Source organism: Saccharothrix sp. CB00851, assembly GCF_001905065.1.
GTDB lineage: Bacteria > Actinomycetota > Actinomycetes > Mycobacteriales > Pseudonocardiaceae > Actinosynnema.
Genome location: NZ_LWLC01000065.1, coordinates 121118 through 178788, shown reverse-complemented (window position 1 = coordinate 178788; position 57671 = coordinate 121118). Strand labels below are relative to the sequence as shown.

General features: G+C 70.8%; 54 protein-coding genes, 1 pseudogene and 1 riboswitch (1 of these 56 cut by a window edge). Of the genes and pseudogenes, 15 read left to right on the top strand and 40 right to left on the bottom strand.

Annotation, left to right across the window (positions count from 1 at the left end):
- Positions 1 to 127 carry the 5' end (the start) of an L-aspartate oxidase gene (locus tag A6A25_RS40575; RefSeq protein ID WP_073899714.1) on the bottom strand. It extends 1496 nt beyond the left edge of the window, so only the first 127 of its 1623 coding nucleotides appear in the window; the start codon lies at positions 125 to 127; its stop codon lies off the left edge, out of view.
- Entirely contained in the window at positions 124 to 1143 is a 1020-nt protein-coding gene (gene nadA, locus A6A25_RS40570; RefSeq protein WP_073899712.1) for a quinolinate synthase NadA, read from the bottom strand. Before nadA ends, A6A25_RS40575 begins: the two co-directional genes overlap by 4 nt.
- Before the next feature lie 64 nt (positions 1144 to 1207).
- Between nadA and A6A25_RS40565 the strand changes: the two genes are divergently transcribed.
- The 5 genes and pseudogenes from A6A25_RS40565 to A6A25_RS40545 form a co-directional block, all read left to right on the top strand.
- Positions 1208 to 1897 (top strand): NUDIX hydrolase, encoded by a 690-nt coding sequence (locus A6A25_RS40565; protein WP_274534392.1) that lies wholly within the window; start codon positions 1208 to 1210, stop codon positions 1895 to 1897.
- Positions 1894 to 2571, top strand: a complete 678-nt coding sequence (locus A6A25_RS40560; protein WP_073899708.1) for an LON peptidase substrate-binding domain-containing protein — start codon at positions 1894 to 1896, stop codon at positions 2569 to 2571. The genes A6A25_RS40565 and A6A25_RS40560 overlap by 4 nt, the downstream gene beginning before the upstream one ends.
- A gap of 31 nt (positions 2572 to 2602) precedes the next feature.
- A complete protein-coding gene (aroD, locus tag A6A25_RS40555) occupies positions 2603 to 3337 on the top strand; it encodes a type I 3-dehydroquinate dehydratase (protein WP_083669066.1) in 735 nt (244 codons plus the stop codon).
- A 247-nt stretch (positions 3338 to 3584) separates the two neighbouring features.
- Positions 3585 to 4847, top strand: coding sequence for an MFS transporter (locus A6A25_RS40550; RefSeq protein WP_073899704.1), 1263 nt, complete (start codon positions 3585 to 3587; stop codon positions 4845 to 4847).
- A gap of 61 nt (positions 4848 to 4908) precedes the next feature.
- A pseudogene (locus A6A25_RS40545) lies at positions 4909 to 5052 on the top strand (D-glutamate cyclase family protein); the annotation flags it as partial.
- 6 nt (positions 5053 to 5058) lie between these two features.
- On the opposite strand, the gene A6A25_RS40540 reads toward A6A25_RS40545, so the two are convergent.
- From A6A25_RS40540 to bioD, 4 genes are all read right to left on the bottom strand, one after another.
- Positions 5059 to 5655 carry a DUF2567 domain-containing protein gene (locus tag A6A25_RS40540; RefSeq protein ID WP_073899702.1) on the bottom strand — a complete coding sequence of 199 codons (597 nt, stop codon included), beginning with the start codon at positions 5653 to 5655 and terminating at the stop codon, positions 5059 to 5061.
- 39 nt (positions 5656 to 5694) lie between these two features.
- Positions 5695 to 5883 (bottom strand): biotin synthase auxiliary protein BsaP, encoded by a 189-nt coding sequence (gene bsaP / locus A6A25_RS40535; RefSeq protein ID WP_380733595.1) that lies wholly within the window; start codon positions 5881 to 5883, stop codon positions 5695 to 5697.
- Between the two features lie 17 nt (positions 5884 to 5900).
- Positions 5901 to 6917, bottom strand: coding sequence for a biotin synthase BioB (gene bioB, locus A6A25_RS40530; protein WP_073899698.1), 1017 nt, complete (start codon positions 6915 to 6917; stop codon positions 5901 to 5903).
- A 100-nt stretch (positions 6918 to 7017) separates the two neighbouring features.
- Entirely contained in the window at positions 7018 to 7734 is a 717-nt protein-coding gene (bioD, locus tag A6A25_RS40525; protein ID WP_073899851.1) for a dethiobiotin synthase, read from the bottom strand.
- 60 nt (positions 7735 to 7794) lie between these two features.
- On the opposite strand from bioD, the gene A6A25_RS40520 reads away from it, so the two are divergent.
- Complete coding sequence (locus tag A6A25_RS40520; protein WP_073899697.1) at positions 7795 to 8034, top strand: glutaredoxin family protein; 240 nt, start codon at positions 7795 to 7797, stop codon at positions 8032 to 8034.
- 1 nt (position 8035) lies between these two features.
- Positions 8036 to 8641: a hypothetical protein gene (locus A6A25_RS40515; protein ID WP_073899695.1), complete on the top strand. Its 606-nt coding sequence runs from the start codon at positions 8036 to 8038 to the stop codon at positions 8639 to 8641.
- On the opposite strand, the gene A6A25_RS40510 is transcribed toward A6A25_RS40515, so the two are convergent.
- The 3 genes from A6A25_RS40510 to dnaE form a co-directional block, all read right to left on the bottom strand.
- The gene (locus tag A6A25_RS40510) at positions 8621 to 9889 is read right to left on the bottom strand and encodes an adenosylmethionine--8-amino-7-oxononanoate transaminase (protein ID WP_073899693.1); all 1269 of its coding nucleotides are present in this window, start codon (positions 9887 to 9889) and stop codon (positions 8621 to 8623) included. The two genes, A6A25_RS40515 and A6A25_RS40510, sit on opposite strands and share 21 nt — an antisense overlap.
- The gene (locus A6A25_RS40505; protein WP_073899691.1) at positions 9876 to 11105 is read right to left on the bottom strand and encodes a cytochrome P450 family protein; all 1230 of its coding nucleotides are present in this window, start codon (positions 11103 to 11105) and stop codon (positions 9876 to 9878) included. The genes A6A25_RS40510 and A6A25_RS40505 overlap by 14 nt, the downstream gene beginning before the upstream one ends.
- A gap of 87 nt (positions 11106 to 11192) precedes the next feature.
- On the bottom strand, positions 11193 to 14723 hold the full coding sequence (gene dnaE, locus A6A25_RS40500) for a DNA polymerase III subunit alpha (protein ID WP_073899689.1): 3531 nt from the start codon (positions 14721 to 14723) through the stop codon (positions 11193 to 11195).
- Between the two features lie 166 nt (positions 14724 to 14889).
- Between dnaE and A6A25_RS40495 the strand changes: the two genes are divergently transcribed.
- Positions 14890 to 15801, top strand: coding sequence for an AsnC family protein (locus A6A25_RS40495; protein ID WP_143193727.1), 912 nt, complete (start codon positions 14890 to 14892; stop codon positions 15799 to 15801).
- Positions 15802 to 15946: 145 nt separating this feature from the next.
- Here A6A25_RS40495 and A6A25_RS40490 read toward each other — a convergent pair whose 3' ends face one another.
- From A6A25_RS40490 to A6A25_RS40460, 7 genes are all read right to left on the bottom strand, one after another.
- Positions 15947 to 17161: a multidrug effflux MFS transporter gene (locus A6A25_RS40490; RefSeq protein ID WP_073899687.1), complete on the bottom strand. Its 1215-nt coding sequence runs from the start codon at positions 17159 to 17161 to the stop codon at positions 15947 to 15949.
- Positions 17162 to 17268: 107 nt separating this feature from the next.
- The gene (locus A6A25_RS40485) at positions 17269 to 18204 is read right to left on the bottom strand and encodes an RluA family pseudouridine synthase (protein WP_073899685.1); all 936 of its coding nucleotides are present in this window, start codon (positions 18202 to 18204) and stop codon (positions 17269 to 17271) included.
- The gene (lspA, locus tag A6A25_RS40480; RefSeq protein WP_073899683.1) at positions 18201 to 18788 is read right to left on the bottom strand and encodes a signal peptidase II; all 588 of its coding nucleotides are present in this window, start codon (positions 18786 to 18788) and stop codon (positions 18201 to 18203) included. The genes A6A25_RS40485 and lspA overlap by 4 nt, the downstream gene beginning before the upstream one ends.
- A gap of 23 nt (positions 18789 to 18811) precedes the next feature.
- A complete protein-coding gene (locus A6A25_RS40475; protein WP_073899681.1) occupies positions 18812 to 20131 on the bottom strand; it encodes an aminotransferase class V-fold PLP-dependent enzyme in 1320 nt (439 codons plus the stop codon).
- 35 nt (positions 20132 to 20166) lie between these two features.
- Positions 20167 to 20280, bottom strand: a riboswitch (SAM riboswitch).
- Between the two features lie 64 nt (positions 20281 to 20344).
- Positions 20345 to 21817, bottom strand: coding sequence for a potassium/proton antiporter (locus tag A6A25_RS40470; protein ID WP_143193732.1), 1473 nt, complete (start codon positions 21815 to 21817; stop codon positions 20345 to 20347).
- Between the two features lie 178 nt (positions 21818 to 21995).
- The gene (locus tag A6A25_RS40465; protein ID WP_073899677.1) at positions 21996 to 22277 is read right to left on the bottom strand and encodes a DUF167 domain-containing protein; all 282 of its coding nucleotides are present in this window, start codon (positions 22275 to 22277) and stop codon (positions 21996 to 21998) included.
- Positions 22270 to 22818, bottom strand: coding sequence for a TetR/AcrR family transcriptional regulator (locus tag A6A25_RS40460; protein WP_073899675.1), 549 nt, complete (start codon positions 22816 to 22818; stop codon positions 22270 to 22272). Before A6A25_RS40460 ends, A6A25_RS40465 begins: the two co-directional genes overlap by 8 nt.
- A gap of 100 nt (positions 22819 to 22918) precedes the next feature.
- Between A6A25_RS40460 and A6A25_RS40455 the strand changes: the two genes are divergently transcribed.
- Both A6A25_RS40455 and A6A25_RS40450 read left to right on the top strand, forming a co-directional pair.
- Complete coding sequence (locus A6A25_RS40455) at positions 22919 to 23479, top strand: RNA polymerase sigma factor (RefSeq protein WP_073899673.1); 561 nt, start codon at positions 22919 to 22921, stop codon at positions 23477 to 23479.
- Positions 23480 to 23577: 98 nt separating this feature from the next.
- Entirely contained in the window at positions 23578 to 24144 is a 567-nt protein-coding gene (locus A6A25_RS40450) for an RNA polymerase sigma factor (protein ID WP_073899849.1), read from the top strand.
- 80 nt (positions 24145 to 24224) lie between these two features.
- On the opposite strand, the gene ileS is transcribed toward A6A25_RS40450, so the two are convergent.
- From ileS to ftsW, 13 genes are all read right to left on the bottom strand, one after another.
- Positions 24225 to 27332, bottom strand: a complete 3108-nt coding sequence (gene ileS, locus A6A25_RS40445) for an isoleucine--tRNA ligase (protein ID WP_073899671.1) — start codon at positions 27330 to 27332, stop codon at positions 24225 to 24227.
- A gap of 269 nt (positions 27333 to 27601) precedes the next feature.
- Entirely contained in the window at positions 27602 to 28132 is a 531-nt protein-coding gene (locus A6A25_RS40440) for a hypothetical protein (RefSeq protein ID WP_073899669.1), read from the bottom strand.
- A 28-nt stretch (positions 28133 to 28160) separates the two neighbouring features.
- Positions 28161 to 28976 carry a DivIVA-like cell division protein Wag31 gene (gene wag31, locus A6A25_RS40435; protein ID WP_073899667.1) on the bottom strand — a complete coding sequence of 272 codons (816 nt, stop codon included), beginning with the start codon at positions 28974 to 28976 and terminating at the stop codon, positions 28161 to 28163.
- 51 nt (positions 28977 to 29027) lie between these two features.
- On the bottom strand, positions 29028 to 29318 hold the full coding sequence (locus tag A6A25_RS40430; protein ID WP_053715531.1) for a YggT family protein: 291 nt from the start codon (positions 29316 to 29318) through the stop codon (positions 29028 to 29030).
- Between the two features lie 20 nt (positions 29319 to 29338).
- On the bottom strand, positions 29339 to 29956 hold the full coding sequence (locus A6A25_RS40425; RefSeq protein ID WP_073899665.1) for a cell division protein SepF: 618 nt from the start codon (positions 29954 to 29956) through the stop codon (positions 29339 to 29341).
- Positions 29957 to 30027: 71 nt separating this feature from the next.
- Positions 30028 to 30726, bottom strand: a complete 699-nt coding sequence (locus A6A25_RS40420) for a YggS family pyridoxal phosphate-dependent enzyme (protein WP_073899663.1) — start codon at positions 30724 to 30726, stop codon at positions 30028 to 30030.
- On the bottom strand, positions 30723 to 31427 hold the full coding sequence (pgeF, locus tag A6A25_RS40415) for a peptidoglycan editing factor PgeF (RefSeq protein WP_073899662.1): 705 nt from the start codon (positions 31425 to 31427) through the stop codon (positions 30723 to 30725). The genes A6A25_RS40420 and pgeF overlap by 4 nt, the downstream gene beginning before the upstream one ends.
- A gap of 294 nt (positions 31428 to 31721) precedes the next feature.
- Positions 31722 to 33050, bottom strand: coding sequence for a cell division protein FtsZ (gene ftsZ / locus A6A25_RS40410; protein ID WP_073899660.1), 1329 nt, complete (start codon positions 33048 to 33050; stop codon positions 31722 to 31724).
- 209 nt (positions 33051 to 33259) lie between these two features.
- The gene (locus A6A25_RS40405) at positions 33260 to 33772 is read right to left on the bottom strand and encodes a DinB family protein (protein WP_073899658.1); all 513 of its coding nucleotides are present in this window, start codon (positions 33770 to 33772) and stop codon (positions 33260 to 33262) included.
- An 84-nt stretch (positions 33773 to 33856) separates the two neighbouring features.
- On the bottom strand, positions 33857 to 34615 hold the full coding sequence (locus tag A6A25_RS40400) for a cell division protein FtsQ/DivIB (protein WP_073899656.1): 759 nt from the start codon (positions 34613 to 34615) through the stop codon (positions 33857 to 33859).
- On the bottom strand, positions 34612 to 36009 hold the full coding sequence (murC, locus tag A6A25_RS40395) for a UDP-N-acetylmuramate--L-alanine ligase (RefSeq protein ID WP_073899654.1): 1398 nt from the start codon (positions 36007 to 36009) through the stop codon (positions 34612 to 34614). Before murC ends, A6A25_RS40400 begins: the two co-directional genes overlap by 4 nt.
- Positions 36006 to 37109, bottom strand: coding sequence for an undecaprenyldiphospho-muramoylpentapeptide beta-N-acetylglucosaminyltransferase (gene murG / locus A6A25_RS40390; protein WP_241829180.1), 1104 nt, complete (start codon positions 37107 to 37109; stop codon positions 36006 to 36008). The genes murC and murG overlap by 4 nt, the downstream gene beginning before the upstream one ends.
- A gap of 44 nt (positions 37110 to 37153) precedes the next feature.
- On the bottom strand, positions 37154 to 38605 hold the full coding sequence (ftsW, locus tag A6A25_RS40385) for a putative lipid II flippase FtsW (RefSeq protein ID WP_073899650.1): 1452 nt from the start codon (positions 38603 to 38605) through the stop codon (positions 37154 to 37156).
- A gap of 48 nt (positions 38606 to 38653) precedes the next feature.
- Here ftsW and A6A25_RS40380 point away from each other — a divergent pair, with 48 nt between their 5' ends.
- Positions 38654 to 39229, top strand: coding sequence for a hypothetical protein (locus A6A25_RS40380; RefSeq protein ID WP_241829179.1), 576 nt, complete (start codon positions 38654 to 38656; stop codon positions 39227 to 39229).
- Here A6A25_RS40380 and A6A25_RS40375 read toward each other — a convergent pair.
- Complete coding sequence (locus tag A6A25_RS40375; protein ID WP_241829178.1) at positions 39220 to 39492, bottom strand: DUF397 domain-containing protein; 273 nt, start codon at positions 39490 to 39492, stop codon at positions 39220 to 39222. The genes A6A25_RS40380 and A6A25_RS40375 overlap by 10 nt on opposite strands.
- Positions 39482 to 40327, bottom strand: coding sequence for a helix-turn-helix domain-containing protein (locus A6A25_RS40370; RefSeq protein ID WP_073899646.1), 846 nt, complete (start codon positions 40325 to 40327; stop codon positions 39482 to 39484). The genes A6A25_RS40375 and A6A25_RS40370 overlap by 11 nt, the downstream gene beginning before the upstream one ends.
- A 103-nt stretch (positions 40328 to 40430) precedes the next feature.
- Between A6A25_RS40370 and A6A25_RS40365 the strand changes: the two genes are divergently transcribed.
- Positions 40431 to 40733, top strand: a complete 303-nt coding sequence (locus A6A25_RS40365) for a hypothetical protein (protein WP_073899644.1) — start codon at positions 40431 to 40433, stop codon at positions 40731 to 40733.
- Here the strand turns inward: A6A25_RS40365 and murD are convergent.
- The 8 genes from murD to mraZ all read right to left on the bottom strand — a co-directional run bounded on the left by murD (position 40718) and on the right by mraZ (position 50456).
- Positions 40718 to 42082, bottom strand: coding sequence for a UDP-N-acetylmuramoyl-L-alanine--D-glutamate ligase (murD, locus tag A6A25_RS40360; RefSeq protein ID WP_073899642.1), 1365 nt, complete (start codon positions 42080 to 42082; stop codon positions 40718 to 40720). The two genes, A6A25_RS40365 and murD, sit on opposite strands and share 16 nt — an antisense overlap.
- Positions 42083 to 42084: 2 nt before the next feature.
- A complete protein-coding gene (mraY, locus tag A6A25_RS40355) occupies positions 42085 to 43173 on the bottom strand; it encodes a phospho-N-acetylmuramoyl-pentapeptide-transferase (protein ID WP_073899640.1) in 1089 nt (362 codons plus the stop codon).
- Positions 43170 to 44630: a UDP-N-acetylmuramoyl-tripeptide--D-alanyl-D-alanine ligase gene (locus A6A25_RS40350; RefSeq protein WP_073899638.1), complete on the bottom strand. Its 1461-nt coding sequence runs from the start codon at positions 44628 to 44630 to the stop codon at positions 43170 to 43172. Before A6A25_RS40350 ends, mraY begins: the two co-directional genes overlap by 4 nt.
- Positions 44627 to 46156 (bottom strand): UDP-N-acetylmuramoyl-L-alanyl-D-glutamate--2,6-diaminopimelate ligase, encoded by a 1530-nt coding sequence (locus tag A6A25_RS40345; protein WP_073899636.1) that lies wholly within the window; start codon positions 46154 to 46156, stop codon positions 44627 to 44629. Before A6A25_RS40345 ends, A6A25_RS40350 begins: the two co-directional genes overlap by 4 nt.
- A gap of 169 nt (positions 46157 to 46325) precedes the next feature.
- On the bottom strand, positions 46326 to 48233 hold the full coding sequence (locus A6A25_RS40340; protein WP_073899635.1) for a peptidoglycan D,D-transpeptidase FtsI family protein: 1908 nt from the start codon (positions 48231 to 48233) through the stop codon (positions 46326 to 46328).
- Between the two features lie 39 nt (positions 48234 to 48272).
- Positions 48273 to 48911, bottom strand: a complete 639-nt coding sequence (locus tag A6A25_RS40335; protein WP_073899633.1) for a hypothetical protein — start codon at positions 48909 to 48911, stop codon at positions 48273 to 48275.
- Entirely contained in the window at positions 48908 to 49855 is a 948-nt protein-coding gene (gene rsmH, locus A6A25_RS40330; RefSeq protein ID WP_073899632.1) for a 16S rRNA (cytosine(1402)-N(4))-methyltransferase RsmH, read from the bottom strand. The genes A6A25_RS40335 and rsmH overlap by 4 nt, the downstream gene beginning before the upstream one ends.
- Before the next feature lie 169 nt (positions 49856 to 50024).
- On the bottom strand, positions 50025 to 50456 hold the full coding sequence (gene mraZ, locus A6A25_RS40325; RefSeq protein WP_073899631.1) for a division/cell wall cluster transcriptional repressor MraZ: 432 nt from the start codon (positions 50454 to 50456) through the stop codon (positions 50025 to 50027).
- Positions 50457 to 50916: 460 nt separating this feature from the next.
- On the opposite strand from mraZ, the gene A6A25_RS40320 reads away from it, so the two are divergent.
- From A6A25_RS40320 to A6A25_RS40310, 3 genes are read left to right on the top strand one after another with little or no spacing between them, the layout of a single operon-like run.
- Positions 50917 to 52044 carry an AAA family ATPase gene (locus tag A6A25_RS40320; protein WP_073899630.1) on the top strand — a complete coding sequence of 376 codons (1128 nt, stop codon included), beginning with the start codon at positions 50917 to 50919 and terminating at the stop codon, positions 52042 to 52044.
- Between the two features lies 1 nt (position 52045).
- Positions 52046 to 53311, top strand: coding sequence for a DUF58 domain-containing protein (locus tag A6A25_RS40315; RefSeq protein WP_073899629.1), 1266 nt, complete (start codon positions 52046 to 52048; stop codon positions 53309 to 53311).
- A complete protein-coding gene (locus tag A6A25_RS40310) occupies positions 53312 to 55750 on the top strand; it encodes a transglutaminase family protein (RefSeq protein WP_073899628.1) in 2439 nt (812 codons plus the stop codon).
- A 305-nt stretch (positions 55751 to 56055) separates the two neighbouring features.
- Here A6A25_RS40310 and A6A25_RS40305 read toward each other — a convergent pair whose 3' ends face one another.
- The gene (locus tag A6A25_RS40305) at positions 56056 to 56439 is read right to left on the bottom strand and encodes a DUF3040 domain-containing protein (protein WP_033437744.1); all 384 of its coding nucleotides are present in this window, start codon (positions 56437 to 56439) and stop codon (positions 56056 to 56058) included.
- Positions 56440 to 57671 lie beyond the last annotated feature (1232 nt).

Here is a 57671-nt window from a genome sequence, read left to right as displayed (position 1 = left end):
CGGCGGCCTTGGTCACGACCAGGACCCGCAGCCCCAGCTCACGCGCGCGCAGCGCCGCCGTCAGACCGGCCACTCCCGTGCCGACGACCAGCAGGTCGGCGCGGGCCTCCCACAGGGGGGTATTCATTCCCCGCCGCCGGGCTGCCCGATCTCGATCATGCGCTGCACCGCGCCCTGGGCGCGGCGAGCCGTCTCCAGGTCCACGTGCACCTCGTCCTTGTTCTCCCGCAGGCCCCGCAGCAGCGCGGCCGGGGTGATCATCTTCATGTACCGGCACGACGCCCGGTCGTTCACCGCGCGGAAGTCGATCTCCGGCGCGGCCCGGCGCAGCTGGTGCAGCATGCCGATCTCGGTGGCCACCAGCACCGACTTCGCGCTGGTCCGCCGGGCGGCGGTGATCATGTCGCCGGTCGAGAGGATCTTCACCTTCTCCGCCGGGACGGTGCCCTCGCCCGCGAGGTAGAGCGCCGACGTGGCGCAACCGCACTCGGGGTGGATGAACAGGTCGGCGTCCGGGTTCGCCGCCGCGCGCTCGGCCAGCTCCGGGCCGTTGATGCCCGCGTGGACGTGGCACTCGCCGGCCCAGATGTGCAGGTTCTCCCGGCCCGTCTCGCGCTTGACGTGCGCGCCGAGGAACTGGTCCGGCAGGAACAGCACCTCGCGGTCGGCCGGGATCGACTTCACCACGTCCACCGCGTTCGACGAGGTGCAGCAGATGTCGGTCTCCGCCTTCACCTCGGCCGTGGTGTTGACGTAGGACACGACGACCGCGCCGGGGTGCTCGGCCTTCCACGCGCGCAACTGCTCGCCGGTGATCGAGTCGGCCAGCGAGCAGCCCGCCCGCTCGTCCGGGATGAGCACGGTCTTGTGCGGCGCGAGGATCTTCGCGGTCTCGGCCATGAAGTGCACGCCGCAGAAGACGATGGTGGACGCGTCGCTCGCGGCCGCGATGCGGCTGAGCGCCAGCGAGTCACCGGTGTGGTGGGCGATGTCCTGGATCTCGGGCAGCTGGTAGTTGTGCGCCAGGATGACCGCGTCCCGCTGTCGCGCCAGCTCCAGCACCTCGTCGCGCCATGCGGAATCCGGCGCGATCCCGTCGTAGGCACCGTCCGAGGTTCGCTCCACGTAGGCGGTAGCGACCATGGGTTCCTCCCTTGAGCCAGGTTTTCGCCTATCGGTCGAAAACGTGGCCGATAGTATCAGCCGAGTGGGACTGGCGGGACATGAGGTGCTGGCCGCGGTGCTCCAGGTGAGAGCCGGATCACTCCAGGTCATGCTGTGGGAGCGCGCCCGGGAACCGCACGCTCACCGCTGGTCACTGCCCGGTGGCGGGCTCGGCGACGACGAGGACGTCGAGGCCTCGATCCGCCGTCAGCTGGCGGAGAAAGTCGACGTGCGACAGTTGTCACACGTCGAGCAGCTGGCCGTGTTCAGCAACCCGGCGCGGGTGCCCGGCCCGCGGGTGGTGGCGACCGCGTTCCTCGGCCTGGTGCCGTCGCACATCGACCCGGTGGTGCCGTCGGACACCGCGTGGCACCCGGTGGACGCGCTGCCCGCGACCGCGTTCGACCACGAGGCGATCTGCCGCCGTGCCCGGCACCGGCTCGCCTCGAAGCTGTCGTACACGAACCTGGGCTTCGCGCTGGCGCCGCCGGAGTTCACCATCTCCGCGTTGCGCTCGCTGTACTCCGCGGCCCTGGGCTACAAGGTGTCGGCGACCAACCTGCAACGCGTGCTGTCGCGGCGGGGGTTGTTGGAGCCGACCGGCGGGACGGTGCAGCCGGGACCGTCCGGTGGCAGGCCGGCGGCGCTGTTCCGGTTCGTGTCCGGACAGATGCGGGTCACCGACCCGTTCGCCGTGCTGCGGCCACCGTCCACCCGTAGCTTGGGTTCGTGACGACGACGCTCCCGCTGTTCCCGCTGGGCACCGTGCTGCTGCCCGGGGCGTCGCTGCCGCTGCACGTGTTCGAACCGCGGTACCGGCAACTGACCGTCGACCTGGTGACGGGGACGGTGCCGGAGCGGACTTTCGGCGTGGTGTCGATCAAGCAGGGGTGGGAGGTCGGCGCGGAGAACGTGGAGGCGCTGTCCGACGTCGGCTGCACGGCCGTGCTGCAGGAGGCGCGGCGGCTGTCCGACGGGCGGTTCGACCTGACCACGAAGGGCGGTCGGCGGTTCCGGCTGCTGGACGTGGACGAGGAGAGCGCGCCGTACCTGGTCGCGACGGTGCAGTGGCTGCCGGACACCGCCGCGCCGCCGGAGGTGGAGGCCGTGCTGCCGCTGTTGGCGGAGAGCGCGCGGGCGGCGCACGGGAGGTACCGGCAGGCGGCGTACCGGAGCGTTGGCCGGCCGCCCGGTCCGGACACGAAGTTGGCCGACCTGGCGTACGCGTTGGCCGGTGACTGCCTGCTGACGTTCGAGGACCGGCAGCGGTTGCTGGAGGAGACCTCGCCCGCGCGGCGGCTGCGGATGGTGCGAAAAGTGCTGCACCGCGAGGCGGGCATTCTGGACGCGTTGAGCGCCGTGCCCGCGCCGTTGTCGGAATTGGGCCACCTGCCTCATCGCAACTGACCGTTCACGCGGGCGGTGTAGGATACCGCGAATGAATAGCATGCGTGCGCTGCTCGACCTCGACCTGCCCGTGATCGCGGTGAGTTTCGCCGACGACGACAGCGCGCGGGCGGCGGCGGAAGCGCGTTCCGCCGGGGTGGACGTGGCCGAATTGCGCATCGACCGGTTCAGCCGGACCGACGTCGGGCACGTGCTGGCGCAGGTGCGGGCATTCGAGGGCCTGCCGGTGCTGGCGACCGTGCGCTCGGCGGCGGAGGGTGGCGGGTGGAGCGGTGCCGAGGAGGCCCGGCTGGAACTGTTCCGCGAGGTCGCGCCGCTTGTGGACGCCGTGGACGTGGAGCTGTCCTCAGACGGGATCGTGGCGGACGTGATCGCCGCCGCGCACGCGCACGACGCGTTGGCCGTCGTGTCGTACCACAATTTCGACCACACGCCCGACACCTCCGAACTGGACCGGATCGCCCGTGCGGCGAAAGAGGCCGGCGCGGATATCGTGAAGATTTCCACAATGGCCACGAAGGCCGCTGACCTGAAAGTCCTGGCGTCCTTGTTGGTGAATGCCGGTGATACCGAGATGATTGTGATCGCGATGGGTGAGATCGGTACCGCGTCGCGTATCTTCTTCCCCGCGCTCGGTTCCCGGTTGACTTACACGTTCATCGGGCACCAGCCGACGTCGGGTCAACTCGACTACGCCGAGACGTCCGCGTTGATCGGCAAGTTCTACCCCGGGTACGACCGGCGAAAGGGCGCGGTCGACGCCTGAGCGGTCGGTTCGGCGTCCTGAGCGTTCAACTCGGGGGTCGCGAACGTAGGACACGGTCGTTCCGAACGTAGGACACGCGCGACGCGAGGGGACGACTCGCGCGGGCGTGCGGGAGCGTGCGCGCGAGGCGGGTAGCCCGTTGGTGTTGAGGTGTTGGTTCGTCCTATTGCCCTCTAGTGGGATTGTTCAACAATCCTCTAGCGTGTGGTCCACGGCACAACCCACCCACGGTTGCGAGGTGACCACCATGAGCACCACGGACGTCGACACCACGGCGAGCCGGGGCCCGTTCGCCTGGTTCCACACGCTGGGGCGCAACGGCAAGCGGGCCTTCGTCGGCGCGTTCGGCGGCTTCGGCCTGGACGCCTACGACTTCCAGGTCCTGCCCCTGAGCCTGTTCGCCATCACCGCCTACTTCGGCATCACCACCGGCGAAGCGGGCCTGCTCAACACCGTCACCCTGGTCGTCTCCGCCCTCGGCGGCGCGATCGCGGGCATCCTCGCGGACCGCATCGGCCGCGTCCGCACCCTGATGATCACGGTCATCACCTACGCCGTCTTCACGGTCCTGTGCGGCTTCGCCACCAGCTACGAGACGCTGCTGGTCTTCCGCGCCCTGCAGGGCCTGGGCTTCGGCGGCGAGTGGGCGGCGGGCGCGATCCTGGTCGCCGAGTACTGCAAGCCCCAGTACCGCGGCCGCACGGTGGCGTTCATCCAGAGCTCGTGGGCGGTCGGCTGGGGCCTGAGCGTCATCGTCTACACCGCCGTGTTCAGCTTCCTGCCGCAGGACATCGCCTGGCGCGTGCTGTTCTGGACCGGCGCCATCCCGGCCGTCCTGATCTTCTACGTCCGCCGCAACGTCAAGGACGCGCCACGCGCCGAGCGGGCCCTGGTGACCAGCCCGCGCAAGGGCAGCTTCAAGGCCGTCTTCCAGGGCGGGCTCGGCCGCACCACGCTGTTCGCCGCACTGCTCGCCACCGGTGTCCAAGGCGGCTACTACACCCTGGCGAGCTGGGTGCCGACGTTCCTCAAGACCGAACGCGGGCTCAGCGTCGTCGGCACCGGTGGTTACCTGGCCTTGCTGATCAGCGGCGCGTTCGCGGGCTACGTCACCGGCGGCTACCTGACCGACCTGCTCGGCCGCAAGCGCACGTTCACCCTGTTCGCCGTGCTCAGCGCCGTCCTCATCGTGCTGTTCACCAACATCCCGCCGGGCGCGAACGGCCTGATCCTGCTGGTCACGTTCCCGCTCGGGTTCACCACGTCGGCGATCTTCAGCGGCTTCGGCTCGTTCCTCGCCGAGCTGTACCCGACGGACCTGCGCGGCACCGGCCAGGGCTTCACCTACAACTTCGGCCGCGCGGTCGGCGCGTTCTTCCCGACCCTGGTGGGGTTCCTGGCCGGGACGATGGGTGTCGGCGGTGCGATGATCTGCGGCGCGGTCGCCTACGGCATCGCCGTCGTCGCCCTGTTCGGCCTCCCCGAGACGAAAGGCGTCGAGCTGCGATGACGACGACACCGGCACAGGTGCGCCGCGACCACCAGGGGCCGACCGCCGGGCTGGCGGACGGCTACGCCCAGGCCAACCTCATCGCGGTGCCGGCGGCGTGACACCGCAGGCGGCGGTGATGGCGTCGAAACCGCCGTTCGCGATCACCCACGCGCCGGGGCACATGTTCGTCACCGACGTGCCCGACACGACCTACGTGCTCTGAACCGCGCTAACCGAGCCGTCGACCGAGGTCGTCCAGACCGTTCCACGCGGCCAGGCAGCCGTACGCCAGCGCCGTGCCCAAGGGCCACGCCAGCAAGCCCCACCACGTCTCCAGCACCGGGGCCAGCGCGATGACGTCACCCACCTCGGGCGCGGCGCTGACGGCGTACCGGCTGCCCGCCGAACCGATGCCGGTCAGCTGCGCCAGGTAGGCCGCCACGCCGGCACCGAGCGTGGCCGCGAGCATCACCACCGGGCCGCGCCGTTCCCGCAGCAACCACACCGCGATGCCGGTGATCAACCCGGCCGCCAGGCCCATCAGCACGAACAGCATCAGCCCGTCGAGCCGGTGGTAGCTCTCACCGGTGACCGGGATCAGCGACCCGTCCTGCTGCGCCACCACGTTCTGCGGCGGCGCGAGCCACGCCCACAGCCACCCCACCGGCAACCCGAACAGCGAGATCGCGGACAGCACGGAGAACGCGGGCAGCAGGTCGCGCTTCACCACGACCCGCGGCCGTTGCACCACGTAGTAGTACTCGAACGCCGGCGCGGGTGGCACCCGAACGGGAGTGGCCCGCTCGCCCACCGGTTGCTCCGCCACCCGACGACCTCCCTGCACCCGTGACTGATGCAGGGCAGGTTACCGCGCGGAGGAGATCTCGCCGTGGCGGCTGCACGCGGCCGTCCACCCGGAGGGCGTCACCTGCACCACCATCCGGCGCGCGCACTCCGCGCAGAACCGCGGCGGGTCGATCACACCCAGCCGTGACGCGCACGCCGAGTGGTCGCCCTCCGCGCGCTCCTTGCCGCAATATCCGCAGTAAGTCACCACACCCGGTCCACTGGTCACAGGGTCTTGCTCAGTTCCTTGATCGGCATGGCCAGCTCGGTCAGCATGTCCAGGTCGTCCTGCGCCGGGCGGCCGAGGTTGGTCAGGTAGTTGCCGACGATGATCGCGTTGACGCCGCCGAGCATGCCCTGCTTGGCGCCCAGGTCGCCGAAGGTCAGCTCACGGCCGCCGGCGAAGCGCAGGATCGTGCGCGGCAGGGCGAGCCGGAACGCGCCGACGGTCCGCAGCGCCTCGGGGCCCTCGACCACCGGGTAGTTCTCGTACGGCGTGCCCGGGTTGGGGATCAGGAAGTTCAGCGGCACCTCGTCGGGCTCCAGCTCCGCGAGCTGCACGGCGAACTCGGCGCGCTGCTCCAGCGTCTCGCCCATGCCGATGATGCCGCCGCAGCAGACCTCCATGCCGGCCGCGCGGATCATCTTCAGCGTGTCCCACCGCTCTTCCCACGAGTGCGTGGTGACCACGTTCGGGAAGTGCGAGCGGGCCGTCTCCAGGTTGTGGTTGTAGCGGTGGACGCCCATCTCCACCAGCTCGTCCACCTGCTCCTGGGTGAGCATGCCGAGCGAGCAGGCGATCTGGATGTCGTTGCCGTCCTCGCGGATGGCCTTGATGCCGTCGCGCACCTGCGACAGCAGCCGCTTGTCCGGCCCGCGCACGGCGGCGACGATGCAGAACTCGGTCGCGCCGGTCTCGGCCGTCTGCCGGGCCGCCTTCACCAGGCCGGGGATGTCCAGCCACGCCGAGCGCACCGGCGAGGGGAACTGGCCGGACTGCGAGCAGAAGTGGCAGTCCTCGGGGCAGCCGCCGGTCTTGAGCGACACGATGCCCTCGACCTCGACCTCCGGGCCGCACCAGCGCATCCGCACCGCGTGCGCCAGTTCCAGCAGCTCGGGGATGCGGTCGTCGGGCAGCCGGAGGACTTCGAGCACCTGCTCCTCGGACAGCCCGACGCCCTGCTCCAGCACCTGCTCGCGGGCAACAGCCAGGACATCGACCTGTTCGGGGGCTGCGGTCACGACGTCTCCTCGTCAACTCCGGCGGTGGTCCGTCGTGCAGTCTGCCGCACCGGCCCGCGAGCGACCCAGCGATGTGCGTCACTGGTTCGTTCAACCGGCCTCAGCAGGTGTGCGGCGCGGCGAACTTCTCCGGGTCGAACGTGCCGCCGAACCACGGCGAGAGGCCTTCCCTGGCCATCTCCACGAACTCGGCCCGGCCCAGTGCCGCCGAGCCGTCGGGCAGCACGCCCAGCAGCGGCGCGCCCGCGGCCTCGGGCAGGTCGACCAGGTTGGTGCGGGTGGCCAGGTCGGGTACGGCGGGCCAGCGCCCGACCACCACGCCGACGGACTCCAGGCCGCGGCGCAGCAGGGCCTCGGCGGTCAGCGCGGTCATGTTCAACGTGCCCAGGCCCGCGTGCGCGACGATGAGCACCGGCGCGTTGAGCGCCCACGCCGCGTCGGCGATGGTCGAGCCCGCGTCGTCGAACCGGACCAGCAGCCCGCCCGCGCCCTCCACCAGCACGAGGTCGTGCGTCTCGTCCAGCGCCACGGCCGCCGAGGCGACCTCGCTGGGGTGCAGCGTGGGCCGACCGGACCGGCGCGCGGCCGTGGCCGGCGCCAGCGGTTCGGGGTATCGGCGCAGCTCACGGGTGGTGACGGCGCCGGCGAGGCGGGTCACCTCGGCGAGGTCGCCCGGCTCGCCGTCGGCGATACCGGTCTGCGCGGGCTTGAGCACGGCGACCCGTCGACCGTCGGCCGCGGCCAGCGCCGCCAAGGCGGCGACGACCACGGTCTTGCCGACCTCGGTGCCCGTGCCGGTGATCACGAGGACGCTCACGGCCACTCACCCTAGGCCTATACGGAGCGTTGCGGTCCTCCGCGTTCTACAGTCACCGCTATGAGTGAGATCGTTCTCTACGGGGCGGACTGGTGCGGCGACTGCCGGCGGGCGAAGGCGTGGCTGCGGGAGCACGAAGTGCCGTTCACCGACGTCGACGTCGAACACGACGACGCGGCCCGCGACAAGGCGATCGAGATCGCCGGCGGGCGCAAGAACATCCCGGTGATCGTGCTGCCCGACGGCCGGGTCCTGGTGGAGCCGACCAACACCGAGCTCGCCGCCGCGATCGAGAGCTGACGTGGGCCGCAAGCGGGGGCGCCCGCGGAACGCCCGGCCCGGCGCCGCGTCGGTCCCCACCGCCACGCGGCCCGCGCGGAAGAACTGGTTCCTGCGGCAGTCCGGCGGCGTGCAGACGCTCATCGTCCTGGGTGTCACCGCATTGGTGATCGGCGGGCACTTCCTGCTGTGGGGTGCGATCCTCCCGGCCGTGGGCGCGGCGGTCGGACGCGTGCCGGTCGTGTCGACCGTGGCGGGCTGGCTGTTCGGCGGCGGCGCGTTCATGGCGTGGGGCGTGGCCGCCATCAACCACGACACGGCCAAGCCGGAGACCCGCAAGCGGCTCCACGTCGTGGCGTGGGTGTGGACGGCGATCGCGGTCCAGCTGTTCCCGACCGGTTACGCCGACGGCGTCAGCCTGCCGGTGGACTTCTGGGCGGGCGTGTACTCGGGCGCCTACGGCCTGATCCTCTCGCCGGTCGCGCTCTTCGCCCTGATGGGCTGCTGGGCGCTCTTCCTCAAGCTGACCAAGCGCAAGCAGGAGCTGAGCCACCAGGCCACCGGCTGGATCTGCGTCGGCTACGCGACGTTGCTGCTGGTCTGGGGCTCAACCCTGCTGCGCATGTGACGCCTCGGCCGCGGCGACGACGGCGGCGGCGATCGCGGCCACGTCGTCGTCCGTGCTGACGAACGGCGGCATGGTGTAGATCAAGTCGCGGAACGGCCGCAGCCACACGCCGTGGTCGACGGCCGCGGCGGTGGCGGCGGCCATGTCCACCGGGTGGTCCAGCTGCACCACGCCGATCGCGCCGAGCACCCGCACGTCACCGGGTGCCTGCGCGAGACCGGACCGCAGCCCGGCCTCGATCCGCCGCACCGACGCCCGCCAGTCCTGCGACAGCAGCAGGTCGGTGGACGCCAGCGCGACCGCCGAGGCCAGCGGGTTGCCCATGAACGTCGGCCCGTGCGCCAGCACCGGAACCTCGCCGCGCGAGATGCCGTCCGCCACCCGGGTCGTGCACAGGGTCGCGGCCATCGACAGGTAACCGCCGGTCAGCGCCTTGCCCAGGCACATGATGTCGGGGTTGATCCCGGCGTGGTCGGCGGCGAACAGCTCGCCGGTGCGGCCGAAGCCGGTGGCGATCTCGTCGAAGATCAGCAGCACGTCGTTGGCCAGCGTCAGCTCGCGCAGCACGTGCAGGTAGCGGGGGTCGTGGAAGCGCATCCCGCCCGCGCCCTGCACCACCGGCTCCACGATGACCGCGGCCAGCTCGCCGGCGTGCGCCTCGATCAGGTCCGCCAGCTCTTGGACGTACTCGGTCTCCAGGTCGCGCGGCGGAGCCGAGGCGAACACCTGCTCCGGCAGCACGCCCCGCCACAGCGCGTGCATGCCGCCCTCCGGGTCGCACACCGCCATCGGCTGGAACGTGTCGCCGTGGTACCCGCCGCGCCAGGTCAGCAGCCGCCGCTTCTCCGGCCGGCCCCTCGACCGCTGGTACTGCAGGGCCATCTTGACCGCGACCTCGACCGACACCGACCCCGAGTCGCACAGGAACACGTGCTGCAACGGCTCGGGCGTGATCTCCACCAACCGGGCCGACAGCGCCACCGCGGGCTCGTGGGTCAGGCCGCCGAACATGACGTGGCTCATCCGGCCGAGTTGGTCGCGCACCGCCGCGTCCAGCACGGGGTGCCGGTAGCCGTGGATCGCCGCCCACCACGACGACATGCCGTCGACCAGCTCACGCCCGTCGTCCAGCCGGAGCCGGACACCCTCGGCCGAGGAGACGACCAGCGGCTCGTGGGTGCCCGGCATCGGGCCGTACGGGTGCCAGACGTGTGCCTGGTCCAGCTTCAGCAGCTCATCGCGCTCCACGAGGGGTCAGGCTAACCGGCAGCTTCTCGAGGCCGCGGACGAGCGTGCCCTGGCGCCACGCCAGCGCGTCCGGCTCGGCGGTCAGGGCCACGTCGAATCGGTCCAGCAACGTCCCGATCGCGATCTCGCCCTCCATCCGGGCCAGCGGCGCGCCCAGGCAGTAGTGGATGCCGTGGCCGAACGCCAGGTGCCCGGCGGCCTGCCGCGTGATGTCGAGCCGGTCCGGTTCCGGGAAGCGCGCCCCGTCGCGGTTGCCGCCGCTCAGCGACACCACGACCACGCTGTCCCTGGGGATCACCACGTCGCCCAGCTCGACGTCCTCGTTCGTGTACCGGAACGTGGCCTGGTTGACCGGGCTCTCGAAGCGCAGGATCTCCTCGACCGCGCCCGGCAGCAGCGAGCGGTCGGCCCGCAGCTTCTCCAGCTGCTCCGGGTTGCGCACCAGGTGGTAGACGCCGTTGGCGATCAGGTTGACCGTCGTCTCGTGCCCGGCGACCAGGAGCAGGAACGCCATGGCGATCAGCTCCTTCTGGTCGAGCCGGTCGCCCTCCTCGTCGGCCTGCACGAGCGCCGAGAAGAAGTCGTCACCGGGCGCGTTCCGCTTGTGCTCGACCAACTTCGCCAGGTAGCCCGCCATCTGGGCACCCGCCTGCTGGAGCTGCTCCGGTTCGCCGTTGCCGGCGACCAGGGTGTTGGACCACGCGCGGAACCCGTCGCGCTCGTCCATCGGCACGTCGAGCATCTCGCAGATGACCGTGATGGGCAGCGGGAACGCCAGCGCGTCCACCAGGTCGACGTCGCCCTTCTCCGCCGCCTCGTCCAGCAGCCGGTCGGTGATCTCCTGGATGCGCGGCCGCAACTGCTCGACCCGCCGGGCGGTGAACGCCTTGGTGACGAGCTTGCGCAGCCGGGTGTGGTGCGGCGGGTCCATGTTCAGCATGTGCTGCACCAGGGACTCGTCGAACGGCGGCGCGTCGCCCCCTTCGACCCGGTTGCGCTCCATGACCTCCGGGAAGCGCTCGAAGTGCTTGCTGAACCTCGGGTCGGCCAGTGCCGACCGCGCCTCCTCGTACCGGGTGACCAGCCACGCCTTCGTGCCGCGCGGCAGCACGATCTCCGTCGCCGCCGCCTGCTCGCGCAGCCGGGCGTGGTAGGCGTGCGGATCGGCGAAGTACTCCTCGCCGAGCACGTCGAGACCGGCGATCTTCTCCCCCACAGGGACCCCTCCTCGTTTGAGTTAACCCTGTTCACTCAAACGATCCGAGGTTCCCTCTTGTCCCCGATTGCTCAGCTTGTCACCCGATCAGCCCAGGCACCCAGGGCCGAGCAGAGCCTTCAAATCACCCATGAGGGACGGTGTGGGAGTAACCCGAAGGGCGTCGTCCAGCTTCAGCAACGTGTTGCGGCTGCTGTTGATGACCAGGTTCAGGTGCACCTCGGTGGTGCCGGGGTGGGCGGAGAGGACTTCCTTCAGCGAGGTCACCAGCTTCGGGTCGCAGCGCGACGCCGCCACCTTCAGCTTCAACGCCTGCGCGCCCAGCTCCGACAGGTCCGGCACGACCAGGTCGTTGGCGATCAGCGAGATCCGGTCCTCCCGCTTGGCCACCCGCGCCTTGACCAGCACGATCGCGTCCTCGGCCACCGACATGCCGTGCACCATGTAGCTCTTGGGGAAGAACAGCACCTCGATGCCACCGGCCAGGTCCTCCAGCTGCGCGGACGCCCACGGCTCGCCGTTCTTGTTCACCCGGCGGGTGACCGAGGCCAGGATGCCACCCAGCGTCACCTGCGTGCCGTCGGGCACGTCGCCTTCCAGGATGCGCGGGATCGTGGTGTCCGAGTAGGAGCTGAGCACCTGCTCCACGCCGTTGAGCGGGTGGCCGGACACGTACAGGCCCAGCATCTCCCGCTCCAGCGTGAGCTGGTGCTTGGACTCCCAGTGCTCGTCGGGGATCTTGACGTCGAACACGCTCGCGCCGTCGTCACCGCCGCCGTCGCCGAACAGGTCGAACTGGCCGCGTGCCTCTTCCTTCTTGGTCAGCATGATCGCGTCGACCGCCTCGACGTGGATCATGTGCAGGCCCTTGCGCGGGTGGCCGAGCGAGTCGAACGCACCCGCCTTGATCAGCGATTCGACGACCTTCTTGTTGCACGCCTGCACGTCGACCTTGCGCAGGAAGTCGGAGAAGTCGGCGAACTTCCCCTTCTCCTTGCGGGTCTTGATGATCGCGTCGACCACGTTCGCGCCGACGTTGCGGATCGCGCCGAGGCCGAACCGGATGTCGTCGCCGACCGCGACGAACTCGCGCTCGGACTCGTTGACGTCCGGCGGGAGCACCGTGATGCCCATCCGGCGGCACTCGGCCAGGTAGACGGCCGACTTGTCCTTGTTGTCCGAGTTCGTGGTCAGCAGGGCGGCCATGTACTCGCCGGGGTAGTTGGCCTTGAGGTACGCCGTCCAGTACGCGATCAGGCCGTACGCGGCGGAGTGCGCCTTGTTGAACGCGTAGTCCGCGAACGGGACCAGGATGTCCCACAGCGTCTTGATCGCCTCGGGCGAGTAGCCGTTGGCGATCATGCCCGCTTCGAAGCCCTCGTACTCCTTGTCGAGGATCTCCTTCTTCTTCTTGCCCATCGCGCGGCGGAGCAGGTCCGCTTGGGCCAGCGAGTAGCCCGCCACCTTCCGCGCGATCGCCATGACCTGCTCCTGGTACACGATCAGGCCGTACGTCGTGTCCAGGATCTCGGCCAGCGGCTCGCGCAGCTCCTCGTGGATCGGCACGATCTCCTGCTGCTTGTTCTTGCGCAGCGCGTAGTTCGTGTGCGAGTTCGCGCCCATCGGACCCGGCCGGTAGAGCGCGATGACGGCCGAGACGTCCTCGAAGTTGTCCGGGCGCATCAGCCGCAGCAGGTCGCGCAGGGCGCCACCGTCGAGCTGGAACACGCCCAGCGTGTCGCCGCGGCCCAGCAGCTCGTAGGTCTTGCGGTCGTCCAGCGGCACGGTCGAGATGTCGATCTCGCCCTTGCCGTTGAGCTCGATGTTCTTCAGCGCGTCGTCGATCGTGGTGAGGTTGCTCAGGCCGAGGAAGTCCATCTTCAGCAGGCCGAGCGTCTCGCACGTCGGGTAGTCGAACTGGGTGATGATCGACCCGTCCTGCGGGCGCATCCAGACCGGGATGTGGTCCGTCAGCGGCTCCGCGGACATGATCACCGCGCAGGCGTGCACGCCCGCGTTGCGGATCAGGCCCTCCAGCCCTCGACCGGTGTCGATGATCTCCTTGACCTGCGGGTCCGTCTCGTAGAGCGCGCGGACCTCGGCGGCCTCGGAGTACCGCTTGTGCGACGGGTCGAACACGCCGGACAGCGGGATGTCCTTGCCCATCACGGCGGGCGGCATGGCCTTGGAGATGCGGTCGGCCACCGCGTAGCCCGGCTGCCCGTACAGCACGCGGGCGGAGTCCTTGATCGCCGCCTTCGCCTTGATCGTGCCGAACGTGATCACCTGGGCGACCTTGTCGACGCCCCACTTCTCGGTGACGTACCGGATCACGTCACCGCGCCTGCGCTCGTCGAAGTCGATGTCGATGTCGGGCGGGCTGACGCGGTCGGGGTTGAGGAACCGCTCGAAGATCAGGCCGTGCGCCAGCGGGTCGAGGTCGGTGATGCCCATCGCGTACGCGATCAGCGCGCCCGCGGCGGAACCGCGGCCCGGACCGACCCGGATGCCGTTGGCCTTGGCCCAGTTGATGAAGTCGGCGACCACCAGGAAGTAGGACGGGAAGCCCATCTGGAGGATGACGCCGATCTCGAACTCGACCTGCTTCTCGTGGATCTCGTCCACGCCGCCCGGGAAGCGGCGGCGCATGCCCTCCCAGACCTGCTCGCGGAAGTAGTCGGCCTCCGTCATGCCGTCCGGCACGGGGTAGCGCGGCATCAGGTTCTGGAAGGCGAACATGCCGGTGGTGTCGACCTTCTCGGCCACCAGCAGGGTGTTGCGGCAGCCCTCCTGCCAGGCGTCGGAGGAGTCGATCGCGCGCATCTCCTCGGGCGACTTCAGGTAGTAGCCCGTGCCGTCGAACTTGAACCGGCTCGGGTCCTGCAGCGTCTTGCCGGTCTGCACGCACAGCAGCGCCTCGTGCGCCTCGCGGTCCTCGGCGTAGGTGTAGTGCGAGTCGTTGGTCACCACGAACGGGATGCTGAGCTTCTTGGCGATGTCCAGCAGGCCGCCCCGGACCCGGCTCTCGATCTCGATGCCGTGGTCCATCAGCTCGACGAAGAAGTTGTCCGCGCCGTAGATGTCACGCCACTTGGCGGCCGCTTCCAGGGCTTCCTTCTCGTGGCCGAGGCGCAGCCTGGTCTGCACCTCGCCGGAGGGGCAGCCGGTCGTGGCCATCAGGCCCGCCGAGTGCTCGGCGATCAGCTCGGCGTCCATCCGCGGCCACTTGCCCAGCTGGCCCTCGGTGGAGGCCCGGCTGGAGAGCTTCATCAGGTTGTGCAGGCCCTCGTTCGTCCGGGCCCAGATCGTCTGGTGGGTGTACGCGCCGCTGGCGGAGACGTCGTCGGCCTTCTGCCCCGGGTCGCCCCACAGCACGCGCTTCTTGTTGAAGCGCGACTCGGGGGCCATGTACGCCTCGATGCCGATCACCGGCTTGATGCCCGCGGCGGTCGCCTGCTTGTAGAAGTCGTAGGCGCCGTACATGTTGCCGTGGTCGGTGATCGCGGCGGCGGGCATGCCCATCCGCTCGCACTCGGCGAACATGTCCTTCAGCTTCGCCGCGCCATCGAGCATCGAGTACTCGGTGTGCACGTGGAGGTGCACAAACGAGTCGGACACCCAAACCCCCCTGAAGATCGCAGCGGGCCCGGGACAGCGCTCGGGCAGAGACTCGCCCGACCCTATAACGCGCGAAGATCACCGACCACGACCGGGGCTTGATCGTGTCGCGGTGTCCGGCGGGGCGATGGCGCGAGGATCTTCTCAGGCGGGTAGCGTTCAACGTGTGGTAGCGCCGGACCCCGTCGACGCCCGTCTCCTGGCCATGATCGCCGAGATGGGCCGTGCCGCCGTGCACGAGGTGGCCGCACGGCTCGGCATGGACCCGCGCGAGGCCGCGACCCGGCTGATCACGTTGTCCGGCAGCGGGTTGCCGCTGCTCGTCGGCGTGGAGTGCGACCCGAACGGCATCCGCAAGGCGCTGGCCAACAGCGTGGCGTGGGGCAACTACTCGGGACCGGGCGGCCAGGCCGTCCGCGGCACGCCGAGCGGCCCGTACCCGCCCGCGTCCGGCACGGTGCACGGCACGCCGTCCGGCTCCTACCCCGGCTACCCCGGCCCGCAGGGGCCGCCCAGCACGCCGTTCCCGGCGCAGCCCGGCACCGGCCCGCAGCCGGTGGCGTCCGGCCCGGTGCGCGTGCCCGAGCCGGTCAGCACGTGGGGCGTGCCCGGTACGTCCGGCTGGGCGCGCGGCGACCAGGCACCCGCGCCGCGCTCGCGCACCGGCAAGATCGGCAGCACGCTGGAGACCGAGGGCCTGGAGGGCGCCCGGTTCACCATCCAGCTGGTCGAGGTGGTCGACCCGGCGGACTTCCTGTTCACCGCGGCCGGGTACAAGCTGGCCGACGGCGAGCGCGCCGTGGTCGTGCACACCGAGCTGTCGAACATCGGCCAGGTGCCGTTCAACGCCCTGCCCGACATGTACCTGGTGCTGATGACCAACAAGGGTGAGACGGTCAGCAAGGCGCCGGTGTCACTGTCGTCCCGGCCGCCGCACAAGATCGGCGTGCAGCCGGGCGAGACGGCGGGCGGCCACACGGTCTACGTGCTGCCCGAGGACACCGTGATCTTCTCGGTCCGCTGGAGCTCCCGCCCCGAGACCGACCTGAACACCCTCGTCTGGACCATCGACGACTAACCCGCGTGTCCTACGTTCAGAACGCGCGTGTCCTACGTTCGCGTACCCCGAGTTGAACACTCAGGACGGTCGGCCGTGTTCTGAGCGTTCAACATGGGTGTTCCGAACGTAGGACACGCGTGACGCGAACGTAGGACACGCGTGGTCAGGCGGGGGTCGGGGTTGGTTCGGGGTCGCGGGTGATGCCGATGTCGCCCCTGGTCAGGGTGGCGAAGGCGAACAGGGCCAGGAGGGTGGCGGCGGCCATCACGGTCACCATCGGCAGCACGCTCGCCGAACCGCCCGCGCCGACCAGCGGCGCCATCAGGCCACCCACCAAAAACGTCGTCACACCCAGCACGGCCGACGCGCTGCCCGCCGCCTCCGGGTGCCGCGACATCGCCAGCGAACCGGCGTTCGGCATGAGCAGGCCGACGCTCATCGTCAGCACGAACAGCGGCGGCAGGAACGTCGCCAGCCCACCGCCCACCAGCCCGCCGACCAACAGCCCGACCCCACCGGTCGCCGCACCAGCCAGCCCGATCTTGAGCAGCGGTCGGGGCATGATCCGGCCGGTCAGCCTGGTGTTGAGCAGGCCGGCCAGCACGATCGCCACCGAGTTCGCCCCGAACACCAGGCTGAACTGCTGCGGCGTCAGCCCGTACACGCCCTGCAGCACGAACGACGCCCCGGCGACGTAACCGAACAGCGAGCCGAGGGCCAGCGCGGACGCCAGCGCGTAGCCGACGAACTTGCGGTCGGCCAGCAGCCCGCCGAACACCTTGATCGTGAGCAGCAGGTTCGCCGGACGCCGCTTGGCCTTGGGCAACGTCTCCGGCAGCCCGACGGCCAGAGCGATCAGCAACGCAAACCCGATCAGGGCGAGCGCGACGAACGTGCCCCGCCAGCTGGTGAACCGCAGCAACTGGCCGCCCAGCACCGGGGCGATCACCGGTCCCAGGCTGTTGACCAGCATGATCAACGACATGAACCGGGCCATCGCCAGGCCCTCGAACCGGTCACGGGCCACCGCCATCGCCACCACGAACCCGGCCGCCACGCCGAGCCCCTGGAGCAGGCGCAGGCCGGAGAGGGCGAGCGCGCTGGGCGCGACGGCGCAGAACAGCGAGACCACGACGTAGCTGCCGATGCCGAACAGCAGCGGACGCCGCCTGCCCCACGAGTCGGACAACGGCCCCACCAGCAACTGCCCCACCGACAGGCCGAGGATGAACGTCGTCAGCGACAGCTGGATCTGCGACTCCGTCGAGCCGAACTCACCGGCGATCGACGGGAACGCGGGCAGGTAGGTGTCGATCGAGAGCGGTCCGAGCAGGCACAGGGTGCCCAGCAGCGCCACGAGTCTGGCCCTGTTGTCCATGCCGCACTCCCCCGCGTCGTCTGGCAAAAGCTTCGCAAGCCAAACGAATGCGGGAAAGCGATATGGCCGAAGTCACGCGCTCGGCGCAAGACTTTCGGGCGGAAAGCTCAATAACCCTCTGCGCGCAACAGTTCCAGCGCGTCGGCGAGGTCGTCGGGGTACTCGCTGGTGAACGACACCCACTGGCCGTCGGCCGGGTGGTGGAAGCCGAGCGTGCGCGCGTGCAGCCACTGCCGCGTCACGCCGAGTCGCTTGGCCAGCACCGGGTCGGCGCCGTAGGTCAGGTCGCCGACGCACGGGTGCCGCAGCGCGGAGAAGTGCACCCGGATCTGGTGCGTGCGGCCGGTTTCCAGGTGCACGTCGAGCAGCGACGCGGCGCGGAACGCCTCCACCACCTCGTAGTGCGTGATGCTCGGCTTGCCGTTGGCCATCACGGCGAACTTGTAGTCGTGCTTGGGGTGCCGGTCGATCGGCGCGTCGATGGTGCCCTTGATCGGGTCCGGGTGGCCCTGCACGAGCGCGTGGTAGAGCTTGTCGACCGTGCGCTCCTTGAACGCGTGCTTCAACGCCGAGTAGGCGCTCTCGCTCTTGGCCACCACCATGACGCCGGTCGTGCCGACGTCCAGCCGGTGCACGACGCCCTGCCGCTCGGCGGCACCCGAGGTGGCGATCCGGATGCCGGCCGCGGCCAGGCCGCCCACCACGGTCGGACCGGTCCAGCCGGGGCTGGGGTGCACGGCCACGCCGACGGGCTTGTCGACCACGATCACGTCGTCGTCCTCGTGCAGGATGTCCAAGCCCTCCACGGGCACGGCCTGCACCTGCACCGGGCGTTCCGGCTCGGGCAGGGTGACCTCCAGCACGGAGCCGGCGACCAGGCGGTCCGACTTGCCGGCGGGCTGCCCGTCGAGCACGACGTCACCCGACTCGGTCAACGCCGCGACCACCGTGCGGGACAGGCCGAGGAGCTTGGCCAGCCCGGCGTCGACCCTCATCCCGTCCAGGCCATCGGGCACGGGAAGGGTCCGGTAGTCGCCACTCATGCGTTCTTCTCCGACTTCGAGCTGGGCTTCTTCTCGACGCGCGTGCCGTCGTAGTCGCGTTGGAGCAGAGCCATCAGCACGATCACGCCGCCACCCACGCAGATGGCGGAGTCGGCCAGGTTGAACACGGGGAAGAAGTTGCCCCACGGGTCGAGGACGGAGATGAAGTCGACCACGCCGCCGCGCAGCGGGCCGGGACCGCGGAAGATCCGGTCGACCAGGTTGCCCGTCGCGCCGCCCAGCACCAGGCCGAGGCCGATGGCCCAGCCGACCGACCGCAGCCGGCGCGCGATCCACAGGATGAACACGACCACGCCGGACGCGATCAGGGCGAGGATCACCGTCCAGCCCTCGGCCAGGCCGAACGCGGCGCCGGTGTTGCGGATCAGCGGCAGGTAGAGCAGGCCGCCGAACAGCTCGACCGGCTCGCGCCCCTCCAGCTCCTCGACCGCGATGATCTTGGTGATCAGGTCGAGCGCCAGCACCACCGGGGCGATCACGGCCAGCAAGAGGACCCGTCGCTTGGGCAGCGGTGCGTCCGGCTGGTCCGGCGTGTCCGGCTCGGTGTTGGGATCGGTGCTCACCGGGCCATTGTCCAGTATCGGAGTCAGCGCAGGAACGGCGGGAGCGCGCGCCGGTCGTCCAGAGGGGCCCAACGGCCGTCGCGGAGCTCGTACTCCCACCGCGAACCCTCCACCACGAGCGTGCGCAACGCGGCCACGAACCGGTCCACGTGCTCCTCGGTGGTACCCAGCCCGAGGGACGCCCGCAGCGCCCGGTCACCGTGCGTGAGGCGGTGCACGGCGACGTGGGCGCAGAACGCCCCATCACGCACGCCGATGCCGTGCTCGGCGGACAGCGCGGCGGCCAGGTAGCCGGCGTCCTGACCACCGACGGTGAAGCTCACCACACCCACCCGGTCGTGGTCCGACCCGAACAGCGCCAGTTCGTGCACACCCGGCACGATCTTCAGGCCCGCGCGCAGCCGCTCCAGCAGGACGCGCTCGTGCTCGGTGGTCTGCTCCCAGTGCCTGCTCAGCACGTCGCACGCCACGGCCAGGGCGTGCACGCCCACCACGTTCGGCGTACCCGCCTCGTGCCGCTCGGGCACCGCCGACCAGGCCACGCCCAGCCGGTCGCCGTGGTCGGTGACGCGGGCCGTCGCGCCGCCGCCCACCAGGTACGGCTCGGCGGCCTGCAGCCAGTCGGACCGGCCGACCAGCACCCCGGCGCCGAACGGCGCGTAGACCTTGTGCCCCGACAGCACGGTGTAGTCGACGTCCAGCGCGCGCACGTCCACCGGCCGGTGCGGCGCGAGCTGGGCGGCGTCCAGGGCGATCCGGGCGCCGTGCCGGCGGGCCACCCGCGACAGCTCGGCCACCGGCCAGACCTCACCGGTCACGTTGGACGCGCCGGTCACCACGACCAGCCGCGGGCCGACCGGTGCCGCGCGCAGCGCCCGGTCCAGCTCCAGCACCGCCTGGGCGGGTGAGTCGGGGGTGCGCAGGTGACGCACGTTCGGGCCGCGCCAAGGCAGCAGCGCGGCGTGGTGCTCGGTGTCGAAGAGAATCACGGCGGTGTGCCTGGGCACGCTCCTGGCCAGCAGGTTCAGCGCGTCGGTGGTGTTGCGGGTGAACACGACGGCGTCGCTGTCCCGGGCACCGAGGAACCGGCGCACCGACGCACGTGCCTGCTCGTAGACCTTGGTGCTGACCTGCGAGGCGTAACCCGCGCCCCGGTGCACGCTGGCGTACCAGGGCAGCAGCTCGTCCACCGCGTCACGCACCTGCTCCAGGCACGGCGCGCTGGCCGCGTGGTCGAGGTTGGCGTACTCGACGCGCTCGCCGGTCACCAGCGGCACGCGCAGCGACGAGACGACGACGCGGGGCAAAGCGGCGACTGCGGTGCGGGGAACTGCGACGGTCATGACGCCCTCCGGGGGTCCGGGACCCCACCCGTGGAGGCCCGCGCTTGCCGGACGCCCTGCGCGCCGGCCAGGTCCTCACCAGGGGCACCCCACCGCGGTAGGAGGGTTGCCGGCCAGCAAGCCTGGGCTTAGCGCTGGCACTCATGACCTTCGGCACCGAAGTTAACCCAGGCCGCCGCGCGCCGTCGAGGGGCGTTCACATCCTGGGAGCCGTCACGGCAGGCCGACGTCGCCCTTCCAGCGGGCGAACCGGCCCGCCCGGTCGACGGCCCGGATGCGCTGCTCGGTCGCCGTGCGCATGGCCTCCGTGCACACCACGAGCAGCTGGTCGTGCTCCTGCAGCCGGGTCGTCGGCTGCGGGGTGAAGCCGTTGTCGTCGCGCACGACGAGGCTGACCGAGGAGCCCGGCGGCAGCCGCAGCTCCGACAGGTACACGCCGTGCAGCTTGGAGCCCGGCTGGATGCGGACCTGGAGCAGCTCCGCGCCCAGCTGGTCCAGCGCCGACGAGTCGACCTGCACCTCGTGCGCCTCGCCGGACTTGACCAGCCGGAGCCACTTGGCCAGCCACGGCAGGGTCGTGCCCTGCACCACGGTCAGCACCACCACCAGCACGAACACCGCGTCCACCAGCTGTTGCGCGCCGGCCACGCCCTGGATCAGCGGCAGCAGGGCGAACACGATCGGCACCGCGCCGCGCAGCCCCGACCAGGAGATGAACACCTGTTCACGCCACGGCACGCGGAACGGCAGCGCGGCGCACAGCACCGACAGCGGCCGGGCCAGCAGCACCAGCACCGCGCCCGCGACCAGGGCCGGTACCAGCGCGTCGAGCAGCCGGTCGGGCGAGGCGTACAGGCCGAGCAGCACGAACAGCCCGATCTGCGCGATCCAGCCCAGACCCTCGGCGAACGACAGGGTGTCCGCGCGGTGCGGCAGGCGGGCGTTGCCGAGCACGAGGGCGGCGATGTAGACGGCCAGGAAGCCGGACGCGTGCGCGAGGTCGCCGACGGTGTAGGCGAGCAGGCACACGGCGACCGTGGCCAGCGGGTACAGGCCGGTGGCGGGCAGGGCGGCCCGGCGCAGCGCGACACCGCCGACCCAGCCGAGCACGATCCCGATCACACCGCCCGCGATCAGCTCGTAGAGCATGAGCAGCGGCGCCGTCCAGGTGATGGGATCGGGCGACGCGAGCAGCACGACGGCGATGTAGACCGGCGCGTCGTTGATGCCGGACTCCAGCTCCAACGCGCCGATGAGCCGCTTGCCCACGCCCACCCCGCGCAGCACGCTGAACACGGCCGCGGCGTCGGTGGACGACAGCACCGCCCCCCACAGCAGCGCCGTGCGCCAGTCCATGTCCAGCAGGAAGTGCAGCGCGAACCCGGTGACCGCGATGCTCACGCCGACGGCCACCGTGGACAGGGTGATGCCCAGCCCCAGCGCCGGTTTCACCGCGCTCCACCGCGTGGTCAGCCCGCCCTCGGTGAGGATCAGCACGAGCGCGACCGTGCCCAGCGAACGGGTCAGGTCGGCGTCCTCGAACTGGATGCCCACCACGGCCTCGCCGAGCAGCACCCCGATGCCGAGGTAGAGCAGGAGGGACGGCAGACCGAGCCGGATCGACACCCTGACCGCGATGACCGAAAGCAGGAGAACCGCGGCGGCGATGCCGAGGAAGTCCGTCACACCGCCCACTCGACCTCCAGGCCGTCGTCACCGCGACATCACTCGACGGGGTCATTCTCCCTGGTGACACCGAAATGGACGAATCCGGCACGCCACACGGCACCACGCGGCACCACGCACCGTCACCAGCCGGAAGTTCTCCGGCCCCGCACCGTCCACAGCGGACGTTTGTGCGCGCTCAGCTGTCGAGCAGCCGCGCCAGCACCTCGGCGGCGTCGGCCGGGGCGGGGTCGACCCGCACGACCTTGTCCCGGCCGCGCTCGCCCGCGACCACCTCGACGTCCTGCCTGCGCACGCCGAACGCCTTGGCCAGCGCCTTGCGCACGGCCTCGTTCGCCTTGCCCTCCACGGCGGGCGCGGCGACCGCGACGACCAGCGCGCCGTCACCCCACCGACCGCCGACGGCCTCTCGCTTCGCGCCCGGCTTCACCCGAATTCCGAACCGGAACGCCTCAGGCACGGCACATCACGATGGTCAGCGTCTCCTCCAGCAGCGTGCGCCTCCCCTTGACCACGTGCGGGGTGGACGACATCAGCTGGGCCTGTCCCAGGTAGACCGAGTACGCGAGCACGGCCCGCTGGTGCGCCACGTCGGCGTCGAACCCGAGTTGGCCGAACAGGTCCTCCATGTAGGCGATGCGGCGCTCGGTGACGCGACCCAGCACCGGCGCGACCGCCGGGTCGTCCTTGGCGGCGAGCATGGCCAGTTCCACCGCGCTGTCCTCGACGCTCTCCAGCACGGTGCCGAACAGCAGCCGCAGCTTCTCCAGCGGTTCCACCGCCGACTCGACCAGCTCGATCACGGACTCGGTGTGCTCGCGCTCCCAGCGTTCGAGGGTGGCCTTGAGCAGGGCTTCCCGGTTGGGGAAGTGCCAGTAGGCGCTGCCCTTGGTGGCGCCGATGCGCGCCGCGAGCGGTTCCACCGCGACCGCGGCCACCCCGCCTTCCGCCAGCGCTTGCAGGGCCACCCCGGTCCAGTCGTCGCGCGTTCGCCGTGCCACAGCTCCATACGCTACCGTACGGTAACGACGGCGCGGATTTCCTCCACAACCCCCGGTCTCGTCCGTCTACCGGTTACCGGGACCAGAGGGGGGAGGGTTCGTGACGCCGGAGGATCCCGACGACCACGCGGCCACCTTCAGCGACTTCTACCACCGCGAGCGCACCAGGCTGTTCCGCTTCGCGGCGGTGATGTCGCCGCACCTGGACCACGAGTCCGCGGTGCAGGAGGCGTTCGTCGGCGCGTGGCGGCACTGGCCGGTGATCGCTCCCGGGTCCAGGCGTGCTTGGCTGGTGAAGACGATCCGCAACCTGCTGGTGGACCAGGCCCGTCGGCGGGAGCGGCCGGGCGACCTGACCGACGAGGTGGTCGCCCGGCAGCGCGGCACGTACCGGATCCTGGTGCCCAAGCAGCGGGACGCCGAGACGTGGCACGAGCTGGTCAGCACGCTGGCGGCGGTGGCGAACCTGCCGGACCACCTGCGCACCGCGCTGGTGCTGCGGTTCTGTGACTTCGCCGACGACGAGATCGCCGACGTGCTGGGGTGCAGGCGGGCGTCCGTGCGGCGGTACGTGTCGCAGGCGCGGGCGCTGGTCAGCGAGCAGGTCGGCAACGAGGAGCGACGGGTGCGCGGCTCCCAGCGCGGGAAGGAGACGTCATGACCGACGAGTTGGACCCCCGGCTGGACCACCTGCGCGCCGAACTGGCCGAAGCCATCCCGGAGGACCCCGGCACGGACGACCTCGGCGTAGCCGCGATCATGGCCCAGGCGTCGAGGTACGAGCGGCAGGCGGCGCTGGTCGTGGCCGCACGGTCCGGTTCACGGGAGGCGCTGGACTCCCTGGTGGCCGAGCTGACCCCGTTGGTGTGGCACGTGGCCAGGGGCAACGGACTGGACCAGGCCACCGCCGAGGACGTCGTGCAGACGGTGTGGCTGAGCCTGCTGCGCCACCTGGACCGCCTGGCCGAGCCCAGGGCCGTGGCCGGCTGGCTGATCGTCGCCACCCGCCGCGAGGCCCAACGCGCCTGGCGCGACCTCAACGGCCGCCCGGCTTTGTCCACCGACTCCGCCATGGACCTCCCCGACGACCGCTGGCTACCGGAACCGGAAGCCCTGCGCGACGACCGCGACCGCCGCCTCTGGCACGCGTTCAACTCCATGCCACGCCGTTGCCAGGAACTGCTCCGCCTGACCGTCCTGGCAGGCCGCGCCGAGTACCGCGCCGTCGCCGAGGCCCTCGCCATGCCCCGCGGCTCGATCGGCCCGACCAGGGGCCGCTGCCTGAACCAGCTGAAAGCCCGGTTGGAACAGGACGACCTGCGATAGCCGTCCGGCGAGGACGTGCTCCCGCTCTTCTGAGCTTTCAGCACATCCTCGCCGGCTACCGGGCTACCGGGTCAGGCCGATCAGACCCGGGTGACCGAGACCCGGACCTTCTGGCCGTCACCGACGACACCGTCCGAGCCCTCGGCCACCTCGCCGTAGGAGACCGACTCGGCCAACGTCTCCTCCTTGATGAACGCCTCGAACCGGCGCACCGCGTCCTCCACCGCCGCCGGCAACTGCAGCGTCAACGCGATCCGGTCCGACACGTCCAGGCCGGCGTCCTTGCGCGCCTGCTGCACCACGCGCACCAGATCACGCGCGACGCCCTCGGCCGCCAGCTCCTCCGTGACCACGGTGTCCAGCACGACCAACCCGCCGCTGTTCGGCAACGCCGCCGTCGCACCCTGGTCGGTGGCGACCAGCCGCTGCTCGTACTCCTCCGGGAACAGCTCGATCCCGGCGGCCACGACGCGACCGTCCACCTCCTGCCAGTCACCGGCCTTCACGGCCTTGATGACCTTCTGCACGTCCGGCCCCAACCGCGGCCCGGCGGCGCGCGCGTTGACCGCCAGCTGGAAGTGGCCGTGCGCGTCCACGTCCGTGGTCAGCTCGACCTCCTTGACGTTGACCTCGTCCCGCAGCACCTCGGTGAACGCCTCCAGCTGCGCCACGTCCGCCGACGCGATCACCAGCTTCGCCAACGGCAACCGCACCCGCAGCTTGTTCGACTTCCGCAGCGACAACGCCGTGGACGCCACCTGCCGCACCTGGTCCATCGCGGCCACCAGCGCGTCGTCCGCGGGCAGGTCGGACGCCACCGGGTAGTCGGCCAGGTGCACCGAACGGCCACCGGTCAACCCACGCCACACCGACTCGGTGGTCAGCGGCAGCAGCGGCGCGGCCACCCGGCACACGACCTCCAGCACGGTGTGCAGCGTGTCGATCGCGTCCCGGTCGCCGGACCAGAACCGGTCGCGCGAACGACGCACGTACCAGTTGGTCAGCACCTCCAGGAACTCCCGGATCGACGCGCACGCGCCCGAGATGTCGTACTCGTCCAGCTGCCCGGTCACCCCGGCCACCAGGTCGTGCGTCTTCGCCAGCACGTACCGGTCAAGCACGTGCTCCGACGACGTCCGCCACGTCCCCTCGACCCCGTCCGCGTTGGCGTACAGGGCCAGGAAGTACCAGGAGTTCCACAGCGGCAGCACGGCCTGCCGCACCGCGTCACGGATGCCGCGCTCGGTCACCACCAGGTCACCGCCGCGCAGGATCGGCGACGCCATGAGGAACCACCGCATGGCGTCGGACCCGTCGCGGTCGAACACCTCGTTGACGTCCGGGTAGTTCTTGCGCGACTTGGACATCTTCTGCCCGTCGTCGCCCAGCACGATCCCGTGCGCCACGCAGTTGCGGAACGCGGGCCGGTCGAACAGCGCCGTGGCCAGCACGTGCATGGTGTAGAACCAGCCGCGCGTCTGGCCGTTGTACTCGACGATGAAGTCACCCGGGTAGTGGTCCTCGAACCACTCGCGGTTCTCGAACGGGTAGTGCACCTGGGCGAACGACATGGAGCCGGACTCGAACCAGCAGTCCAGCACCTCGGGCACCCGCCGCATCACCGACCGACCGGTCGGGTCGTCCGGGTTCGGCCTGGTCAGCTCGTCGATGACCGGCCGGTGCAGGTCCGTCGGGCGCACGCCGAAGTCGCGCTCCAGCTCGTCCAGCGAGCCGTAGACGTCCACCCGCGGGTACGCCGGGTCGTCCGACACCCACACCGGGATCGGCGAACCCCAGAACCGGTTGCGGGAGATGTTCCAGTCGCGGGCGTTCTCCAGCCACTTGCCGAACTGGCCGTCCTTGATGTGCTCGGGCACCCAGTTGATCTGCTGGTTCAGCTCGACCATGCGGTCCTTGAACTTCGACACCGCGACGAACCACGACGACACCGCGCGCTGGATCAGCGCGTTGTCGCACCGCCAGCAGTGCGGGTACGGGTGGTCGTAGGTCTCGTGGCGCAGCAGCAGGCCCGCTTCCTTCAGGTCGCGGATGATCGCCTTGTTCGCCTCGAAGACCTGCTGACCCTCGTACGGCGGCACCTCGGCGGTGAACCGGCCGTGCGCGTCCACCGGCACGACGACCTCGATGCCCGCCGCGTCGGTGACGACCTTGTCCTCCTCACCGAACGCGGGCGCGATGTGCACCATGCCCGTGCCGTCCTCGGTGGTGACGTAGTCGGCGGCCAGCACCTGGTGGGCGTTCTCCCGGCCGACGAAGAAGTCGAACGGCGGCGCGTACTTGCGCCCGACCAGGTCGGCGCCCTTGCAGCGGGCCACCACCGGCGGCTCCTCGCCCAGCTCACGGGCGTACGCGGCGACGCGTGCCTCGGCGAGCAGGTAGCGCTCGCCGTTGGCCTCGACCGTCACGTAGTCCACGTCCGGGTGCACGGCCGCGGCCAGGTTGGACGGCAGCGTCCACGGCGTCGTCGTCCAGACCAGGGCCAGCTCGCCGGTCTCCAGCCGCAGCCCGACGGTCACCGCCGGGTCCTGCCGGTCCCGGTAGGTGTCGTCCATCTTGGTCTCGGTGTTGGACAGCGGCGTCTCGCAGCGCCAGCAGTACCAGAGCACCCGGAAGCCCTCGTAGACCAGGCCCTTGTCCCACAGGGTCTTGAAGGCCCACATGACGCTTTCCATGTAGTCCAGGTCGAGGGTCTTGTAGTCGTTGTCGAAGTCCACCCAGCGGGCCTGCCGGGTCACGTAGTCGCGCCACTGGTCGGTGTACTGCAGCACCGACGCGCGGCAGGCCTCGTTGAACTTCTCGATGCCGAACGCCTCGATCTCGCTCTTGGACGAGAACCCGAGCTGCTTCTCGGCCTCGACCTCGGCGGGCAGGCCGTGCGTGTCCCAGCCGAAGCGGCGCTCGACGTGCTTGCCGCGCATGGTCTGGTAGCGCGGGACGACGTCCTTGACGTAGCCGGTCAGCAGGTGGCCGTAGTGCGGCAGGCCGTTGGCGAACGGCGGGCCGTCGTAGAAGACGAACTCGTTGGCCCCGTTGTCCCCCGCGGGCCGTGCGTCGATCGACGCCTGGAACGTCCGGTCGGACTTCCAGAAGTCCAGCACACCCTCTTCGAGGGCGGGGAAGGACGGCTGGGAGGGAACGGAACCCTCGCCTGCCTTCGGGTAGGCCATCGTGCTGCTCCTCGCGTGCGTCCAACCGGCTCACGGGGACGACACGCCGGTCACGGCGCACCGCGGTACCACCCCGCTTGCCAGGGCGCGAAGGCACTGGCCTCTCTTCGACGGCTGTGACGGGCCGCTCCCGTCCGGTTCTACTGAGGCTCGCGCCCGTTCTTCCGGAGGCTCCCCGGTGATGGCCGGATCAACGCCGTGCTACCACCCAGGGTAGCCGAACCGCGCAACCCGCTTTCCACGACCGCGGGGCCGCCCGCCCACCGGCTTCAGTCCGCCGAGGTCCCCGACCGGTCCGCGGTCCGCTTGCGCGCCGCGAGGCCGGCGTCCGGGCGGCAGACCGCGCACGGCGTGAAGCCGAGCCGGCGCGCCTCGTCGACCGGCAGGCCGAGCGACGACCGGGAGCCGAGCCAGGAGCACTCGGCGAGGTGGTAGCGGGGACGTTCGTCCAGCACCCGCACCTCGTCCGTGAGTTCGCTCACGATCAAGGCGTCGGCCGCGTCCGTGTCCTCCTCGCCAGGTTCGAGATGTGCCTGATCGGGTGGACTTTTCGGAGGTTCGTCCTCGACACCCTCCGGCACGGCCGGTTGATCACCACCGCTAACCTGGTGATCAACAACTGCGGTGCCGGCAGCCCGGGGACCCGACCGGCGGCGGAGCCACCAGTCGAGCACCAGGACCACGGCAGCGGCCCCGCTCGCACCCACGGACAACCAGGCCCAGTGCGTCTGGGCGCTGGTCAGCGCGGGCACGAGCAACCCCAGGGCTGCCAGCACCAACAGCAGGACTATGTAGAGCACGTCCAGCAGACTAGATCAGCATCGCCGATCAGCCGGCTTCGGCGCGCGCCCCGAAGGAGTACCCACCCTGCTGACGACCGTCGGACGGCGCGGCCGGGCCGCGGTCCTGCAGGTCGCGCAGCGACGACTCGAGCATGGTCTTGAGCCTGGTGCGGTACTCGCGCTCGAAGGTCTGCAGCTTGTCGATCTGCTTCTCGAGCGTGTTCTTCTCCTGGGTGATGTTGCCCATCACCTCGGCGTGCTTGCGCTGCGCGTCGCGGTCGAGCGCGCTGGCCTTCTCACGGGCCTGCCGCTCCAGCGTCTCGGCGCGGGTCCGCGCGTCGTTGAGCATGGTCTCGGCACGCGTGCGCGCCTCGTTGACCATGGTGTCGGCCTTGGCTCGCGCCTCGGACAGCAGCTGCTCGGACTTGGTCCGGGCCTCGGACAGCATCCCGTCCGCCTCGGCCTTGGCCTCGCCGGTGAGCCGGTCGGCCATCTCCTGGGCCAGGCCGAGCACCTTGGCGGCCTGCACGTGGTGGTCACCACCACCGCCGGGCGAGGTCTGCTCCAGCGCCGAAGGGGGCGGCACCGGAGCGAGCCTGCGGGGCTCGTCCACGACGCGGCTCGGGCCGACGCCTGCGGCAACCTTCGCCCTGGCGTCTTCGAGGTCGGCACGCGCGGTCTCGACCTGCTGGTCGAGCTGCTCGACCTGCTGGCGCAGGTCGTTGTTCTCCTCGATCAGGCGGGCCAGTTCGCCCTCAACCAGGTCGAGGAACGCGTCCACCTCGTCCTCGTTGTAGCCCCGCTTGCCAATCGGCGGCTTGCTGAACGCGACGTTGTGCACGTCCGCGGGGGTCAACGGCATCAGATCACCTCACGCACTCCTGGGCTGTGGAGATCCCTGGACCCTGTCCCCTCACAACGGCCTGGGATCGGCTACTCGCATCAGAATGATAACGACCAGCAACAGCACAATAATGGACAAGTCCAGTCCGATGCCGCCGATCCGCACGGTCGGGATGATCCGACGCAGCAAGCGGACCGGAGGATCGGTCACGGTGTAGACGGTCTCAAGCGCCACCGCCACGCCGCCCGCAGGTCGCCATCCCCTGGCGAAACTACGGACGAGCTCCACGACGACACGCGCCGTGAGCAGCAGCCAGAACGAGAACAACACGTAGTAGACCACGAGCCAGAGGGCATCCACATGCTCAACTGTGCCACCACTCAGCCCTGGTTGAGGAACCCACCCTCAGCGAGTCGCCTGCGGTCCTCCGCCGTCACGTCGATGTTCGGAGGTGAGAGAAGGAACACCTTGTTGGTGACCTTGTCGATCGAGCCCCGCAGCGCGAACGCCAGACCGGCCGCGAAGTCGACCAGCCGCTTGGCGTCCGCGTCGTTCATGTCGGTGAGGTTCATGATCACCGGGGTGCCGTCGCGGTAGTGCTCGCCGATGGTCCGCGCCTCGTTGTAGCTGCGCGGGTGCAGCGTGGTGATGCGGCCCAGCGGCTGGCTCGCGGGCTCCGGGGCGGGCCGCAGCCTGCCCACCGGCTCGCGCTGCGGCTCCACGGCCAGCGCACCGTGCGTGTCCGGGCTCCACGGCCGGCGCGGGCGTGCGCCGCGCTCCGGCTCGTAGTCGTCCGCGTCGTCCAGCTCGGCGCGGTAGCCGTTGAGGGAACGGCGGCGCGGGGTGCGCTGCTCCGGGTACGGCTCGTAGTCGTCCGAGTCGGCGTAGTCGGACCGGTAGTCCGGGTAGCGCCGGTCGTCGTCGTAGGCCGCGGGGTCGTCGGCGTACTCGGCGGGGACCATCCCGAAGTAGGCCTTCAGCTTGTGAAACCCGCTCATGGTTCGAGCCCTTCCTCCGCCGAGATCCCTACCCGCAAGGACGTCGCGGCCGTCCCAGAGGTTCCAGACAGTTACGGCGAGGCTAGTCTCCGGCTGCCCAGCAACGCTGTTCCGACACGCACGCACGTGGATCCGTGCGCGATCGCATCCTCCAGGTCACCGCTCATCCCCGCCGAGATCACGGTGGCATCGGGATGATCGACCCGCAAGCGGGTTACCGCTTCGTATAGAGCGGCAAACGCCTGCTGTGGAGACATCCCAAGGGGTGCGACGGTCATCACACCCCGGAAAATAAGTTCACTCGAACGTGCTACGTGATCGGCGAGTCGCGGAAGGTCACCGATCGGGTGGCCGCCGCGGGCCTCGTCGCCGTCGATGCTGACCTGGATCAGCACCTCGGTCGGTTCGGTGGCGGCCTTGGCGACGGCGTCGGCGAGCCGGATCGAGTCGACGGTGTCGATCCGGTCGGCCCAGCGGAGGACCGACTTGGCCTTGTTGCGCTGGAGCGAGCCGACCATGTGCCACTTGGCCGTGGCGCCCGGGCGCAGTTCGGCGAACTCGGCGGCCTTGCGGCTCGCCTCCTGGTCGCGGTTCTCGGCGAAGGCGGTGAGCCCGAGGTCGCTCAGGATCGCCACGTCCTGCGCCGGGAACGTCTTGGTGACGGCCAGCAGCTCGACCTCGTCGGGTGACCTCCCGACGGCCGCGCACGCCTTGGCGATGCGGTCCTCGACCTCGGCCAGCGAGAGGGCCAGCTCTTCGCGCCGGTTCACGGTTCCATCCAGATGACACCCGCGAGCCGTCCCGTTCCCGGGTCACGGCGGTGGCTGAACAGGGACTTCTCCTCGACCGTGCAGCGGGGGTCGACGCCGATCTTGCCGACACCCGCGTCGGCGAACTGCTGCCAGATGCCGGCACGCAGGTCGAGGGCGGGCTTGCCGGACCGGGTCTTGGCCGCGCTGCCGGGGAGGTGCTTCTCGACGTCGTCGCGCATCGCGGCGGGCACCTCGTAGCACTGGCCGCAGACGGCCGGGCCGAGCAGCACCTCGATCCGGTCCTTGTGGGCGCCCAGCTCGACCATGCGGTCCAGGGTCGCGGGGATCACCCCGACGCGGGCGCCGACCCGTCCGGCGTGCACGGCGCCGATCACACCGGCCTCGGGGTCGCCGAGCAGCACCGGCACGCAGTCGGCCGTCAGCACCACCAGCCCCAGCCGCTCCCGCTTCGTCACCACGGCGTCCGTGGCCTCCAGCGGCTCACCCACCGGCCCGTCCACGACCGCGACCGTGCGGCCGTGCACCTGTTCCATCCAGACCAGCCGGTCCGGTTCGAGCCCGATGCCCTCGGCGAGCCGCTTCCGGTTGGCCTCGACGGCGGCCGGGTCGTCACCGACGTGGTCGCCCAGGTTGAAGGAGTCGTACGGGGGTTTCGACACGCCGCCTTCGCGGGTGGTCAGGACACGACGGATGCGCACCCCCCAAGCTTCCCAGACCCGAGAGTCCAACACTCAGCCCGCGCGTGTCCTACGTTCGGAACGCGAGTGTCCAACGCTCAGAACACCTGAATTCAACGCTCAGGACCCCCGGGTTCGACCCTCGGACCCGGCTGGGCGGCTCTGAGTGTTGAACTCGGGGGTCCTGAACGTAGGACACGCGCGTTCTGAACGTAGGACACGCGCGTTCTGAACGTAGGACACGCGCGTTCTGAACGTAGGACACGCGCGGCGTGAGCGTTGGACTCTCGCGCGCTGAGCGTTGGACTCTCGCGGTCAGCGGCGCATGAACGGGGGGACGTCGACCTCGTCGTCGGGGTCGTCGGTCACTGGCACGGCCCGGCTCGGCAGCGAGCCGCCGGTGTTGCCCGGCACGCCCGGCGACAGCGACCTCGGCATGGTCGGCTGCGGCGTGGCGTAGGGCGACGGCTGGCCGTTGCCCTGCCCGGACTGCGGCTGCTGCGGCACGGTCGGTCGCGGCGGGACGACCGGCTGCTCCACCTGCGGCACGGGCTGAGGCTGCGGCTGGACCGGCTGGACCTGCTGCACCGGCTGGGGCTGCGGGTTGTGGTTCACCTGACCCGCGGTGGCCGAGGCCACCGCCGTGCCACGCGGCGGGCTGGACAGGGCCTGCGGCTCCAGCTTCTTGTGCGTCGGCCCGCCACTGTCAAAACCCGCCGCGATCACCGTGACCCGGACCTCGTCGCCGAGCGAGTCGTCGATGACCGTACCGAAGATGATGTTCGCGTCGGGGTGCGCCGCCTCCTGCACCAGCGACGCCGACTCGTTGATCTCGAACAGCCCGAGGTCGCTGCCACCGGCGATCGAGAGCAGCACGCCGTGCGCACCCTCCATCGACGCTTCCAGCAACGGCGAGTTGATGGCCTTCTGGGCGGCCTGGACCGCACGACCCTCACCGCGCGCCGAGCCGATGCCCATCAACGCGCTGCCCGCGCCGGACATGACGGACTTCACGTCGGCGAAGTCGAGGTTGATCAGACCGGGGGTGGTGATCAGGTCGGTGATGCCCTGGACACCGGACAGCAGCACCTCGTCCGCGGAGCGGAACGCGTCCATCAGCGAGACGCCGATGTCGCCGAGCTGCAGCAGCCGGTCGTTCGGGATCACGATGAGGGTGTCGCACTCGTTGCGCAGCGCCTGGATGCCCTCTTCGGCCTGCTTGGCGCGGCGCTTGCCCTCGAACGAGAACGGCCGCGTGACCACACCGATGGTCAACGCGCCGAGCTTGCGGGCGATCGAGGCGACGACGGGCGCGCCGCCGGTGCCCGTGCCACCGCCCTCGCCCGCGGTCACGAACACCATGTCCGCGCCCTTGAGGACTTCCTCGATCTCCTCGCGGTGGTCTTCGGCCGCCTTGTGGCCGACTTCGGGGTTGGCGCCTGCACCGAGGCCGCGGGTGAGTTCGCGGCCGATGTCGAGCTTCACGTCGGCGTCCGACATGAGCAGCGCCTGGGCGTCGGTGTTCACCGCGATGAACTCGACGCCCTTGAGCCCGACCTCGATCATGCGGTTGACGGCGTTGACACCGCCACCGCCGATGCCGACGACCTTTATCACCGCGAGGTAGTTGTGCGGGGGCGTCATCGGTCCGCCTTCCTGATCGTGTCCGTGCTCATGTGCTGGAGTGGATGACCACCGGTGTCACAGCCCGGACGGATCTCCACCCGGATTGAAACTCTCAACCAGAGGTTCAGAGTTATGTCAACCCCGTATGTTCCTGCTGAACGTTATGCACCACGTATGCCTCGGTCTAGCAGCCACGCCGTGTTGTGTCCTGACCGGGTGAGTGGTCTCTACTCGCCGGTCACCCCGTCGAGCAGTTCCCGCACCACGTCCAGGTGCCCTGCGTGCCGACCCGTTTCCTCGATCATGTGGATCAGCACCCAGCGCGCGGAAAGGCGCTTGTCGCCGCGGAACGCCACCTCGTGGTCGAGGTCGAGGCCCGCGACGAGTTCCCGACTCACCGCGCACTGCTCAGCGTAGTCGGCGATCAATCCCGAGATCGTCTCGCCCGGCTCGATGCGCCAATCGGCGTCCGGGTCCTCACGCGTGTAGGGCGCGCGCGACGGCCGTCCGGCCAACGCCACCTCGAACCAGTAGTGCTCGACCCACCGCAGGTGCTTGACGATGCCCGCGGCCGTGTTGAGCTGCGACGGGAGCACCGATCGCGCCGCGTCGGCGTCGCCGAGCCCGGCGCACTTGAACTCGATCGTCCCGCGCAGGAAGTCCAGGAACCCGGACAGCAGGGTGCGTTCGTCGCCGGTGTACGGGAGTTCGATCCGGTTGTCCACCGGCGTCTGCGTCATACCCGAAGTATCACCGCGGGGCCGGGCGCGGACGATCGACTTTCGCGGATACGCCGTGTGGCGGTGTTCACCGCGTCCCGAGGTTTACGAGACGGTGGGCAGCTCGGGGCTGGACACGTCGAACACGGTGCCCTTGCGGGTCAGCAGGACCGCCAGCACGGCGGCCTTGCGCGCCGTGTCGGCGGAGGAGCCCCAACGGGCCTCGCGGCCGGCGGTCAGGGCCAGCCGCACGTCCGACGGCGAGTCCGCGGTGACGCTGAGCACGTCCCGGCGCAACGACTCGGGCAGCTGCGTGAGCACGGCCACCGCGGCGCCGAGCGCGTCCGGCGACACCTTCAGTTCCGGCAGCCCGTCCGGCGGCTGCACGACGGTCGCGTAGTCCTTGCCGGTCGCGTCGACCAGGTGCGCGCCCTCGGGCGCTTTGATCACCGCTACGGGGTCCCGCTCGTCCACGGTGAGCCGCACGGTGTTGGGCACGACCCGCTCCACCTCGACCCCGGCGACGCGCGGCAGTTCGCGGACCCGGGCGGCGACGGCGTCGACGTCCAGCCGCACCAACGGCGTGCCCGGTTCGATCGCGGCGGCGGTGCGGACCTCGTCGCCGGTCAGGGCGGCGATGCCGCGCACCTCGACCTCGCGGACGCCGAGCGCGGGCGTGAACCAGACCGTGCACACGACGACGGTCACCACGAACATCGCGAGGATCGTGATGACCCGGCGGCGGACCACCTTGCGCCGGTGCAGGTCGGCCCGCGAGGGACGGCGGGACGGACGGCGACGCGCCGCCGGGCGGGAGCCGGGGTTGCCCGCGCCCTGACGACGACGCGGCGCCTGCGTGCTCATGTCCGGTCCAGTTCCCCGACGATCTCCGGCCCGAGCATGGTCACGTCACCCGCGCCCATGGTCACCACCAGGTCGCCTTCTCCGACCATGCTCGCCACCAGCGCGGGCACCCGGTCGAACGACGGCTCGTAGACCACCTTGCCGACGTCCAGCGACACCAGGCCCGAGACCAGCGCGCCGGTGACGCCGGGCTCCGGTTCCTCGCGCGCGCCGTAGACGTCGAGCACGACGACCGCGTCGGCCGTGCTCAGCGCGGCGGCGAACTCCTCGGCGAACAGCCGGGTCCGCGAGTACAGGTGCGGCTGGAACACCACGACCAGCTTGCCGTCGCCGGCGACCGGGCGTGCGGCGGCGATCTGGGCGGCGACCTCGGTGGGGTGGTGCGCGTAGTCGTCGTAGACCCGCACGCCCCTGGCCTGGCCCTTGAACTCGAACCGCCGGCGGACGCCGCCGAACGCGGCCAGGCCGATCAGCACGCCCTGGCGGTCCGCGCCCAGCTCCAGCGCGGCGACGAGGGCGGCGATGGCGTTGCCCGCCATGTGCTCACCCGGCACGGCCACGCGCACGTCCAGCGTCTCGCCGTCCAGCTCGACCTCGGCGACGCCGCCGGAGTCGGCGGGCCGGTAGTCGACCAGGCGGACCGAGCCGGGGCCGGTGGCCGTGCGGCCGTACGCGCGGACCCGGATGCCGAGCTTCGCGGCCCGTTCCGCCAGCGCCGCCGAGCCGGGGTCGTCCGCGCACGCGATCAGCACGCCGTCGGGCTGGATGCGCTCCAGGAACGAGTCGAAGACCGCCACGTACGCCTCTACGGTGCCGTGGTGGTCAAGGTGGTCGGCCTCGACGTTGGTCACGACCGCGACCGACGGCGAGAAGTAGAGGAACGAGCCGTCGCTCTCGTCGGCCTCGGCGACGAACACGCCACCGGTGCCCTGGTGGGCGTTCGCACCGGACTCGTTGAGGTCGCCGCCGATCGCGAACGACGGGTCCATCCGGCAATGTTGCAGAGCGACCGTGAGCATGGAGGTGGTGGACGTCTTGCCGTGCGTGCCGGCGACGCACGCCACCCGGTGGTCGAGCATCAGCGCGGCCAGCGCCTCGGCCCGCCGCAGCACGACCGTGCCGCGGGCGCGGGCCTCCACCAGTTCCGGGTTGTCCTCGCGGATCGCGGTGGACACGACGACCGCCGTGGGGCCGTCCGGCAGCTGGTCGAGGTTCGCGCCGGCGTGGCCGACCGCGATCGCCGCGCCCTGCGCCCGCAGCGCGAGCACGGTGCGCGAGTCCTTGGCGTCCGAGCCGGACACCTGCGCGCCGCGGGCGAGGAGGATCCGGGCGATGCCGCTCATGCCCGCGCCGCCGATGCCGACGAGGTGCACGCGGTCCAGGACGTCGCTCACTTCTTGATCACCTCGAGCACCATGCGGGCCAGCACCTCGTCGGCCGAGCGGTGGCCGGTGCTCAGCGTGGCCGTGGTCATCGCGGCCAGCCGGTTGCGGTCGGACACGAGCGGGACGACGTTCGCCGAGATCCACTCCGGCGTCAGCTGCTCGTCCGGCACCAGCAGCCCGCCGCCCGCGTCGACCACGGGACGGGCGTTGAGCGACTGCTCGCCGTTGCCGATGGGCAGCGGCACGAACACCGCGGGCAGGCCGACGGCCGACACCTCGGCGACCGTCATCGCGCCGGACCGGCACAGCACCGCGTCCGCCGCCGCGTAGGCGAGGTCCATCCGGTCCAGGTACGGCACGGGCACGTACGGCGCCGCGCCCGGCACCGACTGCACGGCGACGGTGTTCTTGGGCCCGTGCGCGTGCAGCACCGCGATGCCCGCCTGGGCGAACGCGGGCGCGGCGGCGGACACCGCGTTGTTGATCGACCGGGCGCCCTGCGAGCCGCCGAACACCAGCAGCGTCGGCGCGGTCGGGTGCAGGCCGAAGTGGGCGCGGGCCTGCTGCCGCAGTTCGGCGCGCTTGAGGGAGGTGATCGAGTAGCGCAGCGGGATGCCGATGATCTCGGCGTCGGTCAGGCCCGAGTCGGGCACCGCGGCGGCGACCCGTTCGGCGAACTTCGCGCCGACCTTGTTGGCCAGGCCCGCTTTGGCGTTGGCCTCGTGCACGACGATCGGCACCCGGCCGCGGGCGGCGAGGTACGCGGGCAGCGCGACGTAGCCGCCGAAGCCGACCACGACGTCCGCGTGGATCCGGTCCAGCACCTCACGCGTGTGCTTGACGGCGCCACGCACCCGCAGCGGCAGCTTGAGCAGGTCGGCCGTGGGCTTGCGCGGCATGGGCACCGGCGGGATCAGCTCCAGCGGGTAGCCGCGGGCGGGCACGAGTCTGTTCTCCAGACCGCGCTCCGTGCCGAGCGCGACGACCCGCGCGTCGGGCCGGAGCCGCATGACCGCGTCGGCCAGGGCCAGGGCTGGCTCGATGTGCCCGGCGGTGCCGCCTCCGGCGACCACCACGCACGGTCCGGCCTGCTGGGGAACCCCGGTCACGCACTTCCTCCTCGCGTCGATGTACCGCTCGTCGTCCGGTACCGCTAACGCCCGTCACGCCGCCTGGACCGCGCGTCCCGGTCCTGGCCTGCCTTTCGGGATTCGCGACGACGGTACTCCGACGGCGGAGCGTGACGACCGGCCATCCTCCGCTCGTCCACGGGCGGTGGCGCGGCCTTGCGGCTGCGCGGCGGCGGGGAGGGTCGCACGGGACGGCGCTTGCGCGGCGGCTTGTAGACCTCGGGCGCCGGCAGCTTCAGCACGCCGCCGACCCGACCTGGTCCGAGGGACCGCAGCGCCGACACCGCTTCCGGCTCGTGCCGGGCGCAGTTGGCCAGGATGCCGAACACGAGCATCGTGGTGACGACCGACGTGCCGCCGGAGGAGATCATCGGCAACGTGATGCCGGTGACCGGCAGCAACTGCACGACGTAGCCGATGTTGATCGCGGCCTGCGCGACGAGCCAGACCGTCAACGTCGCGGCCACCATCCGGATCCACGGGTCGGTGTTGCGCGCCGCGATCCGCAGGCCGACCACGGTGAGCAGGGCGAACAGGCCCAGCACCAGCACGCAGCCGATGAACCCCAGCTCCTCGCCGATCACGGCGAAGATGAAGTCGCTGTGCACGTTCGGCAAATACCGCCACTTCGAGCTGCCGTTGGTGAGGCCCTTGCCGAAGAACCCGCCCTCCGCCAGCGCGTACAGCGCCTGCAACGCCTGCAGACCGTCACCCTGCGGATCGGCGCCGGGGTTGAGGAACGTCTGCACGCGCCTGGACCGGTAGTCCGCGCCGAGGGCCAGGACGAGCGCACCGGTCACCGCCCCGATCGCGATGATCCCGAAGATCCGCATGGGCGCGCCGACGAACCAGAGCAGGCTGATCAGCACGACACCCAGCGTGATCGTGCCGCCGAGGTCGGGTTGCAGCATCACCAGCGCGAACACCAGCATCGCCACCGGGACGACTGGGACCAGCAGGTGCCGGTACTGGTCCAGCAGGGCTCGCTTGGTGACCAGGACGTGCGCACCCCACAGCGCCAAGGCGAGCTTCGCGGGTTCGATCGGCTGGAACGAGATGGGTCCGACGGTGAACCACGACTGCGCACCGCTCAGGACCGTGCCGAGGGGGGTCAGCACGAGGACGAGCAGGATGACGGAGACGAGCATCGCCATCGTGCTGCCGTGCCGGATGGTGCGCAGTGGTATGCGCAGGACGATCAGGAAGACGATCGCGCCGACACCCACGTACAGCAGTTGCTTCTTGAACACGCTGTAGGCCGAGGCACCTTCGGCCACCTCACCGGGGGCGGACGCGGACAGCACCATGATCAGGCCGAGCACGGTCAGCATGCCGAAGATCGCGAGCAGCAGGTGGAAGTCCGCGAGAGGACGGCCGAGCCAAGCCGTCAACGACGTCCGCACCGCGACCACGCGCTTGGTGCGCTGCGCTCTGGGCGGTCGCTCCCCCACCGGCTTCCGGTCCACCGCAGTCATGCGCCCATCGTCTCCCGACGACGGCGACGACTGCCGACAATCGCCCGCGTGTCGCGCGACGCGCCCGTGATCATCGTCAATCACCCGCAGACGTGTCGAGCGGCATCCCCACGAGTTTTAAACTACCTTGCAACTATGCTGCCCGCAGCGACCGAGATCAATTTCAGTGATCTGTCCAACAAGCCAGCCGACTCCGTTCGCAAGCTTCAGGAGTCGCCGAGCCGGACACTGTTGGTCCGCCGTCGCGGTCACGAGGAAGACCTGGTGCTCACCACGGTCAGCAGGGCCGAGGAGGCGCACGAGATCGTCTCGACCACCACGGCGCTCTTCGTCGCGCTGATGCGACACAGCGAAGGTGTCCGGGACTTGGTGGCCGATGTGATGCCCCAGGTGTTCCCTTGGGTTCGGTTTCTGCCGCGCGAAGACCTGCGGGCGTTCACGGTCGAACTCGTGGAGACGCTCGAGGCCGCTGACTCGCTGGGCACGCCGGCTCCGGTGACGCAACTCGTCAGCGAGTGGCGGCACACAGCCGAAGTTCACGCCGATCCACGACTTCTCGCTGTCCTGCAACGAGACGTCCAAGACCTCGGTGACGTACCGAGGCGGCTACCTCGTCAAGCGTGATCGAGAGTGCCCCGCCTCGCCTGGGCGAGGAAAACCTCCATCGCCCGCCCGTCGAACTCCAGCACCGGACCGGCCGCGTTCTTGCTGTCCCGGACCCGGAACGCGTCAGCCGCAACAGCCACCTCGACGCACGCACCGCCGCCGTTGCTGCGGCTGCTCTTGCGCCAGACCGACAGCTCGACGCACTCGCCACCACCGTTGCTGCGGCTGCTCTTACGCCACTCCGACCACATCGCGTTCCCCTCGGCCGAGCTAGAGGTCACCGATCACCCGCCTGATCAGCGCAAACGACTCGTTCGGGTCGAGCGCCGTGGCTCGCAGGTGATCCAGCACCAGGCTATACCGCGCAACCTCGGCCGCTTCATCCAAATAGAGGCCGCCGGTCAGGTTCTCGATGTAGACCACACTCGGGAAGTCCAGGAACTTCAACAACCGAAACGCGGTACCCATCGCCATGTGCTGCCCTTTACCGAAGGGCAACACCTGGAGCGTCACATTGGGTCGCTCGACCAGCTTGGACAGGTGGTTCAACTGTTCTGCGTGCACCTCGTGGCCGCCGACCTCCCGGTGCAGGGCCGCTTCGTCGATGATCGCCCACACCGATAGCGACCCATCCTCCACTCGACGCTGTCGGGTTTGGCGCAACTCCGCCCGCTTGTTGATCACCTCGTCGGTAGCGTCCGGCGCGTAGGCACGCATCGACCACCATGCATAGGCGGGAGTTTGGAACAGGCCGGGGATCAGGTCGATCTCGAAGATGTTGACCGCCGTGGCCTCGGACTCCAGGACCACGTACTCGGAGAACCAGTCGAACAGGACATCGCCGTACACGTGCCACCAGCCGCGCTTCTTGGCGACCTTCGCCAACCGCAGCAACAAGGCGGTCTTCTCCGGAGAGGCCCCGTAAAGATCCGCGAGCGCCTTGGTGTCTACTATGGACACTCCGGTGTACGCCGACTCGATGCGACTGATCTTGGACTTCGAGTAGCCCAGGTTCTCGACCACGTCATCGAAGTCGAGGCCTGCCTCCTCGCGGAGTTGGGTCAGCGCGCTCGCTAGGACGCGCCGCCGGACTCCCGGGCCTTGGTTCTGCGACATGGTGCGACATTAGCGGGAAACAGGACCACTGATCGGGTGAACTTCTGCCGATACGCAGGATGCCGTGTTGCACCGCAGGCCGATGAGGTGCACCTTTGCCCGCATGATCTCTGCTGCGCTCGCTCGCGCCCACCACCTGCTGAACCAGGACATGCTCGGCTACCTGGACACCGTCGAACTGCTGACCAACGACCAGGACACCGACGAGAACACCGTGCTCGCCGTCGCCCGCACCGAAGTCCCCCGCCTGATCGCGGCACTCAGGGGCACGTTGAGCACGCACAAGGCGGACGCCTCAGGGCTGTGCCTGAGCTGCCGCAGCACCTGGCCGTGCCCGGTGATCGACTGCGCGCACACCTACCTCAAGGACCCCGACCGGGTCCTCGATGATCACTCCCCGTGCTGAACCAACCCCAGGACCGCGTCGGTGAACGCCTGGCCGCGATGGGCGTAGTCGGTGAACATGTCCATCGACGCCGCCGCCGGGGCCAGCACGACGGCGTCACCCGCCTGAGCCATCGAACGCGCGGCGCGCACGGCGTCCTCCATGGAAGCGTCGTCCAGCACCGCCACCGGCACCGAAGGCGCGTGCCGGGCCAACGCCGAGGCGATCACCTCGCGGTCCGTCCCGATCAACACCGCCCCGCGCAACCGATGCCCCTCATCCCGGACCAACTCGTCCACCGAAGCGCCCTTGAGCAGCCCACCGGCCACCCACACGACGCTCTCGTGCGACCGCAACGACGCAGCCGCCGCGTGCGGATTGGTGGCCTTGGAGTCGTTGACGTAGGCAACACCATCAACCGTCGTCACCAGCACGGCCCGGTGCGCCCCGGGCTTGAAGTCGCGCAACCCGCGAGCCACCGCCGAAGCCGGCACGCCGTGCGCACGGGCCAGAGCCGCCGCCGCCAGGGCGTCGGCGATCCCGGGCGGCCCACCGGGGTGCACGTCGGCGACCGGCAGCAACACCTCGTCCTCAGGCCCGAACGCCCGGTCGACCAACTGCCCGTCGTGCACGCCGAGCTGGCCTTCCTCCGGCGACCCGAGCGTGAAACCGACGTGCGAAGCAGCCGGCGAAGAGGCCAACAGCTGCGCCACCACCGGATCGTCCACCCCACCGACGGCGACCTCACCGGTCAGCACACCGGCCTTCGCCGACGCGTACGCCTCGAACGTGCCGTGCCAGTCCAAGTGGTCCTCGGCCAGGTTCAGCAGCACCCCGGCGAACGGCCGCACGGACGGCGACCAGTGCAGCTGGAAGCTCGACAGCTCCACCGCCAGCACCCGCCGACCGGCCAGCAGCGCGTCCACCACGGGCAGCCCGACGTTGCCGCACGCCACCGCGTCGATCCCCGCCGCGCGCAGGATCGACTCCAGCATCCCGACCGTCGTGGTCTTGCCGTTGGTCCCGGTCACCGCGAGCCACGTCGGCGGGTCGGCCAGTTCCAGCCCCATCCGCCAGGCCAGCTCGACCTCGCCGATCACCTCGATGCCCGCCGCCGTCGCCGCCTCCAGCAACGGGCTGGACGGACGCCACCCCGGGCTGGTCACGACCAGATCCGTGCCGGACGGCGGCTCCACCAGACCGGGCGTCAGCGTCACGCCGGTCAGCAGCTGCTCCAGCGCGGCGAGCCGGTCGGCCGAACCGTCGGTCACCGTGACGACCGCGTCCGCCGCCAGCAACGCCTCCGCCGCGGACCGGCCGGTCACCCCGGCGCCGGCGACCAGGACGTGACGACCTGCGAGGAATCCCATCGTCAGCTCTCGACCGCGGTCAGCCACTCGCTGTAGAACAGGCCGAGCCCGAGCATGCAGCACATGCCCGCGAGCAGCCAGAACCGGATGATCACCGTGGTTTCCGCCCACCCGGCGAGTTCGAAGTGGTGGTGGAACGGCGCCATGCGGAACAACCGCCGTCGTGACGTCCGGAAGACCGCGACCTGCAGCACCACCGACAGCGCCTCGACCACGAACAGACCGCCGATGACGACCATCAGCAGCTCGGTGCGGGTGGTGATGGACAGGCCGGCGACCAGGCCGCCGAGCGCGAGCGAACCCGTGTCACCCATGAAGATCTTGGCGGGCGCGGCGTTCCACCACAGGAAGCCGATGCAGCCGGCCATCGCGGCGGCGGCCACCAGCGCCAGGTCCAGCGGGTCGCGCACGTCGTAGCAGCCGGCCACGAGCAGGTTCGAGCAGTTGTAGCGGAACTGCCAGAAGCTGATCACCACGTAGGTGCCGAGCACCATCGCGGACGTGCCGCCGGCCAGGCCGTCGAGGCCGTCGGTCAGGTTCACCGCGTTCGACCAGGCGCTGATCGCGGCGTAGCAGAACACCACGAAACCGACGACGCCGAACGACACCACGGTGATGTCACGCACGAACGACAGGTTCACCGAGGCGGGCGTGAAGCCCTCCTTGTTCGGGAACTGGATGACCAGGACCGCGAAGATGATCGTGGCCACGAACTGGCCGACCAGCTTGGCGGTCTTGTTCAGGCCGAGGTTGCGCTGCTTGCGGATCTTGATGAAGTCGTCCAGGAAGCCGACGATGCCCAGCGACGTGGTCAGCATCAGCACCAGCAGGCCGGACGCGCTGGGCGTCTGGTCCTGCGCGGACGCCGACATGGAGTTGACCAGGTGCGCGCCGAGGTAGCCCGCCCACATCGCGACCAGGATCGCGACGCCACCCATGGTGGGCGTGCCGCGCTTGGTCTTGTGGCTCTGCGGCCCCTCCTCGCGGATCTCCTGACCGAATCCCTGCCGGGAGAAGATCTTGATCAGGTACGGCGTCAGCATGATCGACGTGATCAGGGCGATGGCCGCCGCGATCAGGATGCTCTTCACTTGCTGACCGCCTCCAGGAGAGCCTCGGCAACCCGCCACAGGCCGTATGAGTTGGATGCCTTCACCAGGACGACGTCACCGGGCCGCACCTGGTCGCGCAGCAGCTCGACGGCCGCCGTCACGTCGGGCACCAAAATCGCTTCTTCGCCCCATGATCCTTCCAGGTGCGCCCCTTGGTGCATCGCCCGGGCGTCCTGTCCGACGACGACCAGCTTGTTGATGTCCAAGCGGACCGCGAGCCGGCCGATCTCGTCGTGCGCGCGGATCGAGTCCGCACCCAGTTCGGCCATCGGGCCCAGCACCGCCCAGCTCCGGCGGGCGGGTGTGGTGGCCCGGGAGATGGTGGCGAGCGACTTCAGCGCCGCGCGCACCGACTCCGGGTTGGCGTTGTACGCGTCGTTGATGACCGTCACACCGTCAGGACGTTCGGAGACCGCCATGCGATGCGCGGACACCCGTTCGGCTTGGCCGAGGCTGTCCGCGATCTGCTCCGGGGTCGCGCCGAGTTCCAGCGCGATCGCGGCGGCGGTGAGGGCGTTGCCGACCTGGTGAGGGCCGTGCACGGCCAGCCGGACGTCCGCCTCACCGCGCGGCGTGACCAGCGTGAAGCGGGCGCGGGCCTGCTCGTCCAGCCGGATGTCCGTGGCCCGGACCTGCGCGGACGGGTTCTCGCCGACCAGCACGACCTTGGCCTCGGTGCGGCTCGCCATGCCCGCCACGAGGGGGTCGTCGGCGTTGAGGACCGCGATGCCGTCCTCGGGCAGGGCCTCGACCAGCTCGCCCTTGGCCAGCGCGATGTTCTCCCGCGAGCCGAACTCGCCGACGTGGGCGCTGCCGACGTTCAGGACGGCGCCGACGCGGGGCACGGCGACCTCGCACAGCTCGGCGATGTGGCCGATGCCGCGGGCGCTCAGCTCCAGGACCAGGAACCGGGTCTCCTCGTCGGCCCGCAACGCCGTCCACGGGTGGCCCAGCTCGTTGTTGAACGACCCGGGCGGCGCGATGGTCGGGCCGAGCGGCGCCAGCACCTGGGCGATGAGGTCCTTGGTGGACGTCTTGCCGGACGAGCCCGTGACGCCGATGACGGTCAGGTGCTCCAGCCGGTCGGTGACGTACCGGGCGAGCTTGGCCAGCGCCGCCAGCACCGCCGCACCCGCGCCGTCGGTGTCGCCGGACAGCACGTAGGCGTTGCCGCCGTCGCGCTCCACGGGCGGCGCGATGACGGCGGGCGCGTCGACCTCACGACCCGCCAGCACGCCGACCGCGCCGTTCTCCACTGCCTGGGCGGCGAAGTCGTGGCCGTCGACCCGTTCGCCGGGCAGTGCCAGGAACAGGCCACCGGGCGTCACCTTGCGGGTGTCGAACTCCACGCTGCCGGTGACGACCTCGGCGCCGGTGGCGTGGTGCAGCTTGCCGCCGACGACCTCGGCGATCTCGGCGAGGCTGAGCTGGATCACCGGGTGGCTCCTCTGATCGCTTCGGTCAGTGCGTCCACGTCGGAGAACGGGTGCACGACGCCCGCGACCTCCTGGCCGGTCTCGTGGCCCTTGCCCGCGACCACGACGACGTCACCGGCGCGGGCGAGGGACACCGCGTGCTCGATGGCACGGCGGCGGTCGCCGATCTCCACGACCTCGCCGCGCTCGTCGTCCGGCACGGACAGCGCGCCGTGCAGCATCGCGGCCCGGATCTGCGCCGGGTCCTCGCTGCGCGGGTTGTCGTCGGTGACGACGAGGACGTCGCTGCGGCGGGCGGCTTCCTCGCCCATGAGGGGGCGTTTGGCCGTGTCACGGTCGCCGCCGCAGCCGAGGACCGTGATGACGCGGCCGGTGGCGCGGGCGCGGACCGCTTGGAGGGCGAGCGCGACGGCGGCGGGCTTGTGCGAGTAGTCGACCACGGCGGTGAAGTCCTGGCCCTCGTCCACGCGCTGCATCCGGCCGGGGACCTGGACGTTCCCCAGGCCCTCGCGGATGGCGTCGAGCGGGACGTCCCGCGTGCGCAGGCAGGCGATGGCGAGCAGGGCGTTGGCGACGTTGAAGTCGCCGGGGAGGCTGAGCCGGACGTCGAGCGTGACGCCGTCCGGGCCGTGCGCGGTGAACGCCTGCTCGCCGGTGGCGGACACGGTGGCGTCGGTGGCCGTCCAGTGCGCGGGCTTGGTGGTCGCGACCGTGACGGTGGCGTCCTTGACCAGGCGGGGACCCCACTCGCCGTCGACGCAGACCACCTCGGTGCGGGCCCGGCCGTCGAACAGCTCGGCCTTGGTCCGGAAGTAGTCCTCCATGTCCGGGTGGAAGTCCAGGTGGTCCTGGGAGAGGTTGGTGAACGCGCCGACCGCGAACCCGACGCCGCCGACCCGGCCCAGCCGCAACGCGTGGCTGGAGACCTCCATGACGACGTCCGTGGTGCCGCACTCGACCATCACGGCCAGCAGTGCCTGCAGGTCGGGGGCCTCGGGGGTGGTGAGGGCGCTGTCGAGCCTGCTGCCCGCGACGCGCGTCTCGACCGTGCCGATGAGCCCGGTGGCGCGACCGGCCGCGCGCAGCGCCGACTCGACCATGTAGCTGGTGGTGGTCTTGCCGGACGTGCCGGTGATGCCCCACACGGCGAGCTTGGTGGACGGGTCGCCGTAGACGCGTGCCGCGAGCCGACCCAGGACCGCGCGCGGGTCCGCGTGCACCAGCACCGGCACCCCGTGGACCTTCTCCGCGCCGGCGGCGTCGGTCAGCACGGCCACCGCGCCGTGCTCCACGGCCTGGGCGGCGAAGTCGGCGCCGTGCACCCGCGTACCCGGCAGCGCGGCGAACAGGTCACCGGGCCGCACGTGCTGGGCGCGCAACGTCACCCCGCTGACCTGGACGTGTGCCCGGTCGGGTGCGGTCAGGTGCGCGTCGACCGTGGCGGCGAGCTCGGACACGGCAACGGGCTGGGTGCGGGAAGGGCGAGGCGGAGCGGTCGCGACCTTGCCCTCTAGCTTGGCAGGCACGCGCGGAAGGCTACCGGCGCACGGAGAGTGTTCATCCGGCACGTCCACTCCGGACCGGCTCACCACGGCCAAACCTGAAGAGATTCCACGTAAAGGTGGGCGAGGAGCGGTCCGGCGGCGTCGACACCTCTCCCGGCGGAACTGCGTCGGCCGGTTGCCGGTCGCGGCACTAGACCACCAGGGGCACGATCGGGCTCTGCTCCGCCGACAGCGGGAGCTGGTAGCGCTGCGTCAGGTACGACGCGATGTCGTGGAACAGCGGCGCGGCCGACTGCGGCCCCTCGGTCGGGTTGTCGAGCATGATGCCGACCACGAACCTGGGGTTGTCGGCGGGCAGGATGCCCGCGAACGTGATCCAGTACTGCGAGCTGCTGTAGCAGTCGCACTTCGGGTCGATCTGCTGCGCCGTGCCCGTCTTGCCGCTGATCTGGTACCCCGGCAGCGCCGCGGGCACGCCCGTGCCGCTCTGCGCCACGGCGTCCGGCCCCGGCGCCTTCTGCACGACCGCGCGGAACATGTCGCGGACCGTCTTGGCGGTCTGCGGCGACACGACCCGCTCGGTGTCGGCCGGGTTCACCTCCTTGCGGCTGCCGTCGGCCGACACCTCGGCGCGCACGATCCGCGGCGCGATGCGCACGCCGTCGTTCGCGATCGCCTGGTACATGCCGGTCATCTGCAGCAACGTCATGTTCAGGCCCTGCCCGATCGGCAGGTTGCCGAACGTCGAACCGGACCACTGGTTCAGCGGCGGCACGTAGCCGGACTCCTCGCCGGGCAGCCCCGACTGCGTCCGCTTGCCCAGCCCGAACTTGCGCAGCATGTCCGAGTACCGGTCCTGGCCGATCTTCTGGGCCGTCATCAGCGTGCCCACGTTGGACGACTTCGCGAACACGCCGGTGAACGTCATGTCCATCGGCCCGTGCTGCCACCAGTCACCGATCCGCCGGTCGGCGACCTTGATCGAACCGTCGACCCTCAGCACGCTGTCCGGCTGGTAGACGCCGTCCTCGATGGCCGTCGCGGCGGTCACGAGCTTGTTCACCGAACCGGGCTCGAACACCGACGTGACCGCGATGTTGCGCAGCTCGTCCTCGGTGGCGTTGCCGAAGTCGTTCGGGTCGAACGTCTTGTCGTTGGCCATGGCCAGGATCTCGCCGGTCCGGCTGTCCATCACCACCGCCGACCCGCTGCGCGCCTTCGACTTCGTCGTGTAGTCGGTGACCATGCGCTGCACCGCGTACTGCGTGTCCACGTCCAGCGTCAGCTCCAGGCTCTTGCCCGGCGTGGCGGCGGCCAGTTCGCGCGACCGGTCGGGTCCGGGGATCACGACGTCGTCACCCTGCATGGTGTCGACGATCCGCAGGCCGTCGCTGCCGGCGAGCAGGTTGTCCTGCGCGATCTCCAAACCGAGCAGGCCGTGCGTGGCGGGCGGTTCGGCGTCCTTGCGCCAGTTCGCCGCGCCGATGATGTTCGACGCCAGCTCGCCGTTCGGGTAGACGCGCACGGCCCGGTACTCGGAGCCGATGTTGTGGTACTTCTCCGTGATGACGGCGGCCTTGGCCGGGTCGACGTTGTCCACCAGCTCGACGTAGGTCGTGTCCTGGGACAGCTTCGCGAGCATGGTGTCCCGGTCGGTCTTCTGCCCGGCGACCTCCGTGCCCAGCGTCTGCTCGATGAACGCGGCCATGTCGGCGATGCGCTTCTCGAAGCTGCCGATCTCCGGGCGGGCCTCCAGCGCCTCGGCCCACTCCTGCCGCATCCGCTTCGGCACGACGTAGAGGGCGCGCGCTTCCACGCTGAACGCCAACTGGTTGCCGTTGCGGTCCAGGATCGAGCCGCGCGGCGCCGCGATGTCGATCTTCGTGGCGCGTTGCTGCTCGGCCTGCGCGGACAACGCTTCCGCCTGGAAGCCCTGTACCTGCACCAGCTTGATCCCGGCCAGGAGCAACGCGCCGACCAGCAGCAGCCGGCCGACCGCGAGGCGGACCCGGCTGTTGCCACCGCGCCGCTTGCGGGGTGCGGGCCCCCGAACGGACAACGGACGTCGCACGGGCCTGCCCCGACTCGGCCCCGGCATCACTGACCTCCTGGTACCGGCTGTGTCACGGTGTCGTCCCTAGCCCTGCGGGGGCGTCTGTCCGCCACCCGCCTGCTGCGCGGCCTCGTCCTGACCCTGCGCGGGCGGCTGGGTGGTCTGGCCCTGGGCGGGCTGCTCGCCTTGGGCGGGCGGCGTGGCGGACGACGAGGTGGGCGGCGGTGGCGGCTGGACCGCGGACGGCTTGCCGTACACCTCGACCGTCCCGTCCGGCAGCTGCCGCAACCGCGCCGGGTCGCCGGCGGGCACCAGGCCGAGCTTCGCCGCGGCGTCGGCCAGGCTCGCGGGCGACTCGGCCAGCGCGACCTCCCGCCGCAACTGGTCGACCTGCCGGGCGAGCCGGGTCTCCTCGGCCCGCGCGTCCTGCAACCGGTACGAGTCCGCGGTCGCCTGGGTCGCCAGCCACATGATCGCCGCGATGCCCACCCCGAGCACGACCATCACCATCACCACGAACGGCGCCTTGGGCGCCACCGCCTGCTGACGGGTCACCGCCGGACCGCGCTTCGGCGACGTGCGCTGCGCACGCCGCGCGTAGGCCCGCTCCGCCGCGGCCGAACGGCGACGCTCCGCGGGCACCGCCTTCAGCGAGCGCTCACGGGGCTTGGACGACCTGGCCGGGGACGGCACGCCGCCGCCGGTCCGTGCCGGTGCGGTCATGTCGCCTCCCGGATGCGTTCCGCCGCTCTCAGCCGCACCGAGGCGGCCCTGGGGTTCTCTTCGATCTCCTGCTCGTTCGCCTGCTCCGCGCCCCTGGTCACCAGCCGCAGCTGGGGACCGTGCCCGGGCAGCTCGACCGGCAGGTCCTGCGGTGAGGTCGACGTGGCCAGCGCGGTGAACGCGCGCTTGACCATCCGGTCCTCCAGCGACTGGTAGGACTCCACGACGATCCGCCCGCCCACCGCCAGCACCGACAGCGCGGCGGGCAGCGCCAGGCGCAGCGACTCCAGCTCCTGGTTCACCTCGATGCGCAACGCCTGGAACGTCCGCTTCGCCGGGTGGCCACCGGTGCGGCGGGTCGCCGCCGGCACCACGTCGTAGAGCAGCTCGACCAGCCGACCGCTGGTGGTGAACGGCTCGCGCTCCCGTTCCCGCGCCACCGCACCGGCGATCTTGCGGGCGAACCGCTCCTCGCCGTAGTCGCGCAGGATCCGGGTCAGGTCGTCCACCGAGTAGGTGTTGAGCACGTCCGCCGCCGTCATCCCGGTGCCCGCGCTCATCCGCATGTCCAGCGGCGCGTCCTTGGAGTAGGCGAACCCGCGCTCCTCGGCGTCCAACTGCAGCGAGGACACCCCGAGGTCCATCAGGATCCCGTCGACCTTCGCGCCGCCGACCGCTTCGGCGATTCCGTCGTAGGTAATCTGCACGAACTCCGCGCGGTCACCGAACGGCGCCAGCCGCCGCCGGGACAGCTCGATCGCCTGCGGGTCGCGGTCCAGCCCGATCAGCCGGACCCGCGGGTGCGCCTGCAGCACAGCTTCGGAGTGCCCGCCCAGGCCCAGCGTGCAGTCCACGAACACGGCGTCCCGATCGGCCAGCGCGGGGGCCAGCAGGTCGAGGACGCGGTCGAGCAGCACCGGCACGTGACGCGCCTGCTCCACCATGTCCCCTCCCTCGATGGTCCCCCCTCACAGAACAAGAAATTCGGGTGTCGTCAGGTCCCCGCCCGCCCGTCGGACCTGGCGCCGGGGAAGGTGCGCCAGGGCCGAAAGCCGAGCGGACCGAGGCCTCACGGCACCCGAAACCTCGAAGCAAACGGCCGATCCAGCCGATCTAGAAGACGCCGGGCAGCACCTCCTCGCGCGCCGTGGCGTAACTGTCCTCGTGTTCTTCGAGGTAGCGCTGCCACGCCTGCGCGTCCCAGATCTCCAGCCGGTTGATCGCGCCGATGACCACGCACTCCTTGGTCAACCCCGCGTACCGCCGCAGCTCCGGTGCGATCGACACCCGGCCCTGCCCGTCCGGACGCTGCTCGTCGGTCCCCGCGAACAGGTAGCGCTGGTAGGCGCGGACGGCCTCGTTGGTGAAAGGAGCCTCCGCCACCTTGCGCGCCATCTGCTCGAACTCGGCCCGCGGGAACACGTAGAGGCAGTGGTCCTGGCCCTTGGTGACCATGAGACCCCCCGCTAGCGCGTCCCGGAACTTCGCAGGCAGCGTCAGTCGGCCCTTGTCGTCCAGCCTCGGGTAGTGCGTGCCCAGGAACACGGCGCCCACCTCCCGACGCCGGAAGCTTCACTTCCGACCGGCAGTGGAGCCCCCGTCTGCCCCACCGGCCGCCACAGTACCCCACTTTTCACCACAGTCAACGCTGAAACGGGTGGTTGCACGCCCCGTGCCGGAGCGTTTACGCAGGTAGAGCGAAGATGGCCGAGGTGGAGCGCGGTGGGGGACGCCGAGCGCGACCACCTCCGCGGGTGAGCCGAACCGGCCCGAACTCCACCCGGATGGCCCAGCGAATTCGGGCAAAACCGGTTCACCGGCAGCACGGGTGGGGAATCGTGGTGGAGTGGGGTGAACCGGCCACACCCGCGGGCCGTGGAAACCCCGAGCCCGAAACTGTTCAATCGGTGTAGGGCGCTTCGCCCTGGTTTGACACACTGCGTGAAACGCTCACCGCCACCGCGAACCGGTCGCGGTAGGGCCGCGCCCTGCTCCAGGAGGTCGAGTGACTCCGAGTACACAGCCAGCCGCGCTGCCAGAACACTCCTACGGAGGCGGCGGCGCGCCTGCGGTCAACCAGGTGCACAACCAGGCGAACAACGCGCACGGCAACCACGTCCCGGGCCGGCCGGAGGAAGCGCTCGGCGAGCTGCACGCCGCGGTCGGGCGGATCGCCGCCAACGTGGAGAAGGTCATCGTCGGCAAGCCGGACGTCGTGCGGGTCGCGCTGGTCACCCTGCTGGCCGAGGGCCACCTGCTGGTCGAGGACGTGCCGGGCGTCGGCAAGACCTCGCTGGCCAAGGCGCTGGCCCGGTCGATCGACTGCACCGTGAGCCGCATCCAGTTCACCCCGGACCTGCTGCCCAGCGACATCACCGGTGTGTCGATCTACAACCGGCAGGACAACGACTTCGAGTTCCGCCCCGGCCCGGTGTTCGCCAACATCGTGGTGGGCGACGAGATCAACCGCGCGTCGCCGAAGACCCAGTCGGCGCTGCTGGAGTGCATGGAAGAGCACCAGGTCACCGTGGACGGGCAGACCTACCCGCTCGGCGCGCCGTTCATGGTGATCGCCACGCAGAACCCGATCGAGATGGAGGGCACCTACGCCCTGCCCGAGGCCCAGCGCGACCGGTTCACCGCGCGGGTCTCCATCGGGTACCCGGACCCGCAGGCCGAACTCGCGATGGTGGACGAGCACGCGGGCCACGACCCGATGGCCGACCTGCGGCCGGTGTCCGACGCCGAGCAGGTGCTCAGGCTGGTCCAGGTGGTGCGGCGGGTGCACCTGTCGCCGGAGGTCCGCCGGTACGCGGTGGAGCTCGTCGGCGCCACCCGGCGGCTGCCCGAGCTGCGGCTGGGCGCGTCGCCGCGCTCGACGTTGCAGCTGGTCCGGGCGGCCCGGGCGCAGGCCGCGCTGGCGGGTCGCGACTTCGTGGTGCCCGACGACATCCACGCGGTGGCCGTGCCGGTGCTGGCGCACCGCCTGGTGCTGACCGCGGAGGCGCAGGCGGCCCGCCGTTCGTCGGCCGACCTGGTGCGCAACCTGCTGCAGCGGGTGCCGGTGCCGCAGGCGGCGCTGGACCCGACCGGGCAGTTCCTGCACAACATCAACCCGAACAACCACCGCTGACATGCGCGGAGCCCTGTCCGGGCTGACCACCCGGGGCCGGTGCCTGTTGGCCGCGGGGTTCGCGGCCGGTTTGTGCGCGATCGTGCTCAACGAGCGCGACCTGCTGCGCGTGGCCGCGTTCGTGGTGGCCCTGCCGCTGTTGGCGGCCTGGTTGGCGCAGCGGGCCAGGGTCGGCCTGCACGCCACCCGGATGATGCACCCCAGCCGGGTCCAGGTGGGCTCGGCGACGGACGTGCGGGTGGAGCTGCGCAGCGCCGGCCGGTTGCCGACCGGTGGGCTGCTGCTGGAAGACGCGGTGCCGTACGCGCTGGGCGCGCGCCCGCGGTTCGTGGTGGAACGGCTGCCGCGCAACATCGTGACCGTGCTGCGGTACCCGCTCAAGCCGGTGATGCGCGGCGTGCAGCAGGTCGGTCCGCTGATGGCGCGGATCACCGACCCGTTCGGCCTGGCCGAGTTCGACCGCGAGATGGCGGGCCGCAGCCGGCTGGTCGTGGTGCCCCGCGTGGTGGCGCTGAACGGGTTGCCGAGCGGTTCGGGCATGGGCTCCGGCGACGACGGCTCGATCCGGCTGCGCGCCGGTCAGGGCGAGGACGACGCGGTGGTCCGCCCCTACCGGCACGGCGACGACCTGCGGAAGGTGCACTGGCGCTCGACGGCTCGGCGTGACGAGCTGATGGTGCGGGTCGAGGAACGGCCGTGGCGCGGTGGCACGACCGTGCTGCTGGACCACCGGCTGGTCGCGCACCGGGGCAGCGGTCCGGGCGCGAGCCTGGAGTGGGCGGTGTCGATGGCCGCGTCGATCTGCGTGCACCTGCACCGGTTCGGCCACCAGGTGCGCCTGGTCGGCGACGACGGGCGGGTGCTGGCGGGCGGGTCGGGCGGCAGCGGGTACAGCGACGCGGTGGTGCTGGACGCGTTGGCCGCGCTGCAGCCGTCGCACCGCCGTGAGCCCGCCGCGGGGTTGGACCCCGGCGCGGGCCAGGAGGTCATCGCGATCCTCGGCGGCAGCACGCCCGCCGTGGTGGATTCGCTGGTGCGCAACCGGCCGCGCGGAATGCGCAGCCTGGCGGTGGTGATGGACGTCGGTGCGTGGGCGTCGGCGTCGGAGGACCCGGCTCCCGACCCCGCCGACACCCGGCGGTTGTTGAGCGGCGCGGGGTGGGGCGTGGTCGTGGCGCGGCCGTCCACGCCGATGGGGCAGGTCTGGCAGGAGCTGTGCCACAGCGCGGGCAACCGCGGCCCGGTGGTGCGCACGGAGGTGGGTTAGGTGACCGGCAGGACGACCGCCGTAGGCAACGACAACTGGGTGGTGAACGCGACGCCCGCGGTCGCCGGCCTGGCCACGCTGTGCGCGGCGACGGCGTTGTCCAGCGTGATCGCCGGTGTGCTGTGGCTGGTGTACCTGGCCGTGGCGATCGCGGTGATCGGCGGCACGGGCGTGCTGCTGCGCGCGACCCGGCTGCCCGCGCCGCTGGTCGGCCTGGGGCAGTTCCTGGCGCTGCTGTGCCTGCTGGTGACGATCTTCACCCGCAGCGGCGTGCTGGTCGTGCTGCCCGGGCCGCAGTCGGTGCAGGACCTGTTCGCGGTACTGGGCGACGCGATGACCGAGGTGCAGACCGGTGTGCCGCCGGTGCCGGACAGCCCGGCCATGCGGTGCCTGGTGATGGTGGCGATCGGGCTGGTCGCGATCCTGGTGGACACCCTGGCGGTCGGTATGGCGGCGCCCGCGGCGTCCGGGCTGGTGCTGCTGTGCGTGTTCGCGGTGCCCGCGTCGTTGGCCGACGAGATGCTGCCGCTGTGGACGTTCGTGTTCGGCGCGGGTGCGTTCGCGCTGCTGCTCGCGGTGGACGGGCAACACCGGCACGACGCGTGGCGCGGCCGGTTGGCCGGCGGCGGGCAGAGCGGGTCGGGACCGGCGGCGACCGCCGTGGCGGGGTTGGCCGTGGTGGTGGCGCTGCTGGCCGGGGCGAGCCTGACCGTGGTCGGCACCGTCGGCCGGTTGCCGGGCACCGGTGAGGAGATCGGCGGCGGCACCGGCGGGCTGGGCATCGACCCGATGACGCAGTTGCGCGGCATGCTCAACCAGGGCGCGCCGCGCGAGCTGTTCCGGGTGCACGACATGCCGGGCACGTCGGCGTACCTGCGGGCGATGACGTTGCGCCAGTACGTGCCGGACAAGGGCTGGGAGCTGGGCGGGAACATGCCCGAGGGCGTGCCCGCCAACGGGCCGCTGCCCGAGCAGCCCGGCGACCCCGGCGACGGCGAGGTCGCCGAGGTCCGGATCGAGCCGGTGAACTGGGTGGACAACTGGCTGCCGGTCTACGGCCGGCCGCGTGCCGTCCGGGAGGTCGGCGACGACTGGAGGTACGACCCGGCGCGCGGGATGATCTACAGCGTCCGGGCGCGCAAGTCCGGGCAGTACATGCTGCGGACGGTGTTCGACGTGCCGTCGGCGGACACGCTGCGCAAGGCCGCCGGTCCGGTGGACGTCGACCCGGCGTACCTGGAGGCGCCGGGGGTCGAGGGCCGGGTGGCGGAGTTGGCGCGGCGGATCGTGAGCGGGCACGACAACCAGTTCGACCAGGCGACCGCGTTGTACCGGTACTTCACCGACGGCACGCAGGGCTTCGAGTACACGACGCAGACCTCGACCTCCAACACGTCCGTGGACGCGTTGGAGGACTTCGTCTTCAACGGCAAGAAGGGGTTCTGCGAGCAGTACGCGTCGGCGATGGCGATCATGGCGCGCTCGGTCGGCATGCCCGCGCGGGTGGCGCTCGGGTTCACCGCCGGGTACGCGGCTGGTGACGTGCAGACGATCACGTCACAGGACGCGCACGCCTGGGTCGAGATCTACTTCCCCGGCTACGGCTGGATGACGTTCGACCCCACGCCGCTGTCGGACGGTCGCGGCGTGACCCCGCCGTACATCTCCGGCCTGAACCCGGACGACGAGGAGGACGACCCCAGCGCGGGTGCGACGACGACCACGACCACGACGGTGGCTCCGGGCACTTCGGCGTCGGCGTCGGCCGTACCGGACGCTCAGGGGCAGGACGGGTCGACCACGACGGAGGAGCCGACGCCGACGTGGCACTACGTGACGCTCGGGGTCGCTGCGCTGATCGCGTTGCTGGCGACGTTGGCCGTGCTGTTCGGCGGGGCGCGGCTGGCGCGGCCGGTGTGGCTGCGCTTGGCGGCGTTGGTGACGGCTGTGGTGGCCGGGGCGGTCGCGCTGACGTTGGCGGTGGCGCTGCTGTCGTGGCTGTTGGCGGTGGGGTTGCTGGTGGTGCTGGTCGCCGCGACGCCGGCGGCCGTGCGGGCTTGGCGGCGGCAGCAGCGGTTGCGCGCGGTGGCCGGACTGGGGCCGGACGCGGCCAGTGCGGCTTGGCAGGAGTTGGTCGCCGAGTCCGTCGACCGGGGTACGCGGGTGCCGACCACGGAGACCGTGCGGGTGGCCGCGCGGCGGTTGGTCCGGGCGCACAACCTGGACGAGCAGGGACGGGACGGGCTGCGCGCGGTCGTCGGCGCGGTGGAGCGGTCGTGGTACAGCACGCAGTCGGCAGCGGACCCCTCCCTGCCGGGCGCGGTGGACAACGTCCGCCAAAGCCTGAACCGCAACGCCCCGCTCGCGCTGAAGGCCAAGGTCCTGCCCCGGTCCGTGCTCCAGCCGAAGCCACCGGCCGACCAGGACTCGGACGAGTGATCTCGCAGCTCGCGGAGCTCTCAGCGGTGTGACGGCCCGGGGGTCGGGGGACACCAATCCCCCGGCCCTCGCACTTCAGCGAGGTTCGGCCTGAGCGTGCGGGGCCGAGACCTGCCTGCCCGGGGCCGCCGGGTGGACCGTGCAGGGCGGAGCGTGCGGGGCGGAGCGTCACGGATCGACTCGATCGACGCGGCGCAGCGTTCTTCGTCAGGGTGTGGGCACGCACACGGCCCGCCCCGGAGGTGCCGGGGCGGGCCGTGTGCGTTGTTCAGTGGTGCGGTCGTTCAGTCGGGCTGTCGCGCGGACTACTCGTCCTCGAAACGGCGACGGAAACGTTCTTCCATCTTCTGTGAGAACGAGCTGCGGCTGGGCCGGCTTCCCTCTTCGCTGGGCTCTTCGGCACCCTGGTCACCACGACGCAGCGTCGTCACGGTGAGCAGTACGCCGAAGAACATCAACAGGAAGCCGACCACGCTCACCACCGGGATACCAGCGAGCTTCGGCAACATCACACCCGTCACCAGCAGTGCCACACCCACGGCGAACAACGCGATGCCTTGGATGCGACGCCGTCGGGACGGCTTGCGCAGCTTGGCACCGCGCACAGTGGATGCGAACTTCGGGTCCTCGGCGTAGAGCGCGCGCTCGATCTGGTCGAGCAGTCGCTGCTCGTGCTCGGAGAGTGGCATGGCTCCTCCTCCGGCACAGCGGTCGCGGGCGCCGGGTAATCACGGTTGCCGCCGGTCCCGGCGGACGCCCCGCCCTGGGGGCGTCACAACCAGGATACGATTCGCGAGGCTCGCCGACTACCCAGTCCGTGCCCCTAAGCGGTTCGTTCTGTCACCATCATCCTCACGGGTCAACGGTCAGACCACCGTGAGGTCGCGCAAGTCGCCCGGTGGTCAACTGTCAAGGCCCGAGAAAGCTCCATTGTTCACTCCCCTGCACGGGTGATCACGAGGCCCCGGCTACCGAACTGCGGCCCGGATCGACCACCGACGCCCGCATCACTCTCCCTCCATCCCACATTCGGACTTACCTGATTACACTCGGTGACTGGCCGCGCCATCCCGTCGCAGAGCCGTTCGAGACGGAGATCACAGCCGACCACCGGCTCCACGTGCCTCCGCAGCCTGCCGCTCGGCCTGCCCGGAGGCCGGGTTCGGGACCACGAAGCGAACCCACGGCCCGCCTCTCGCTCAGCGCGCCCGGACGGTCGCTGCACGTATCCAGCCGCTGGCCGCCGACGGCTTGCTCTTCTGGCTCCTCTCTCTCGCCGCCAGGCGGTCGCGCGCGCTGACCGCTCGGTTCTGGTGGTGCCGACTCAAGGGTGAGCGGGTTCGGACTGGGTGGCCGCCGAATCGGGATGCGGGGCGCGGCTGGCGCCCCGGCGGTGGGGGCGGGCTGCGAGCAGGGCTGGGCGGGCAGGTCAGCAGGGGCGGCAGGGCAGGTGACCATGGTCGGGGTGGGTGGACTCCCTTCTTGCCGTAGGAGGGCGGCGGCCCGGCGGAGCGGAGCTTCGAGGCCGCAGCTGGTCGGTTTGGGTGCGAATAGTTGGGCGGGTACCGGTAGTGGGCGCGGGTGTGAGAGTGGGCGACCGGCTGCGGGGCTGGCCGAGGGCTGACGGCTGGCGGCCGGGGTGGCGGGCCGCGCGGTCGGTTGGCGGAAGGCTGCGGTTGATGAGCGCGGGCGGAGGTCGGGGTGCCGTCCGGAGTCGAGGTTGGGCACGGTCGATGGGAGCGGTCGGTGAGGTGGGCAGGTTGAGGGCTGGGGTGTGGTGGGGGTGGGCGCAGGGTCGGTGGGGTGGGCCGGTGAGGTTTGGCCGGTGGAGCAGGACTGCGAGGCCGGCGGCCGGGTCAATGCGAGCGAGGTTGATGGGGCGAGGCCGGCGTGGGGGTTGGGCCGGCGTGGGGGTGGGCCG

What these genes read in the sequence shown, in the direction of transcription:
- nadA (WP_073899712.1), bottom strand. Translation starts at nt 1,143, where the DNA reads ATGGTCGCTACCGCCTACGTGGAGCGAACCTCGGACGGTGCCTACGAC.
- aroD (WP_083669066.1), top strand. Translation starts at nt 2,603, where the DNA reads ATGAATAGCATGCGTGCGCTGCTCGACCTCGACCTGCCCGTGATCGCG.
- A6A25_RS40550 (WP_073899704.1), top strand. Translation starts at nt 3,585, where the DNA reads ATGAGCACCACGGACGTCGACACCACGGCGAGCCGGGGCCCGTTCGCC.
- A6A25_RS40520 (WP_073899697.1), top strand. Translation starts at nt 7,795, where the DNA reads ATGAGTGAGATCGTTCTCTACGGGGCGGACTGGTGCGGCGACTGCCGG.
- A6A25_RS40490 (WP_073899687.1), bottom strand. Translation starts at nt 17,161, where the DNA reads ATGGACAACAGGGCCAGACTCGTGGCGCTGCTGGGCACCCTGTGCCTG.
- A6A25_RS40485 (WP_073899685.1), bottom strand. Translation starts at nt 18,204, where the DNA reads ATGAGTGGCGACTACCGGACCCTTCCCGTGCCCGATGGCCTGGACGGG.
- A6A25_RS40475 (WP_073899681.1), bottom strand. Translation starts at nt 20,131, where the DNA reads ATGACCGTCGCAGTTCCCCGCACCGCAGTCGCCGCTTTGCCCCGCGTC.
- A6A25_RS40450 (WP_073899849.1), top strand. Translation starts at nt 23,578, where the DNA reads ATGGCCCAGGCGTCGAGGTACGAGCGGCAGGCGGCGCTGGTCGTGGCC.
- ileS (WP_073899671.1), bottom strand. Translation starts at nt 27,332, where the DNA reads ATGGCCTACCCGAAGGCAGGCGAGGGTTCCGTTCCCTCCCAGCCGTCC.
- wag31 (WP_073899667.1), bottom strand. Translation starts at nt 28,976, where the DNA reads ATGCCGTTGACCCCCGCGGACGTGCACAACGTCGCGTTCAGCAAGCCG.
- A6A25_RS40425 (WP_073899665.1), bottom strand. Translation starts at nt 29,956, where the DNA reads ATGAGCGGGTTTCACAAGCTGAAGGCCTACTTCGGGATGGTCCCCGCC.
- ftsZ (WP_073899660.1), bottom strand. Translation starts at nt 33,050, where the DNA reads ATGACGCCCCCGCACAACTACCTCGCGGTGATAAAGGTCGTCGGCATC.
- A6A25_RS40405 (WP_073899658.1), bottom strand. Translation starts at nt 33,772, where the DNA reads ATGACGCAGACGCCGGTGGACAACCGGATCGAACTCCCGTACACCGGC.
- A6A25_RS40400 (WP_073899656.1), bottom strand. Translation starts at nt 34,615, where the DNA reads ATGAGCACGCAGGCGCCGCGTCGTCGTCAGGGCGCGGGCAACCCCGGC.
- ftsW (WP_073899650.1), bottom strand. Translation starts at nt 38,605, where the DNA reads ATGACTGCGGTGGACCGGAAGCCGGTGGGGGAGCGACCGCCCAGAGCG.
- A6A25_RS40370 (WP_073899646.1), bottom strand. Translation starts at nt 40,327, where the DNA reads ATGTCGCAGAACCAAGGCCCGGGAGTCCGGCGGCGCGTCCTAGCGAGC.
- A6A25_RS40365 (WP_073899644.1), top strand. Translation starts at nt 40,431, where the DNA reads ATGATCTCTGCTGCGCTCGCTCGCGCCCACCACCTGCTGAACCAGGAC.
- murD (WP_073899642.1), bottom strand. Translation starts at nt 42,082, where the DNA reads ATGGGATTCCTCGCAGGTCGTCACGTCCTGGTCGCCGGCGCCGGGGTG.
- A6A25_RS40340 (WP_073899635.1), bottom strand. Translation starts at nt 48,233, where the DNA reads ATGCCGGGGCCGAGTCGGGGCAGGCCCGTGCGACGTCCGTTGTCCGTT.
- A6A25_RS40335 (WP_073899633.1), bottom strand. Translation starts at nt 48,911, where the DNA reads ATGACCGCACCGGCACGGACCGGCGGCGGCGTGCCGTCCCCGGCCAGG.
- rsmH (WP_073899632.1), bottom strand. Translation starts at nt 49,855, where the DNA reads ATGGTGGAGCAGGCGCGTCACGTGCCGGTGCTGCTCGACCGCGTCCTC.
- A6A25_RS40315 (WP_073899629.1), top strand. Translation starts at nt 52,046, where the DNA reads ATGCGCGGAGCCCTGTCCGGGCTGACCACCCGGGGCCGGTGCCTGTTG.
- A6A25_RS40305 (WP_033437744.1), bottom strand. Translation starts at nt 56,439, where the DNA reads ATGCCACTCTCCGAGCACGAGCAGCGACTGCTCGACCAGATCGAGCGC.